This window comes from Aquimarina agarivorans (assembly GCF_000218485.1).
GTDB classification, from domain to species: domain Bacteria; phylum Bacteroidota; class Bacteroidia; order Flavobacteriales; family Flavobacteriaceae; genus Aquimarina; species Aquimarina agarivorans.
Window position 1 is genome coordinate 1 of record NZ_AFPB01000148.1, and the last position, 54377, is coordinate 54377.

General features: G+C 33.4%; 42 protein-coding genes and 4 pseudogenes. 19 read left to right on the forward strand and 27 right to left on the reverse strand.

Annotated features, from left to right (window positions below; translation table 11 throughout):
* The 16 genes and pseudogenes from GMC_RS20690 to purH form a co-directional block, all read right to left on the reverse strand.
* A pseudogene (locus GMC_RS20690) lies at positions 1-872 on the reverse strand (S41 family peptidase); the annotation flags it as partial.
* A 31-nt stretch (positions 873-903) separates the two neighbouring features.
* Positions 904-2427 (reverse strand): annotated as a pseudogene (locus GMC_RS20695) (S41 family peptidase); the annotation flags it as partial.
* A gap of 15 nt (positions 2428-2442) precedes the next feature.
* Entirely contained in the window at positions 2443-2697 is a 255-nt protein-coding gene (locus GMC_RS20700; protein ID WP_010522013.1) for a PD40 domain-containing protein, read from the reverse strand.
* 361 nt (positions 2698-3058) lie between these two features.
* Positions 3059-3844 carry a DNA-formamidopyrimidine glycosylase family protein gene (locus tag GMC_RS0110060; RefSeq protein WP_010522014.1) on the reverse strand — a complete coding sequence of 262 codons (786 nt, stop codon included), beginning with the start codon at positions 3842-3844 and terminating at the stop codon, positions 3059-3061.
* Positions 3837-4934 carry an adenylate/guanylate cyclase domain-containing protein gene (locus GMC_RS0110065; RefSeq protein WP_010522015.1) on the reverse strand — a complete coding sequence of 366 codons (1098 nt, stop codon included), beginning with the start codon at positions 4932-4934 and terminating at the stop codon, positions 3837-3839. Before GMC_RS0110065 ends, GMC_RS0110060 begins: the two co-directional genes overlap by 8 nt.
* Positions 4935-5087: 153 nt before the next feature.
* The gene (mscL, locus tag GMC_RS0110070; RefSeq protein WP_010522016.1) at positions 5088-5534 is read right to left on the reverse strand and encodes a large conductance mechanosensitive channel protein MscL; all 447 of its coding nucleotides are present in this window, start codon (positions 5532-5534) and stop codon (positions 5088-5090) included.
* 296 nt (positions 5535-5830) lie between these two features.
* A complete protein-coding gene (locus tag GMC_RS22235) occupies positions 5831-8035 on the reverse strand; it encodes a M1 family metallopeptidase (protein ID WP_238527967.1) in 2205 nt (734 codons plus the stop codon).
* Between the two features lie 108 nt (positions 8036-8143).
* On the reverse strand, positions 8144-8971 hold the full coding sequence (locus tag GMC_RS22240) for a hypothetical protein (protein ID WP_238527968.1): 828 nt from the start codon (positions 8969-8971) through the stop codon (positions 8144-8146).
* Entirely contained in the window at positions 8971-9414 is a 444-nt protein-coding gene (locus GMC_RS22245) for an ABC transporter permease (protein WP_238527969.1), read from the reverse strand. The genes GMC_RS22240 and GMC_RS22245 overlap by 1 nt, the downstream gene beginning before the upstream one ends.
* An 18-nt stretch (positions 9415-9432) precedes the next feature.
* A complete protein-coding gene (locus GMC_RS0110080; RefSeq protein ID WP_010522017.1) occupies positions 9433-10317 on the reverse strand; it encodes an ABC transporter ATP-binding protein in 885 nt (294 codons plus the stop codon).
* A 73-nt stretch (positions 10318-10390) separates the two neighbouring features.
* Entirely contained in the window at positions 10391-11647 is a 1257-nt protein-coding gene (rodA, locus tag GMC_RS0110085) for a rod shape-determining protein RodA (RefSeq protein ID WP_010522018.1), read from the reverse strand.
* A gap of 2 nt (positions 11648-11649) precedes the next feature.
* Positions 11650-13515, reverse strand: coding sequence for a penicillin-binding protein 2 (gene mrdA / locus GMC_RS0110090; RefSeq protein ID WP_010522019.1), 1866 nt, complete (start codon positions 13513-13515; stop codon positions 11650-11652).
* A 14-nt stretch (positions 13516-13529) separates the two neighbouring features.
* Positions 13530-14033 (reverse strand): rod shape-determining protein MreD, encoded by a 504-nt coding sequence (gene mreD / locus GMC_RS0110095; protein WP_010522020.1) that lies wholly within the window; start codon positions 14031-14033, stop codon positions 13530-13532.
* Complete coding sequence (gene mreC / locus GMC_RS0110100; RefSeq protein WP_010522021.1) at positions 14026-14853, reverse strand: rod shape-determining protein MreC; 828 nt, start codon at positions 14851-14853, stop codon at positions 14026-14028. The genes mreD and mreC overlap by 8 nt, the downstream gene beginning before the upstream one ends.
* An 11-nt stretch (positions 14854-14864) precedes the next feature.
* Entirely contained in the window at positions 14865-15893 is a 1029-nt protein-coding gene (locus GMC_RS0110105) for a rod shape-determining protein (protein WP_010522022.1), read from the reverse strand.
* A gap of 165 nt (positions 15894-16058) precedes the next feature.
* Positions 16059-17594 carry a bifunctional phosphoribosylaminoimidazolecarboxamide formyltransferase/IMP cyclohydrolase gene (purH, locus tag GMC_RS0110110; protein ID WP_010522023.1) on the reverse strand — a complete coding sequence of 512 codons (1536 nt, stop codon included), beginning with the start codon at positions 17592-17594 and terminating at the stop codon, positions 16059-16061.
* Between the two features lie 183 nt (positions 17595-17777).
* Between purH and GMC_RS0110115 the strand changes: the two genes are divergently transcribed.
* The 3 genes from GMC_RS0110115 (at position 17778) to GMC_RS0110125 (ending at position 22038) form a co-directional block, all read left to right on the forward strand.
* A complete protein-coding gene (locus GMC_RS0110115; RefSeq protein ID WP_010522024.1) occupies positions 17778-18317 on the forward strand; it encodes a DUF3347 domain-containing protein in 540 nt (179 codons plus the stop codon).
* A gap of 259 nt (positions 18318-18576) precedes the next feature.
* The gene (locus tag GMC_RS0110120; protein ID WP_010522025.1) at positions 18577-19470 is read left to right on the forward strand and encodes a metallophosphoesterase family protein; all 894 of its coding nucleotides are present in this window, start codon (positions 18577-18579) and stop codon (positions 19468-19470) included.
* Between the two features lie 408 nt (positions 19471-19878).
* Positions 19879-22038, forward strand: a complete 2160-nt coding sequence (locus tag GMC_RS0110125) for a T9SS type A sorting domain-containing protein (protein ID WP_010522026.1) — start codon at positions 19879-19881, stop codon at positions 22036-22038.
* Between the two features lie 137 nt (positions 22039-22175).
* Here GMC_RS0110125 and GMC_RS20705 read toward each other — a convergent pair whose 3' ends face one another.
* Positions 22176-23072 carry a hypothetical protein gene (locus GMC_RS20705; RefSeq protein WP_010522027.1) on the reverse strand — a complete coding sequence of 299 codons (897 nt, stop codon included), beginning with the start codon at positions 23070-23072 and terminating at the stop codon, positions 22176-22178.
* Positions 23073-23632: 560 nt separating this feature from the next.
* Between GMC_RS20705 and GMC_RS0110135 the strand changes: the two genes are divergently transcribed.
* Positions 23633-26074, forward strand: coding sequence for a T9SS type A sorting domain-containing protein (locus GMC_RS0110135; protein ID WP_010522028.1), 2442 nt, complete (start codon positions 23633-23635; stop codon positions 26072-26074).
* Between the two features lie 75 nt (positions 26075-26149).
* Here GMC_RS0110135 and GMC_RS20710 read toward each other — a convergent pair whose 3' ends face one another.
* From GMC_RS20710 to GMC_RS0110160, 5 genes are all read right to left on the reverse strand, one after another.
* Entirely contained in the window at positions 26150-26596 is a 447-nt protein-coding gene (locus GMC_RS20710; RefSeq protein WP_138940608.1) for a lipocalin-like domain-containing protein, read from the reverse strand.
* 215 nt (positions 26597-26811) lie between these two features.
* The gene (locus GMC_RS0110145) at positions 26812-28038 is read right to left on the reverse strand and encodes a PepSY-associated TM helix domain-containing protein (RefSeq protein ID WP_010522030.1); all 1227 of its coding nucleotides are present in this window, start codon (positions 28036-28038) and stop codon (positions 26812-26814) included.
* A gap of 58 nt (positions 28039-28096) precedes the next feature.
* Entirely contained in the window at positions 28097-30310 is a 2214-nt protein-coding gene (locus GMC_RS0110150; RefSeq protein WP_010522031.1) for a TonB-dependent receptor domain-containing protein, read from the reverse strand.
* An 82-nt stretch (positions 30311-30392) separates the two neighbouring features.
* Positions 30393-30740 carry a hypothetical protein gene (locus GMC_RS0110155; RefSeq protein ID WP_010522032.1) on the reverse strand — a complete coding sequence of 116 codons (348 nt, stop codon included), beginning with the start codon at positions 30738-30740 and terminating at the stop codon, positions 30393-30395.
* 169 nt (positions 30741-30909) lie between these two features.
* Positions 30910-31350, reverse strand: a complete 441-nt coding sequence (locus GMC_RS0110160) for a hypothetical protein (protein WP_010522033.1) — start codon at positions 31348-31350, stop codon at positions 30910-30912.
* A 230-nt stretch (positions 31351-31580) separates the two neighbouring features.
* Between GMC_RS0110160 and GMC_RS0110165 the strand changes: the two genes are divergently transcribed.
* The 4 genes from GMC_RS0110165 (at position 31581) to GMC_RS0110180 (ending at position 37918) form a co-directional block, all read left to right on the forward strand.
* Positions 31581-31850: an Asp-tRNA(Asn)/Glu-tRNA(Gln) amidotransferase subunit GatC gene (locus GMC_RS0110165; protein ID WP_010522034.1), complete on the forward strand. Its 270-nt coding sequence runs from the start codon at positions 31581-31583 to the stop codon at positions 31848-31850.
* 109 nt (positions 31851-31959) lie between these two features.
* Positions 31960-33363, forward strand: coding sequence for an amidase (locus tag GMC_RS0110170; RefSeq protein ID WP_010522035.1), 1404 nt, complete (start codon positions 31960-31962; stop codon positions 33361-33363).
* On the forward strand, positions 33363-36704 hold the full coding sequence (gene gatB/aspS / locus GMC_RS0110175) for a bifunctional amidotransferase subunit GatB/aspartate--tRNA ligase AspS (RefSeq protein WP_010522036.1): 3342 nt from the start codon (positions 33363-33365) through the stop codon (positions 36702-36704). Before GMC_RS0110170 ends, gatB/aspS begins: the two co-directional genes overlap by 1 nt.
* 137 nt (positions 36705-36841) lie before the next feature.
* On the forward strand, positions 36842-37918 hold the full coding sequence (locus GMC_RS0110180) for a DUF6563 family protein (RefSeq protein ID WP_010522037.1): 1077 nt from the start codon (positions 36842-36844) through the stop codon (positions 37916-37918).
* A gap of 220 nt (positions 37919-38138) precedes the next feature.
* Here the strand turns inward: GMC_RS0110180 and GMC_RS0110185 are convergent, their stop codons facing one another.
* Positions 38139-40868 (reverse strand): T9SS type A sorting domain-containing protein, encoded by a 2730-nt coding sequence (locus tag GMC_RS0110185; RefSeq protein WP_010522038.1) that lies wholly within the window; start codon positions 40866-40868, stop codon positions 38139-38141.
* Between the two features lie 434 nt (positions 40869-41302).
* Complete coding sequence (locus tag GMC_RS22250; protein ID WP_262482010.1) at positions 41303-41650, reverse strand: Dps family protein; 348 nt, start codon at positions 41648-41650, stop codon at positions 41303-41305.
* 407 nt (positions 41651-42057) lie between these two features.
* Here GMC_RS22250 and GMC_RS0110195 point away from each other — a divergent pair.
* Positions 42058-42270, forward strand: a pseudogene (locus GMC_RS0110195) (transposase); the annotation flags it as partial.
* A 77-nt stretch (positions 42271-42347) separates the two neighbouring features.
* Here GMC_RS0110195 and GMC_RS19690 read toward each other — a convergent pair.
* Positions 42348-42981, reverse strand: a pseudogene (locus GMC_RS19690) (7-carboxy-7-deazaguanine synthase QueE).
* 291 nt (positions 42982-43272) lie between these two features.
* Between GMC_RS19690 and GMC_RS0110205 the strand changes: the two are divergent.
* From GMC_RS0110205 to GMC_RS0110250, 10 genes are all read left to right on the forward strand, one after another.
* Positions 43273-44814, forward strand: a complete 1542-nt coding sequence (locus GMC_RS0110205; protein WP_010522042.1) for a helicase HerA-like domain-containing protein — start codon at positions 43273-43275, stop codon at positions 44812-44814.
* A 237-nt stretch (positions 44815-45051) separates the two neighbouring features.
* Entirely contained in the window at positions 45052-45609 is a 558-nt protein-coding gene (locus GMC_RS0110210) for a hypothetical protein (protein WP_010522043.1), read from the forward strand.
* 253 nt (positions 45610-45862) lie between these two features.
* The gene (locus tag GMC_RS0110215; RefSeq protein WP_010522044.1) at positions 45863-46702 is read left to right on the forward strand and encodes an alpha/beta fold hydrolase; all 840 of its coding nucleotides are present in this window, start codon (positions 45863-45865) and stop codon (positions 46700-46702) included.
* 148 nt (positions 46703-46850) lie between these two features.
* Positions 46851-47675, forward strand: coding sequence for a pseudouridine synthase (locus GMC_RS19695; RefSeq protein ID WP_010522045.1), 825 nt, complete (start codon positions 46851-46853; stop codon positions 47673-47675).
* Positions 47676-47926: 251 nt separating this feature from the next.
* On the forward strand, positions 47927-48739 hold the full coding sequence (locus tag GMC_RS0110225; RefSeq protein WP_010522046.1) for an SH3 domain-containing protein: 813 nt from the start codon (positions 47927-47929) through the stop codon (positions 48737-48739).
* A gap of 608 nt (positions 48740-49347) precedes the next feature.
* Entirely contained in the window at positions 49348-50301 is a 954-nt protein-coding gene (gene rsgA / locus GMC_RS0110230; RefSeq protein WP_010522047.1) for a ribosome small subunit-dependent GTPase A, read from the forward strand.
* Positions 50298-50750, forward strand: coding sequence for a D-aminoacyl-tRNA deacylase (dtd, locus tag GMC_RS0110235; protein WP_010522048.1), 453 nt, complete (start codon positions 50298-50300; stop codon positions 50748-50750). The genes rsgA and dtd overlap by 4 nt, the downstream gene beginning before the upstream one ends.
* A gap of 73 nt (positions 50751-50823) precedes the next feature.
* Positions 50824-51150, forward strand: coding sequence for a nucleotide pyrophosphohydrolase (locus tag GMC_RS0110240; protein ID WP_010522049.1), 327 nt, complete (start codon positions 50824-50826; stop codon positions 51148-51150).
* 18 nt (positions 51151-51168) lie between these two features.
* Positions 51169-51414, forward strand: a complete 246-nt coding sequence (locus tag GMC_RS0110245; RefSeq protein ID WP_010522050.1) for a hypothetical protein — start codon at positions 51169-51171, stop codon at positions 51412-51414.
* Complete coding sequence (locus GMC_RS0110250) at positions 51414-52649, forward strand: 3-phosphoshikimate 1-carboxyvinyltransferase (RefSeq protein ID WP_010522051.1); 1236 nt, start codon at positions 51414-51416, stop codon at positions 52647-52649. Before GMC_RS0110245 ends, GMC_RS0110250 begins: the two co-directional genes overlap by 1 nt.
* A gap of 99 nt (positions 52650-52748) precedes the next feature.
* Here GMC_RS0110250 and lptB read toward each other — a convergent pair whose 3' ends face one another.
* Complete coding sequence (gene lptB, locus GMC_RS0110255) at positions 52749-53489, reverse strand: LPS export ABC transporter ATP-binding protein (protein WP_010522052.1); 741 nt, start codon at positions 53487-53489, stop codon at positions 52749-52751.
* 25 nt (positions 53490-53514) lie between these two features.
* Entirely contained in the window at positions 53515-54330 is an 816-nt protein-coding gene (gene tatC, locus GMC_RS0110260) for a twin-arginine translocase subunit TatC (RefSeq protein ID WP_010522053.1), read from the reverse strand.
* Positions 54331-54377 lie beyond the last annotated feature (47 nt).

Below are 54377 nucleotides of genomic sequence, written 5' to 3' on the forward strand. Positions count from 1 at the left end.
CCTAACTTACCACCCGAAAGTTTTTCAACAAGTTGGTCGTTTTTTTTAATCCAACGTTCATAGGATAGTTGTCTTAATGTGCTACGGTTAATTGGTTTTACTATTTCTTCCCATTGTTTTTTTAAGTTGGGGTCATAAATAGTTATCAAAGTATTTTTACCAGCCTTTCGGTTTAGTAAGGGGTAATAATTCATGTCTTTATCAATAGTAACTCTATCAATTGCTTTGATAATATGACCTGCTTTGGATTTGCTTTTATTGTTTTTTAGTGGACTTTTATCCATGATTTCAATAATTTTTAAACCATCACCACTGTAGGATGGATCAAAAAACAACCCTAAGGAGGCAGTTTTATCAGCATTGGATGCCGAGGGACTGTATCTTGCTCCAGTATGGGAGGCGTTTAATTCGCCTAGCATTTCACTCATTAAATTAGCGAAATCAAAATTGTTATTAATGTCTTTAAGCTTAATAAAATAAGCTTTTTTATAAAATTCCCAGTCTACACCTTGCATGTCTTTACGGTAAAATTTCTTTTTTGTTTGACGCCAAATGTGTTCCGCTAAATAGGCACGTTCGGACATTTCATCAAGTAACATTTCACCATTAATTGAAATTTTTTCTGCTTTTCCCTTTTTAAGATCAACCTTGCTTAGTTTGCCATCAGATAAAACGTATAAATGGGTGCCTTTTGCTCCCATTTCAATTTGACCAGGTCTTTTAGCTTTTAATGAAGAAAGAATTTTTGTTTCTTTTGTACGCAAGTTAGTTTGCCATAGATTATAGCCTTTTTCAAATTTAGCCAAGTAATACAGCATTTTGCCATCTTTTGAAATTATTGCAGCTCCCAAATCCGAGGAATGTGTTGTCAATCGAGTAATTCTATCCTCACGTCCATTAAGTTCAAATTTGATGGGGTCGACTTCTTTTTTTAGGTTCCTTAGTTTTCTTTTTATCCTTTGGTTCGTCCTGATTTTCTTTGGTCTCAGAATCTTTTTGATCCTCCTCCATTAATTCCGCTTCAAGTTTGCTCAAATTAAAATCATCCCACGCAGCTTTCGTTAATAGCATGCCATAAACATCCAATTCAGCACCCCAACTTGCATGATTTTTCATACCGTTACGTTGCGAAAGCCATGTAATCATTTTTCCATCCATCATCCATTGTGGGGCAAAAGCTCCGTATCCTGTTGGTAGTAAATTAATAACGGGCTCTTTGCCAGAAGCATTAACAAGTCCCGCTTGATCAATCCATTGTCCATCTCGTAAATAATTGACCAAAAACCAGTTGCTGTCTGGTGACCATTCATAAAACTGATCACCGTCGGAATAGGAATAATTATTGTTCCCAGGCATGATTTCTCGCACCGCTTTACTCTTTAAATTTATTACTTTAAGATTAGTGCGTTCTTCAAGAAAAGAAATTTCTTTACCATTTGGGGAGTAACTTGGTTGAAATGTTTCGGAATCTGTTTTCAAAATAGTTTTTTCTTTTAATACGGTAGCATTAAAAAAATATTTTTCCTCTTTTCGGCTCAACGAAGTTTCATAGAGGTTCCAACTACCATTACGTTCGCCAGTGTATAAAATTGATTTTCCATCGGGACTGAAGGATACACTTCGTTCTTGTTCTGGGGTATTTGTAATTCGTTTGGTGATTCCATCTTTTACCGAGCTTACAAAAACTTCTCCACGTTTTATAAACGCAATTTCTTTTTCGTTAGGCGAAATGGCAAATTCGCTAAGTTTATTATGAACAGGAATTGTTTTTACTGGTAAATTCCGAAGATCAGATTGTATGCTAATTTTTACGAGCTGAGGTGCAGAACCTTCAGTTTGTACAAATATTTCTCCATGGTAATTGTAACATAATTTATCCTCATCAGATATACTCAAATAACGTACTGGGTGTTTAGTAAAATTTGAAATTTGTTGCGCTTTTCCGCCTGAAAGACTGGCTTTGTACACATTAAAGCTGCCTGAAGTTTCATTTAAAAAAAAATAGGATTTTTCATCTTTAGCAAAAACTGGATTTCTATCTTTTTCAGAAAAGGAACTTAATTTAGTGTACGTTTCTGAGGAAATATCATATTTCCAAATATCACGCGTTACCGATGATTTGTGGTGTTTACGTCTGGTATTTTCATACCCTTTTGAATCTTCAAAAATAAGCGTTTTGTTGTTGGAGCTTATTTTTGTATTGATAGCAGGAGTAGTCAACACTTGTTTAACTCTACCTCCATTAGTAGATACTTTGTATAACTCAGGTAATACACTTGATGGGAATTGTTGATTAGTATGCGAATCCAAACGTGCGGATGTAAATAAAACAAATTTACCATCGGCAGTAAAGTCGCTTGGGCTATCATTGGAAGAGTGAAAAGTAAGTCGGTTGGATGCGCCTCCGTGGGATGGCATTATAAAAACATCAAAATTACCGTATCAGTTTGAGGCAAAAGCAATTTGAGAACCGTCACTTGACCATACAGGAGTATGATCGTAAGCATCACTTATAGTAAGTATTGTTGCTTTTCCGCCAGCAGAAGGTACGGTGTAAATATCGCCATGGTAACTAAAAGCAATGGTTGTACCATCAGGAGATATTGCTGGCAAATGCAGCCATTGGGTATTTTCCTGAGCTATTAAAAACTGATAGAATGTGATAAAGGTAAAAAATAAATAGATGGATTTTTTCATAAAAAAGGGGGTAATTTTAAATAATCATGTTGCTAATAACTAAACCAGCATGGTACTGGTATCAATTATTGTGGGTCATAAAAATAATAATAATCAACTAAATCTACTACATTAGGCCTAATAATTACCTATTGTGTAAAGGGTGTGTTTATTAAAATTAAGTTAATTTTTTTGTAAATTTTAAAGTGAAAAAACATAGTGTCATTTTTTTTAATAAAATGGATGATTTCATATGTATTTGTGTGTATCATCGAAAAGCATTCAATTTAGAATATTAATGTTGTTAAAATACGATGTGAGGGAGTAATGGAAATAATGATGTTTTCAACTACCAGAATAATTAGCTTTACAATGAGAAATGTTATAATTTTTGCCATTTAGGAGAATAATATGTCGCCCTGCCGCCTACAATTATTTTTTTCATAGTTCCACTTGTATAAAAGCAGCTAGCGCCAATTTCTCTACGGCGTTTTACCATAAATTGTTCTGGAAAATCAGCATAATGTGCCTCTAATTCAATAGCAGTTTCAAGGACATATTGTAGCTTTAGGTAGATGTTTTTCAAATCCTCATTGCTTAATTCAGTAACTTTTTTTTCTGGATGAATTTGTGCCTGGTAAAGCACGTCGTCGGCAATCCAATTCCCAACTCCAGCGGCAACACTTTGATCCATTAATACTTTTTTTATGGCAGTTTTTCGTTTGCTTACTGCTGTAATAAATTCTTGCAAAGTAAGGTCTCTAGCGTCTTTACTTAATTTATGGTCTTTTTGATAGGATGTTATAGAATCCACCAAATCCCACCGTCCAAATTTTCTTTTATTTTCAAAAGCAAAGTGAAATCCATTTTCAAAAGTGAGTACAATGTGTCCAAATTTGGGACGAACTTCGGCTTCTTTGTAATAGTTTGGCTTACCAGTCATTCCAAAATGCATGAGTAAGGTTTTGAAACCAGATGTTTTTATAAATAAATACTTTCCAATACGTTGTGTGCCAATAAATGTTTCTCCTAGCAAATTTGATTCAAAAGCAACTAAAGGTTGTTTTAATAGTCGGGTATCCCTACAGTCAAATCCAATAATTTTTTGGTGCAAACATGTATTTTCAATGTATTGTTGGTATCCGTGTACTTCAGGCAATTCAGGCATAGTAGTTATTTTGATTTTTGTTGATTATTTTTTTTACTGCAAAAATGGAAACATCTGCTTCTTTTCCTTTTAGAGAAATACTGCCTATAGAGGTAGTTGTAAAGTTCTTATTTAGTCGTAAATGCCGTAGTAAAAGTTCAGATACTAATAATGATTCCTGAAAAATATTACATTGATCTTGAATTCTGGCAGTGGTATTAATAACATCACCATGATAAGCAATTTCTTTTTTAACCGTACCAACTTCCGTAGCAATCAGTTTGCCTCCGTGTAGTCCTGCTTTAAATTTTGGAAGTAAACCATATGTTGCTATGTAGTGTTTTTTTCGTTTTTGTAAGCGTTTTTCAAAAGCAAAAAATATATTGACGCAATTTTTATTTTTAATCCCATTTTTAAATGGCCATTGAAGCACAGCTTCGTCTCCAACGTACTGATAAACATTAGCATTGTAGCGGATAAGCAACCGATTGAGATCATAAAAACAATCTTGAATTAGTTTACTGTAAGTAAAGTGGCCCAATTGTTCGGCAATACTAGTGGAGGATTCTAAATCAAGAAACATAAATATCTGTTGTTCTTCGCGCGGTTTTCTGTACGTGCCTAACAACAATTTGATAAATGTACCGTTACCAAAATTTTCATTAGCAATTTTAATGAAGGAAAAAATTAAGGAAGCCAGTACAAAATAAGCTACAATAACCCAGAAAATTCGACTAGTCAGCCACCAATTTCCTTCATGAATATAATTAAGGTCCAATTGCGTTTTCATTAAACTAAAAACATAGCCTGTTGACCAGATAAGTACGATTAAGTAAATTGTAGATTTTTGCAAAATAACTAGCCATAAGGCCAGCTGTTTGGATAAAAAGCGGTCGAAAATAAATTCGACTATGGTGTAAAAAAAACCAATAATACTACCAAATACGATTCCAATTTTTAACCACTCTTGAATAGCAATAGCTCCATTGTCAATACCCTCTTCATCACCCAAAGCATAGTAACGAATTACAATAAACAGGCATAGCGCCAAAGACCAAAACAAAACGGCATTGAGTAAAAGTTTTAAAAATTGTTTTAATGATCGATTCAATTTGTAATTTGTTTCGTTAAGTAACTAAAAGGTACGATTACTTTATGTAATTATGATTATACGGCCTTATTACAGCTAATTAAAATGAGCGTTAAGCTCAAATTAATAATTATTGTTTGTAAAATTGTGTATCTCAATTATTACAAAGTTTTTTTATACTTTGTTTTTTAATAATTGATTTTGAACCTCTAAAAGGTCAGCTACCCGATCCAATAATTCAATATTTTTTGGTGTTTTAACGCTCACATCCTTTGGATTTTCGGCCTTGTTTTTTAGGGAGTTCATAAATTTGATTACCAGAAAAACAGTAAAACCGATGATGAAAAAATCAATACTTACTTCAATTAATTTTCCATAACCTATGGCTACTTCACTAATTTTTGGATTTACTTCCGTGGAGGATGCAGCTCTAATAACCCATTTTTGCTTGGCAAAATCTAAACCATCGGTAAGTAGTGATAGAGGCGGTAAAAAAACTTCTTTAACTAAAACATCAACTACTTTGTTGAACGCAGCTCCAATGATTACCCCTATGGCAATTTCAATCATATTCCCTTTAATGGCAAAATCTTTAAATTCTTCAAATAGCTTAAATATCATTTTTTTGTTTTTATATTGTCTTTAAAAAGAAAAAACTAATGTAGGGTTATAAAATGAAAAAGTAGTGTTCAAAAAACACCTAGGTTTGTCCGGATCAGATTAAAAGAAGCATCTTGTAATTATAAATTTATAGGCAAAAAGGTATTTGTAAAATCTAATTAAAAATAGGAGTAGACTACACTAAAAAAAATCGACCGCTTAATACAGTGGTCGATTTTTGGCATTTCAAACTAGTACTGTTTTTGGTATTAAATTCCCTATTTGAAATGGTTCTTAAAATGAGGAATGGTATAACCTTAAAGTATTTCCTCAGCGGTTTTACTATTATCTTTGTACACACGATCTATAAGCAATCGCCTTGGATCAATGGCTAATTTTGCTGGAATGGTATCAATTTCAAATGAAAAGTCCATTTTTGGCTGATTGATTTTTACGCGCTTTTCAAAAATAAGATTTTTTTCATCCATATCACTAAATGCGCCCAAGTCAACCCAATCATTAATTTTTACTTCTTTTTCAATACCAATAGTATCCGCAATAAGTTTTTTGGATTCAACGGTCATGACTATTTTGTATTTGCCATTCGGTTGTTTTTTATAAGAAGCTTTTTTAATCCGATTGTCATAAAGTGTGATTTTTTTAATCCAGTCCGTCACTAAATAGTTTAAAGAATCGGGCACTTGAGGATTAAGATGCCTAAGAAAATCTAATGATGTAGGATAAGGGGGCTTTTTGTATCGATATTCTTCTAAAAAATTACGCATAGCAGTATTCACTTTATCTTCGCCAATATAATCTTGAAGCGCATATAAAAGCACACTTCCTTTTCCATAATGGATGTATTGTTGGTTTTCAACTTTGTAAAGCGGTTGTTCCTTGTTTAATTCTTGTCCACGTCCAATTAAATAGCGATCGTGATTGTATTTTACAAATTCTCGCATTTTTACAGCAGTTTTGGAAATGCTTTTCATGGTCATTAACGAGGCATATTCTGAAAAAGCTTCGCTAAGCATAGTGCCCCCTTGCATGTTGGCACCAACAACCTGGTGTGCCCACCATTGATGTGCCATTTCATGAGCAACAACAGCATCCACAACATTATTGTCATTTTCATCTTCTAAATTAATTATAAAACCTATAGATTCAGAATAAGGCATGGTACCAGGGAAGGCTTGAGCAAAACTACGGTATCGAGGAAACTCAATAATACGACATTGTTTATGCATATAGGGGCCAAAATTTTCGGTGTAATAATTTAATGAACGTGCTACGGCATCAAGCATCATATCAGTATTTATTTCGTGCTTTTCATCGTAATATACTTCAAGGTCAACACCTTTCCATTTCCTGGTTTTGATCTTGTATTTTGCAGAAACAAAATTTACAAAATTTAAGGATGGTTGCTCTAAGTTATAATGAAAATATGTTCGGTCATTTTCATTCCATTTTTTTGTAAGTGATCCAGGAGCAATTGCAATTTGATCGCTGGCAGTAGAAATTGTGGTTTCTATTTTTATAAAATCAGATCTGCCGTTGGAAATATAATTACTCATACATTTATCAGTACAATTTGAAGTCAATGCAGGCATACGATCTTTTGGGGGTAAATCGTATTTTTTTCGTAGATTTTTGTCACTCAATTCTGCTGATGCTGCATAGCCAAGACCAGGAAATATACTTCCGTTATTTAAAAAAGTTCCGTTGTTGATCACACCACTATTGTCAACATTATTTTTGAAACCTTTGGCAGTATAATTAGTATTCACTTCTATTTCAATTTCTTCATCAGGAAGCAACGCCTTATTTAGCTTGTAAATTCGATATCCCATAATACTATCATTTAGTTCAAGCACTGCATTTGGGATATTAATTACTGTTTTAAAATTAGAATTTGTGTTAAAGTGAATGGCATCAATAGCGGTGTTTGTCTCGTTAGCTAAAGTAGCTATTGCCTTCGCATCAAAACTTCTCCGATAAGGAAACAAATCAACAAAATAGTGTATTTTTTGTATTTTAGGAAGGTTGATATGCTCGTATTTCTTATACTTTTTTTCATATTCAACAGTCAGTTTTTCTTGCTGATCAGCGGTTAAATATTTATTTACAATTTGTGTGTTGTAATAGATGTATCCCAATACAACTATCCAAGTAGCGAATATTCCGAGTAAAATGTAGGTAAAGCTAGGAGTTAGTTGTTTTTTTGCATTTTTAATTCTGTTTTTAAAGGATTCGGCTTTATCACGATTCCAAAATAAACCAGCAATTAACACACAAATGATACTGAATAAAAGCCAATACCCCTTAAACCATAGTAATGATTTAAGAGCAGGTCCAAATGCATTCATATCAGATATTACTATAGTTGGGGCACCATCAATACGTAGCATATTAGATTCAATGTCCATGATAAACATGGCAATATCCCAAACAAATAAAAGAAGTATGGATACAAAATAACCAATATATTTATTTTTAAGTAGTACTTGAATTAAGACAAGCACACCGCTCCAAATAAAATAAGTAGCAAAATCAGTATATAAAAATTCAAGTAAGTATAGGTCTAATTCAACACGATCAAAACCTTTAAAAAGCTGATACAGTACACCACATTAAATATAAAATAAGCGTAAGGCCGTTGCTACAGCTACTAGCGATAATGTTTTGGCTATTAGTGAAATTACGGAAAGGTGCGGCGAAGCATCAATGACCTCATTGATTTTGAAATCCCTGTCACGCCAAATTAATTCGCCCGAAAAAAATACAAGAATTATTAAAATAAAAAAGGCAGGATCCTGATTAATGGTGTCGATTATTTTATAAGTCAAGGGGTAGGTTTGTAGTCCATAATATTCATAGCCAGTCAAAAGACTAGTAATTAATATTATGGCTCCAAATAGAAATAGAATTTTAAACGTAATGTTTTTTGTAATGCTCAAAAAATTAATAAAAAAGAAACTTTTAAAATGTTTCCATTGAGTGGGTGTTCCATATTGTAAATGCAATTTTGGAAGCAAAAAATGAGGAGTAGTTACGGGTGCCTTGGTTTTTTTCTCTTTAATTTTTTTATCCTTTTTAATAAAAGAAAAACTAAAATAAGATAGTAATAAAATGAGCATCCCGAAAGCTATCCAAATAGCTCTATTAAATAGTAACAAACCAATAAAAGAGGGATTGACGATGTTTTTTTCGATAACAGTATAATATTTTGTTTGAATATTATAGGTGCGCAGACCAAAGGTGTCGATTAAAGCACTTACCGTTTCATTTTCAATATCCGAAGCCAAACTAATTGAAACAATGTAGCCTAAAAGAATAATCAAAGAGCCTACAAATGAAATTATTGTGTTTTGCCATTTGCTTGCTAATCCAAAAATTATGGTACCAGCAATAAACATATTGGGTAAAATGAATGTAAAGTAATTACTAACAAAGGACATTAGTTGAAAAGAACCAAACCTATATCAGCAGACACCCAATCAAAAATAGGAGCTAATTTGGCTCCTATAAATATACCAATAAATACACCCAAAAGTGGAATGGTACTTAGTAGCAGTGCTCCAGTAAAGCGACAAAAAAAATACCCAAATTTACTTAAAGGGGTACTAAATAAAATTTGGTCAAAATTGTTTGAGTAATCCCGCAAGGCGGCATTATTAAAAAAAGCAGTGGCTATAAATAGACCAAAAATGCTTAAAATTATAGTAAACGTAGTTATTATATAAGGTGCATTTTTTAACACATTACCTGCCGAACCTCCGATAGTTACGTTTTCACTTACTGTTGCAGCAAAAGTTAACAATGTAACAATTAGTAAAAAAATGTATATCATAGGCTGTTTTAAAGCCGCTTTTAATTCTTTAAAAAAGAAAATTGAAAACATAAAATTGAAGCTTAAAAGTTAGACTAAAACATTTTTGATATTTATTTTAGAAAAGAATACATCTTCCAAATTAGGTGCAATGGGTTCAAAACCTTCATTTGGGTGTACATCACTATAAATATGAATTAAAGGTTGTCCGCCTACCATTTTATTGGATATTACCGCATAATTGTCGGCATAGTTTTGCAAAGCCTCCCGAGGTACCATTTTTTGATAAATTTTACCATTTAAATCATCAATAGCATTTTGAGGTGTTCCCTGATAAACAATATTTCCCAAATTCATAATTGCCATTTTAGTACATAACTCTCTCACATCATCAACAATATGTGTTGACAGAATTACAATGACTTCTTGTCCAACTTCAGCAAGTAAATTGTAAAAACGATTTCTTTCACCAGGATCCAATCCTGCAGTGGGTTCATCAACAATAATTAGCTTAGGATTTCCAATTAATGCTTGTGCAATGCCAACGCGTTGTTTCATCCCTCCAGAAAATCCTTTAACACTTTTATTTCGCTTTTCGTACAAGTTTACTTTGTCTAATAAGTAATTAACTAATTCTTTACGTTCTTTGGTGTTGGTAACGCCTTTTAAAATTGCTAAATGGTCTAGTAACTGTTCCGCGGTAATTCTGGGATACACCCCAAATTCCTGAGGCAAGTATCCCAAAACTTTTCGTAATTCATTGGGTTGCTTAAAAATATCAATATCATTCAAAGTTGCGGTTCCACTGTCAGCTTCTTGCAATGTAGCTAACGTTCGCATCAATGATGATTTTCCTGCACCGTTAGGTCCTAATAGGCCAAACATTCCATTGGTAATTTCTATAGAGATGTTGTCTAGCGCTTTAACTCCATTTGGATAAGTTTTGGTAAGATTGTTAATGGTAAGTTTATGCATGTGTGTAATACTTAAGTTATGTCCTGTCTAATATAAACAAATACTTAAGTATTTTAACTTAAATTGTTGACAATCAAAAAGATTTTTTCATACGATCAGCGTCCAGTTTGATCATGATAAAAACAAGCATTGTAAATCCCCATAAACCCGAGCCACCATAACTAAAAAAGGGCAGCGGAATCCCTACTGTGGGAACCACACCAATGACCATTCCTACATTCACAAAAAAGTGAATAAATAAAATACTAGCTACTGAATAGCAGTATACTCGGCTAAATTGGCTTCTTTGCCTTTCAGCAATATATAACGCTCTTATGATCAAAATACTAAATAATAGAATTACCAAAACACTACCTACAAATCCCCATTCTTCTCCCACGGTACTAAAAATGTAATCGGTATGTTGTTCAGGTACAAATCCGCCCTTGGTTTGCGTACCTTGGGTCCAGCCTGTTCCGAACCAACCGCCACTTCCAATGGCAATTTCACTTTGATTAGTATTGTATCCGATACCTTTGGCATCAACTTTTTTTCCTAGAACAATATTAAAGCGATCCCGATGGTGTTGTTTGAAAACATTATTAAAAACATAGTTCACTGAAAAGCTAAATAAAGCGATGCCTGCTAAGTAAATTAATAATTTTGAGACTAGGTTTTTTTTGTTCTTGGTAAAAAAATATACAAGAATACCTACAAATAATGAAGTTAATACCAACGCAGTAGCACCAAATAACAAGGTAAGTACAAAAACGGTAACCGCTAAAAACCCTAAAAAAAGATAAATACCCGTAATGCCTTCACGGTACATGGTGAATACAAAAGCGGCATAAACCAGTGCACTCCCAGCATCAGGTTGGCCAATGATCAACAAAGCAGGGAGTATCAGTATTAAAAATGCCTTAATTTGGTGGTTAAAGCGTTTAATGTTGGTTTGTAAATCACTAATATATTTGGCTAAGGCCAAGGCTGTAGCAGTTTTTGCAAATTCCGAAGGTTGAATGCTGATACCTCCAAAGACGTACCATGAGGTGGCTCCTGAAATTGTTTTTCCAAATACAAATAACCCTAACAAACTGATTAATGAAACGATGTAAATAATGCTTGAAAACCGTTCAAAAAATTTACTTTCGGTAGCTAGGATGATTATAATAAAAAAAATACTTAGGCCAATCCAAAGTGCTTGTTTTCCGTAAGGTTGATTCAGATCGAAATAAGACGTGGCATCCTCACTTAATGATGCCGAATAAATATTTACCCAGCCAAAAATAACCAACAAAAAATAAACCAGTATAGATACCCAGTCGATGTTTCCTAAATTTGAATTGGACATTTTTATTGATTTATTTTAAAAGGTTCGCCACTTAAAGGTTTGGCATATTCTTCTTCTAAGCTATGACTTAAAACCCAATCTTCCATACGTTTTAAGGTGATTTCTTTTTTGATGTATTTTTCAATCATTAAGCTGGATATTCGTCCGGCATATCGGGCACCCCAGTAGCCATTTTCTACAAAAACTGCTAAGGCAATTTTAGGATTATCCTTAGGTGCAAATGCAATAAAAATGGAATGGTCGGTAAGCTGTGTACGTACCCCGTCAATTTTGGTAAAATTTTCAGCAGTACCTGTTTTTCCACAAATTGAAATTCCTGGGACTTGTAAAAAGCTTGCTGTACCTTTTGTAAATACTTCAGCCATACCTTCAATAACCTTTTCAAAATGTATAGGACTAATGGTGGTTTTATTTTTGGTAGTAAATTTAGGTTCAGGATTAGGTTTGTAATCAATTTTTTTGAGCATATGGGGGGTGTAATAAAAGCCTCGGTTGGCAATTGCTGCCGTCATGTTTGCTAGTTGAATGGGGGTTGTAACCACTTCGCCTTGCCCAATAGCATTTGAAAGGGTAGTAGTTGCACGCCAGTTTCTTGCAGGGTATATTTTGTCATAATACGCGGCACTCGGAATGCGACCAGGCCTACCTGGAGGCAAGTCGTATCCTAAAAAATTACCAAAACCAAAGCTTTGTAAGTGTTTACGCCAATTGTCCAGTCCAACTTGCGGAGGTTTATATTTTTCAATTATTTTGCGGTATACTTGTGCAAAATAGGAATTACAAGATACAGCAATACCTTTTACTAAATTAACAGGACTGGGATGGGAGTGGCACCCCATTTTTCGGCCTCGGCTTCCGTAAACATACCCGTGGTAACAGGACAGGCGATCTTCAGGATTTATTACACCTTCTTCAAGCGCAATTAGTGCATTTATGGTTTTAAATGGAGATCCAGGGGGGTATTCAGCCAATAAACCTCGGTCGTAAAGAGGTTTTCGAATCGTGTCGTAATACATTTTGGTGTAATTGGCAGATCGTTTTCGGCCCACTAGTAAATCAGGATCATAACTAGGCGCGGTTACTAAAGCTAAAATTTCTCCGCTGGACGGTTCCAATGCCACTATACCCCCGCGTTTGTTTTGCATCAATTTTTTACCGTATTCTTGCAAGTCGATGTCAATAGTCAAATGTAAATCTTTTCCGCGCACGGGTAAGGTATCTAGTTTGCCTTGCTTGTAAGGGCCAATTTCTCGATTTAAACGGTCTTTTTGGATGTATTTAACCCCTTTTACACCTCGCAGCTCATTTTCATAAGCACTTTCAATTCCTTGTTTCCCAATTAAATCCCCAGATCGGTAATAGGGGCGTTTTTTTATGATTCGGTTATTTACTTCGCCTATAAAACCAAGCACATTGGCAGCAGTTGTTGTTTTATAATCTCGTAAGGATCGTTTCTGAATATAAAACCCTTCATATTTCCACATTTTTTCCTGTAAATAAGCGTACTCACTTTTGGTAAGTTGCGGGACTATTACTGAGGGTAATTGCCTGGAGTATACGCGTGCTTTTTTAAGCTGTTTTTGTAAGTGCTCTTTGGTGATATTTAATATTTTACAAAATTCAAGTGTATCAAACGCTTTAATTTCTCGGGGAATACCCATAACATCGTAGGAGGGTTGGTTGGCAACAAGTAATTTGCCATTTCTGTCAAAAATGTACCCGCGTTGTGGGTAATCATATAAAATTTTGACTGCATTACTACGTGATAAATTTTCGTACGAAGTATCAAATATTTGCAAATAAAACAGCCGCGCACTAAATCCAATAGCAGTAAATACAACAATAATTAATAAAAGGAGTTTTCTCATGCTAAATTGTTGGGTTAGTTCCCTTTTTTAAATAACGATAAGCTGAGTAAAATAGTTGCGATTGAAAATATTCCTGAAAATAGCGTTTGTGATACTATAAATTTAATATAATTAATTTCAAAAACTTCTAAACTAAATAAAGTTATGTGGTGAATAAAACACATTAAAACTACATAAATTGTGAGTTGTTTAAATGGTGCGTTGTTTAATTTTAAGTTTTGATGTATATAATTGAGCCCAAAGCAACTCTCTAAAATAAAAGGCCTTAAATAACCAATAAGTAGGCATGCTGCTGCGTGTGAACCTCCAGAGTTTCCAAACATATCCAACGTAAGACCAATTAAAAAACACAAAAGCATAAAAATCCAACGTTCATTTTTAATGGGAAAAAGTAAAATAAAAATGACATAGGGGTACGGATTAACAAACCCCAATAATAGTATTTTATTAAAAATAACTACCTGCATTAACAAAAGCGCTATAAAACGAACCGTATTTAATGTGATGGAGTTAGTCATTTTGTTGATCTTCTAAAGCCTTTATTTCTTCGGCATTTTTATTTTTTATAATATTGACAAAACCAATATTAGTCATATCATTAAATAACTTCACATTTACGGTATAGTAGCTTTCGTTGCTATCCAATTGAAAATTATCAATAGCACCAATTAATATTCCTTTTGGGAAAATTGTTGAGCGTCCGCCTGTAACAATGGTGTCACCTATTGTTAAGGGGGCTAACCTTGGTATGTCAATTAACTGCACCATATTAGGCGACTTGGTATTCCAAATTAAAGAACCAAAATGTTCTGTTTTTTTTAGCTTTGCATTAATACGTGAGTTTTTATTGAGGATGGAAAGTACCCTAGAGTAATTAGCGCTGGATTTTTGAATTATTCCAACAATACCCAAATCAGTAATTACTCCCATATCGGTAGCTATACTATCGTTTTTTCCTTTGTTTAAGGTAATAAAGTTATTTGTTTTGTGGTAATTATTGTTGATTACAAGTGCGGGTTGGTAACTGTATTGAACATTAGAAAGACTATCAATTTTTTTTTGAATAATTGCGGTTGTATCAATTCCTTTTAGCTGTAAGGCATTTTTAAGTTTTGTATTTTCAATAAGTAATCTGTTGTTATAAGCTTTTAGGTTAAAATAATTATCCACATTACTAGTAATTGAATATAGCCCGCCAGTAATTATTCCTGTGGAGCTTACAAATTTACTTTTGTGATAACTATGCGATTGAATGGTAAGTCCAATAGCAATGGAAAACAATAAAATAAATAGCAGCGTGTTCCGGTACCGGATAAGAAAATTAAATATTTGCTGCATGTGTTAAAATGCTATTTGTTAATCACACTTTTGTAGCGCTCCAGATTTTTTAATGTAATTCCGGTTCCACGTACAACGGCACGCAAAGGATCTTCAGCTATATACACTGGTAAATCTGTTTTTTGCGAAAGGCGTTTGTCAAGTCCGCGTAGCATTGATCCACCACCAGCTAAATAAATACCTGTATTATAAATGTCGGCAGCTAATTCAGGAGGTGTTTGTGATAAGGTTTCCATAACTGCATCTTCAATTCGCAATATCGATTTATCTAATGCTTTGGCAATTTCCCTGAACGAAATTTGCACCTGTTTAGGTTTTCCAGTAAGTAAATCACGCCCCTGCACACTCATTTCATCAGGTGGAACTTCAAGGTCTTCAGTGGCAGCACCAATTTGTATTTTTATTTTTTCTGCCGTACGCTCACCAACATATAAATTGTGTTGTGTACGCATGTAGTAAATAATGTCATTTGTAAAAACATCACCCGCAATTTTAATCGATTTATCACACACAATACCTCCAAGTGCAATAACTGCAATTTCGGTAGTACCACCACCTATATCAACAATCATGTTTCCTTTTGGTTGCATAATGTCAACTCCAATACCAATAGCAGCAGCCATAGGCTCATGGATTAAAAATACTTCTTTGCCATTTACACGTTCCGCACTTTCTTTTACAGCACGCATTTCAACTTCAGTGATTCCACTTGGGATACAGATTACCATACGTAAGGAAGGAGTGAAAAGCTTCTTTTTTAAAGCAGGAATTTCCTTAATGAACATACTGATCATTTTTTCACTGGCATCAAAATCAGCAATAACACCATCTTTTAATGGTCGGATAGTTTTAATGTTTTCATGAGTTTTACCTTGCATCATGGCGGCTTCTTTTCCTACAGCAATAATTTTACCACTATTTCGGTCACGTGCAACAATGGACGGACTATCGACAACCACTTTGTCGTTGTGAATTATTAATGTATTTGCAGTGCCTAAATCAATAGCAATTTCTTCGGTAAGGAAGTCAAAAAAACCCATGCGTTTTTATGGAAAAAAAGGGTGAAACTAAATAAGTTTTAAAGGTAATAAAATTAACACAAATTTAAAGCCTATTTTTTATATAGTTTGAATAGTTAAAAAAAGCCCAAAACAGTTATATTTCGAGCTTTTTTGAAGTTTGTTTTTAGTTTATCTATCTGTAAATTAGTGTTTAAAGTGCCTGGTTCCTGTCATTACCATAGCCACTCCATTTGCATCACAATAATCAATACTTAATTGATCTTTTATGGATCCACCAGGTTGAATAACAGCCGTTATACCGGCTTTATCCGCCAATTCAACACAGTCAGGAAACGGGAAAAAAGCATCACTTGCCATTACAGCGCCATGCATATCAAAATTAAATGAATTGGCTTTTTCTACAGCGTGGGTTAGTGCGTCTACGCGCGAAGTTTGACCACATCCACTAGCCAACAGCTGGTTGTTTTTTGCGAATACTATAGTGTTAGATTTAGTGTGCTTACAAATTTTTGAAGCAAACAATAAATCCTTATTCTCTTGAGTAGTTGGTCCTTTTTTAGTAACCACTTTCAAATCTTTTTCAGCATCGGTAATACTATCCTTATCTTGAACCAGTAATCCATTTAAGCAAGTACGCACTTGGTCTGTTGGTAGTTCAACTTCATTTTGAATTAAGATAATTCGGTTTTTCTTTCCTTTAAGAACTTTCAGTGCATCAGCATCATAAGCAGGAGCAATAACTACTTCACAAAATAATTTATGAATTTCTTCGGCAGTAGCCACATCAATAGTGCTATTACTAATTAAAACACCTCCAAATGCAGAAACTGGATCGCCAGCAAGCGCATCAATGTAGGCTTGTTTTATACTATCTCGCTGTGCTAAACCACAAGCATTATTATGTTTTAGAATAGCAAAAGTTGGTGCCTCTCCTTTAAATTCGTTCATTAAATTAACAGCGCCATCAACATCTAAAAGGTTGTTATACGAAAGTTCTTTACCGTGTAACTTTTGAAACATAGCCTCAAAATCACCAAAAAATGTTCCTTTTTGATGTGGATTTTCCCCGTATCGTAATGTTTTGCCTTCGGTAATACTTACCTTAAAAACTACTTCCTCTTTAGCTTCTGCGTTGAAATAGTTGAAAATAGCGGTATCATAATGCGAAGAAACATTAAATGCTTTTGCGGCAAAGCGCTTACGATCTTTTAAAGAGATACTTCCATTGTTAGCAGAAATTACTTCCAAAAAATCCGCATAATCATTAACCGAAGCTACACAAGTAACATCGGCAAAGTTTTTTGCAGCGGCTCTAATTAAAGAAATACCACCGATATCAATTTTTTCAATAATATCTTGTTCAGCGGCACCAGAGGCTACCGTTTTTTCAAAGGGATATAAATCAACAATTACCACGTCAATTTGAGGAATATCGTATTCAGCAATTTGAGCGACATCACTTTCAACGTTTTGACGATTCAAGATACCTCCAAATACTTTAGGGTGAAGTGTTTTTACACGACCACCTAAAATTGAAGGGTAACTGGTTACGTCTTCCACAGGAACTACTTTAATACCAAGATCAGTAATAAATTTTTCGGTACCACCAGTAGAATAAATGGTAACACCTTGTTCGTCAAGTTTTTTTACAATTGGGGCTAATCCCTCTTTACTAAATACAGAGATAAGTGCGGACTTTACAGTCTTTGAATCGCTCATGGTGAATAGGATAAAATTAAGATTGCAAAATTACGTATTTGTCGTTTAATTATGCTATTTATCATTTGAATTTTGCTTGAAGAAAACTGTATATTTGGATTAGAAAGAGATTTAGCGTAGCTGAAACTGTATTTTTTTCAGCGAGCTGTATTACAAATTATAATTATTTTAAATTAATTAAAGATGAAAATTTATTTGACTGCTTTTGTAGTGTGTTGCTTGGTGCTATTTTCTTGTAAAAAGAAGGAAGACCAAAGGGGGATACCACCGAATGAAGTTACTAAAAATGAAGATTTGAATAAGACCAAATCTCACGCTGAGGTGACCTTCAGTACTTTAGAAAATGCAGCTTTGTATCAGCAGTATTTAGCTTTAAAATCAGCATTAGTAAATACGGATTTAAAAGCGAGTAAAAAAGCAGCTGATGGTTTTAGTAAAGCGTTTGCAAATAAACCCGCGTATTCGAGAGTACGACAAGTTGCTATTTTAATTGCCGCAGAAAATGACATAAAAAAGCAGCGTGAATTTTTTGTTGGATTAACGGAAGAGGTAACTTCTATTTTAAAGAAAGACGTGAAAAGTGGTAAGTTATTTCAACAATTTTGTCCTATGGCTTTTGATGGTAAAGGAGGCTATTGGTTATCGGATAGTGACGAGGTAAGGAATCCATATTTTGGTGATCAAATGCTGAAATGTGGTGAGGTAGTTGAGGTGATTCAGTAATTTTAGTTGACAGTTGTGAGTTGTCGGTTGTCAGTTTTTGTGTTGTTAAAAAATGTAAATTATCAAACAATAAAAAGATCAAGGATTTGTTGCCACTAACCACTAACCACTAACCACTAACCACTAACCACTAACCACTAACCACTAACCACTAACCACTAACCACTAACCACTAACCACTAACCACTAACCACTAACCACTAACCACTAACCACTAACCACTAACCACTAACCACTAACCACTAACCACTAACCTTAAATGTCTTCTCAATCCAGACTTTCCCGCGCTTATCGGCAAGCTAAAAAGGTGTCGTTTTCTGATGATTCTAAGATAATTTTGTTTAGTGATTGTCACCGTGGGGATAATAGTTTTGCTGATGATTTTGCGCGTAACAAAAATGTCTATTTGCATGCGTTAAATTACTATTATAATGAGGGTTTTACGTATTGTGAATTAGGAGACGGGGATGAACTATGGGAAAATAGGTCATTTAAAGAAATTTTTCATGCGCATCAGCACGTATACAGGTTATTTCAAAACTTTTACACCAAAAATAGATTGCATCTCATTTGGGGAAACCATGATATGGTGTATAGAAATCCAAATTATGTAAAAAAGAACCTACATTCGTATTTTGATCGTAAAACAAACACACAAAAACCTTTATTGCTTGATATTGAATTGAGTGAGGCCATTGTGTTGACCCATATAACTACAGGACAGCGTATTTTTTTAGCTCATGGTCATCAGGCAGATTTTATGAATTATGTGGCGTGGCGCTTTAATAGTTTTATGGTGCGCGTGCTTTGGAGGCCGCTTCAAGTCATTGGTATTTATGATCCGACAAGTCCCGCAAAAAACTATAGCGAAACTATAAAGTTGGAACGCCGAACTAAAAAATGGATCGGTCAAATAGCTAAGGTGGTTACCATCATAGGACATACACATCGACCTCGATTTCCTGAAAAAAATCAAATTCCTTTGTTTAATACTGGTAGTTGCGTACATCCAAGGGCTATTACTGGTTTAGAAATCGAAAATGGTGAAATTTCATTGATAAAATGGCAAATTTCAACAACTAAAGATGGTGTGCTTAAAATTATTAGAGTCTTGTTAGAAGGACCTCAAAAACTAACTGACTTTGAATTTTAAAACATAAATCTACTTTTTCTTGGCTTACGCAGTTTTTTATCTGTTACTCCATTTTCATTTAATTCTTACAATAATTTCTTTCCTTTAAAGTACCCAATTCAACAAATTTAGATCGTAATAGCTTGTTTTTGGCTTTGTTTTAAAGCCAAATATTTTAGCAACTATTTGAGGTTTTTTTGATACAAATTTGAATTTAATAATTTGATTTTCATAAAACTAAAAGTCAATAATAGCTATAAAAAGCAATATAGGTCTGTATGGTCTTTTTTTAGTGAGATTGTTCTTACTATAACGTTTAAGGTTGTGTTTGTTAGCTCTAATATTAAAATCTTCCTATTAAATTCAGGTATATTTTTGATAATCAACAACTTGTATGTAATTAAATTGTTAACAGTAAATAATAAATTTATGAATCTAAAAAAAATTACCCTACTATTCATTTTACTAATTACAGGAATTAGTATAAATGCCACTAACTATTACATTGATAGTATTAATGGGAATGATGGAAATAGCGGCCTCTCGGCTACTAATGCATTTAAATCGCTTTTTAAAATTGACAGATTAAATTTGGAGCCTGGGGATACAGTATATTTTTTAGAAGGAACGTATACTCGATCTAATTCCACGCTACTTACTATTTCCCAATCAGGACAGGAGGGGAAATATATCACATTTCAGAATTACAATAAAGCCAATGTGATATTGGAATTTGATAGCTGGACTGGAATTGATATTATAAACGGAGCTTCATACATAAAAATAAAGGGAGTAAAAATAAAAGGAGCACGAAGCAGGATTAACTTGGAAGATGCTTTAAGCCAACCTGGAAGCTGCGACAATGACTTGGAAGGGAGTGCTAATGGGTTTTATAATGGAACAGGAATTTTGGCAGTAGGTCCTAACTTGCTATGGAGTAATCCTGCGACAAGAGGGGATGAAATTCCGCATCATATCATTGTTGAAGATTGTGAAATATTTGATTGTACCAGTTCCGGAATGGCATTTCAACAGGCAGATTATGTAACTATCATCAACAATAAGATATATAATAACTGTTGGTATTCTCTATTTGGAACTAGTGGGATTAATTTATATCAGTTTATTAATACGGATGGAACGTTAGGTTTTCATAACACTATTAGTAATAATTTGATGTATGGTAATGAAATGAGAGTACCTCAAGTACCATTTTGCGCTTTTTTTGATGGGAATGCCTTTATAATTGACGATTTTAAACATACTCAGACAAAAAATTACCTGGATAAATCCATAACTTTTGATGCATATACTGCTAAAACGTTAATCAGCAATAATGTTTCTGTTGAAAATGGAGGGAGCGGGCTACATTTTTTTTTAAGCAGCAATTGTTATATTTATAATAATACTATTGTAAACAATGCTAGTCAAAACGAAGGTGCCAATGGAAATGGAGATTTGCGTATTGGTGTCTGCGATGATTTTGAAGTAAAAAACAATATTATAATTGGTAAAGATCGACTGCATAATATTGGTGGTAATACCAATATTAACTATTCCCATAATTTACAAAATGGACCTGGAATTTTAACTAGCTTTAAAGGGTGCGAAGGGTGTATTGATAATAGTATTCCCCAGTTTATTACCACTGATGTTAACAGTACTATGCCATTTGTTACCGAATTTGAAAGTGTGGTAAAAGATTCAGGGGTTGCATTGCCCGAAGTAGTATTTGATTTTTTAGGAACTGATCGTTTTCAGGATGAAGCTTACGATATAGGAGCTTACGAATTGTTGGCATGTTATCCAACTGTTTGGTTTGAAGATATTGATAATGATGGCTTAGGAGATGCTAATAATACAGTACTTGCATGCGATCAACCATTAGGTTACGTGAATAGTGCAGGCGATGAGTGTCCTGATGATTTTAACAAAATTGCACCAGGTATTTGTGGCTGCGGAAATGAGGAGGATTCATGTGATACTATTTGTAATTCGCCGGAATTTAGTATTAATATCACCTATTCAAGTCCAGGAATTATTGTTAGTTATCAAGGGAAAGCTTATGAAAATAAGTGGTATACTAAAGGGGACTTACCTACAAATGGAGGCCCATGGAAATTGATTCGGATTTGTAAAGGTGAAACGGTAGACTGCGTCACTATTTCTGATTGGTCTGCAGGTGCAATTTATTCCATACCAGGTACACAAGTTAAGTTTGAAAATGCTGTTTATGAGAATAAATGGTATGTCACTGGTGAAGCTCCTGGTACTGGAAATGCATGGGAATTGATGGGAGTATGTGCTGTCTCTTCATCTTCTTTTTTAGCAATAAATGCTATCGCTAAAGCAGAAGGGAGTGACGTATCAATAAACCAAACTTTAGTGAATCGTTCTTTTAAGGTTGAAGTAGGTGATACCTATAAGTTACAAGTATTTAATTTGTCAGGAACACTTATAGAAACTCGGATGATTACAAGTAAAAACAAGGTAATTAATACGGAACAATTAAAGCAAGGTGTTCATGTTTTGATTTTTACTAATACTACAAATCAACAAAAAGAAACTAAGCGTATTGTAAAACTTTAAGGTAGTTTTTTACTAAAAATTTTAGCGCAGCTTCATGCTGCGCTAAAATTTATAATCAATTTGAGCCTGACTTTAATTGGAAAATTTAATATTGCAAATAGTATTATTGAGCAAACCTGTTGAGTCGTTTCATAAAATTATTCATCCAAGGGCGAAAATGGTACCTTGTATGACACTTCCATTTTACGAATTTTAGCAAATGGTTCATTAATATCATCTTCAACAGTCCATTTGTGGTGTGTAACGGCTTTCAATTTAGTATTGTCAGGTGATTTTCCTCGCCATACAAAATCAACATTCAGTTCATAAAGATTATCTTCGAGCTTGGTCACTTCAAAATTTTCTGGAAAATGGTTGGTATCGGAAACTGCTTTGGCAGCGTACTTAACCCATTTTTCAAACTGTTCAAGGTTTGTAACAATAGTTTCTTTTGAAAAATGTAACTCAAATTGGTCGGCTAATAGTTGTTTAAACGGAGTCGCATTTCCATCCATTTGTTCAATGTTAAATAACCAAAAATGCATTAATGCTGATAATCTGTTTACAGCATATGTATCCGAAAATGAATTAAAACTTAATTGTTCTAAAGGGTTAATTTCAATTTTTTGAAGTAAAGGTAATGTGTTGCCGTTATATTGACTTGTTTCAAAGCTGTAACCAATCCTCATTTGAGCGTTACTGCCGTCCGGTCTAATAGTTTGAAAAACAATTTGTGAATTTGCATTTATGGCAGGCTTAGTTTGATTAATTTTAGTAGAAATCAATTTGTGCGAATTTTTAGTGCCTTTGTATTTCGCAGCAATGCTTTTGTATTCAGCCTTACTAGTAGCCGTATTACCCATGGAGTTTATTACAACACTATCACTTAAAATTTTAAGTTGATTGGCAATACGCTTATCGTTAATATCCCTTTCGTAAAAAGAATACCAGCGGTACAACTGGGTTTTAAAAGCATGGATTGGTTTCGTTGCTATAGTATAATCAACAGCCGTAGTTTTTACAGTTTCTTTTGGATTAATTTTTTGAGTACTCATTTCTTTTTTTTGTTTCTGATTACAACTTATTACTGAAAATAATAGGATTGTGTAAATAAATTTTTTCATAATAAATGCGTTAAAATATCTTATAATTACTCTCTTCTGTAATTGATTTATAGTAATTGTACTCTTGCTGCCACTAAGTTGAGGAAACAAAAATAAAAGCCCTTGTGTTTGAATGCATCAAAAAACAAAAGTGTAGTCTCATGCGCTACCGATATTTTTTATGTGAATTGGTAGCAAAAGATTTTAATGAATTATTTTACTAAGGACATGATACTTTTTATAAAGCTATAAGATTTTAAGAAGGCGGCAAACTTATTGGTTAATTTTTAGAATATATTAAAAGTTTTACATAAATGATTATCAATCTAAATTTACTGCTTTTCATTAATTATAGTTGTATTTTAATTTTTCGTAATTAATGTGCTGATTGTGATTTTAATATAAATAATAGTGATGTGAAAGCTAATATGTAATACCTGAAAATGAGGTGTCATTTTGTACTAAAGGGTAGGGTTTTTCTAGGTATAAGCGTTTTTATTAAAAATATTACTATGTACACATTTGATTTTATTAAAAGAAAATCGATTCTTTTAACTGTTACTCTTGTAACAGCTTTTACTACTTTAAATGCTCAAAATACTAATAATCAGTCTAATGATAAAAAAGGAGGAGTAACATTTTGTAGCCTTGCACAAAAAAGTTCTAATTTAACTAGGCAATTAAGTACTATCGGAAATTCAAATATTTTAAATTATAACGAAACTGAAAAAAAGAATACGATAACAAATGATGAAATAGCGAATGCAGAAAAATTACCTTCAAAAATAGGCAGCGGTACAGGAAAAATTAACCGTTTCAAAATCACAGGGAATAATAACAATACTTTAGCACCTGCTACCAGTACCACTTTTTTGACTTCCTTAGAAACAGCAGAAACTGCAAATGATAATATTATAAGTGCAGTAGCTTTAGAAAGGAGTACAAATAAAACAGCCCGAATAGTGGTTAATGGCGTAATAGGTGATGGTTTAAATTCCTCACAGGGAACAGGCCGAGGTGATCTTGATGTGTACAGTATAAATTTGATACCAGGGGACTTACTTACTGTAAATGTAACTACAACTGATACACTAAACCCATTGTTTCCAGATGTTTCTATTAGAAATTTATTTGGAAATTTGGGAACCGAAAGCGGTGCATTTTCTGAAATTAGTGATAGTGATGGCAATACAACTTTTCAATTTTCAATGAAAGAAACAGTAACTTCCACTTACTTGGCTGAAGCAGAAGCTAATGTTTTTTTTATTATTAACGACGCATCTTCTTTTGCAACTACTGAAATTGATGCGAACGGGAATAATTTTGTAATTAAATCAGCAGCCAATCCGCTATTTGGAGGTCCAAGTAACACTACAATTGAGCGAGAAGGAAGGTATGAAATGGAAGTAGTAATTCAAAATAATAAAGATACCGATACCTACAGTTTGGATTTAGAAAAAGGGGATTTGTTATCAGTTTCAGCTGAAGGAGCGTTCAATCAATTTTCAGTATATGATGCTAATAATACGCTTGTAGGACTTGGGCATGATGATCTGCCGTTCCAAGAATTATTTAAACCAAGCGCTGCCAACTTGCCCAATAGCGGAACACTATCACAATACGTTACTATTGCTCAAAAAGGCACATATTTTGTGCAATTTGAGGGTGTGGAAGATGAATATTCAGCAGAGGTTTTGGTAAGTAGATTTGGAAATGAATCCTTTAACAAAGGTAAAAAACAGATCATTTATCTTGATTTTACTGGAGATACGGCTAAGGTTGGCGATTTTTTAGATGAAGGTGCATTTGGTTTAAACGGAAGAGATTTAGATGATGATTTAAATTTTGATGCTTTTGAAAATTACCTTGAAGCTTGGGGTATTGAAAACACTACAAGAAATAGAACCTTACTTAGTCATAAAATTACTAATATAGTTAAGCAGAACCTGATTAATAAAGAACTACGAAATCAAAATAGTAACGCAAATGTTTTAATTTTAAGTGATTATGGGAGCCCTTTTTTAGGAAGAAGAATACCACAATTATTACATTTTTTAGGTTTAGAATTTACACCTATAGTTATTGGAGGGTCTTCAGCAGAAGTGGGAATAAACACAATTGGGAGAGCGCAACAAATAGATTTTGGGAATTACCAGATAAATGATAAAGGTTTTGTATTACTGGATTTGTTGAGTGCTCCAGCTAGGATAGAAGATACCGATGATTCTTTTAGATTGGAAGAGCCAATTATAAGTATTAATGATTTGCCTCTGTCATCATCAACTGATATCAGTGATGCTATAGCTGTAGTTATAGGAAACATTATTTCGCATGAGGCTGGTCACCTTTTTGGCTGCTTGCACACTAGTGCAACTTCTCCTAATTTTTCAATTATGGATAACCCGATAAATTTGCTTACTATTGCTGGAATAAATTCAGAAGAAGAGTTCAGTAAAAATACTACTCCAGTGAAGTTTACAGCAGACTTTTTACAAGGATCTACAACTCGCGGAATTGATGTAACTAGTCCTACGAATACAACTGTAGCTTTTGCAATGTCAAATTTACCTAATTACTATTTTGGTGGAAAATCTTTGGAAAGAGAACAAAAATTAGATGCTTCAGAAATTGAATTACAAAGTTTAGAAGATGAAATTTTAAACGAAATTCAAACTGTATTAACAGAAAATACATTACGTTTTTTTCCTACCAAGCTGAAAAAAAATGAAACCGCTGAATTAAGCTTTACATCACCAAAAAACGGTACAGTAGCCATAACAATTTTTAGTAGTACTGGTCAAAAAATTACGGAATTGGTTAATAGAGAAGTTATAAGAAATCAAACTATCGATTTGGATTTTTCAAGCGCAGATTATAATTTATCGTCTGGAATATATTTTTGTTCATTTTCAATTAACGGAAGTAAAGAAAGTATCAAATTCGGAATTGAATAATTGCTTACCCATTTTGAAAAATAACAAGCCAGAAAGTTGATTGTAACTATCTGGCTTGTTTATTATTTTGTGAGATTATTGTTTTTCAAAAGTAACGGTAACTTCCCTAGTAAAGGTAGTAATATATACTAGTTCCAGTTGATCACCTACAAATTTATAGGTTCCGGCTACATCGCTATCTCCTTCTTCTTGAAAAAATAGGACTTCATTGCCACGGTTATTTTCTATAAAAAATTTATAATTTGTTGTTTTCCAAAAAACGCAGTCTCCATCTTCATCAAAACGATGAGCTGTATCAACAAAAGTTAAATCTTCATTTACTACAATATTGTCCATACGTTTGCAACTTGTAGTAACATCATCACCTCCATCACTAATAATTTTTACAAGCTGCCATACACCTTGGAGTTTTACAGCCGTTGTACGTGTATCAGCCATAGTTTCTTCATTATTCTCTGATGATTCACAAGAGCAAAGCAAGAAAAGCGCCAAAAAACTGTAATAAAACACTATTTTTTTCATTGGTTTATTTTTAGGTTCACTCAAAAATAGTGTTTTTTATCTATAAAATATGCTTTTTGACGATCTCAGTATTATATATAGGTAAATTCCTACAAGTGTAATATTCTGTTTTAAACAATTCAATATGAGTAAATTGAATAACTCAAAGTTTTTTAAATACAATAAGTAATAAAGTAACTACCTAAATATAAATAGGAATAAACATGCAGCGAGCATCAGGTCGATTGAAATACTTTGTTTTTTAGCACAAAATAAATGCTTAGTAGCAATAAGCTAAATCCAAACATGGGTAATACCAAACCTAATACTATTAAGCCAATGATCATGCCATATGATATTTTAAAATTTTCAGGAACGGTCGGGATGCCCCAATTTCTCATTTTAAATGAGAGTAAACCAGCAATACTTATGATTGCTAAACCAATTGCTACCAATAACATTAAAATAAAGTTCCAATTCCCTAATTGTCCTTGATGAAATGCCATAACCCACATACGCCCTCTCATTAAAATACCAACATCCTCCCAATGTAAAGTCATTAACTGATCACCTGTATATTGATCAAAATGAATCTTTTTTTGATTTTTTAAAGGGAATGTGGCATTGGAAACACTAAACACTCCAGCCTTATGTTTTGGTAAATCTAGAGTAAGTATGCCAGGTAAATGTTGCTGTTTGGCAATATGGATCATTTCTGCTAAAGGAATACTGTTTTTAGTAACTTTTGATTTTACACCTACTCCAAACCACTCCTTCGGAAATCCCGTATGAGTTATTTTTTGTAATTTTTTAAAATTACCTCCAAAAATATCCGTCCAAGGCAATCCGCCTGCTAGCGTAAGAACTAATAGCGCAGAAAGCCAAAAACCACCTAAAGCGTGAATATCTCTGTACAAAATTCGCTTACCTAAATTTGTTCTAATGGTAAAGAATCCTTTCCAACCTAAGTCTCTTGCTGGCCAAAAAATATAAACACCAGTCAAAATCAGTACGATCATCCAACTGGCAATAAGTTCAATTATTTTGGTGCCAAAACTTCCTCCAAGTAATTCTCCATGTAATTTTCTCACGGTATACATCCAGGTGTTTTTTGGAGAAAACTTCCCTGTTACCTTACCTGTAAAGGGATCAACAAATACACTTTTTTTATGACTGAATTTGCCTGAAACAAATTCAGTTGCTTCATTTGTAGAGGATGTAACCACAATTGCATTAGGTTTTTTACCTAAAGTTTTTGTGGCTATTTGTAACTGCTCTTCATAAGATACTTTTTGTTTTGTAGCAACTACAGTTTTATAATTATTTATTAAAGGCGATTCCACCTTATCTTTAAATAAATAAATGCCTCCTGTAACTGCTAACATGAATACAAATGGCAACGAAATTAATCCGCCTATTACATGCCATTTCCATAACCACTGATTTAAATCTGTATATTTCATGACTTTTAAAAAAAAACAAAGAGCTTAACAATTTATACTAAGCTCTTTTAATTTATAGTTAAAAATTATATTTAACACCCACATGAAAAGCTCTTGGGTTTCCTAACGAAAAAGTATTTTCCCCTCTAAAAGTATTAAAAGAAGCTCTTACGGCATATAAGTCATCAAAAATATTCAATGCCTGACCCCAAATTTCAACATTTTTAAATTTATAAGAAATCAAGCCATTAATGATATTATGTCCGCTATATGTTTCTGTACTTCTAACAATACTACCTTCACTATTAAAGTTCACCACTTGTCCTTCTAAACTGGTATTATAATCCCCTACCAATTCATGAATTATACTTAATGACAATCCTTTTATTTGATGTGGTGTGTATATTATTTTAGAGTTTCCTAACCAGTTAGGCGCTACTTCTCTAATACTATTTGAAACATCTCTGTTTGATCTCGTTCTACTTTGATCTGGGTTAGTAATGGTTTCTTCTAAAATAAAGTTTTTGTATTTATGTTCGGCATAACTCCCATTATGACTCAATGTAAAATCATGTATTTTAAACGAAACTCCATATTCAATTCCTCTAGAAATAGTCCCCCCTGCATTTGTATTTACAATTACTCCGGTAACTTCATCTCTAAATGAAACATCAGTGTCTATACCTTCCAAACTATAAGCTGCCAAATCTAACCTTAAACCACTTACAGGAGAGCTATATACCCCTATTTCGAAATTATCAAAAGTAGTCGGTTTTAAATTTCTATTTTCATCTCCAAGACTTCTGTATAGAGTTGATGTTTGAGGTGGTGTAAATCCGTTAGAATAACTTCCATAAATCCCTAAATTCTTTAAAGGATTGTAATTTATTCCAAATTTAGGCGAAAAGTTTCTAAATTGATCTTGTCTATCATTTATTCTATTTGCTGAATTTTCTGTAATTCTATTATTAAAATCATATTTAAACCTATCATAACGGATAGCACTTGTTATTTTTAAAGATTTGATAGGGTTTATTTCAAATTGCACATATCCAGCATAATTCAAAATATCTGCTTGATAATCCAACACAAAATCACTTTCATTAATAGTAAAACTTCTATTAATTCCTGTTTCGGGATCCACAATAATACTTGTGTTTTCTTCTACGTAAGTTTGAGGTGAAAAATCTACAGCACTACCAATTATTAAACTAGATTTTAATTGATCAAACTTTATTTTATGCTGCACTAAGCCTACATAACTATTAAATCTATTATCATTAATTCTTCCCGAACCTGTACCTGTTAATTGTCCTCTATCTCTATTTTGTCGAACTCTAAACGAAGGTATTTGAGCTAATCGATTATCTCGGTACACAAAACTAGCTGTTGTTTTGTTTTTGGAATTCCAATCTGTCTCAAAAGTTGAACGAAAACGAATAGCAAATGCATCTCTTTCTGTAAAGGTTTGATCACTTTCAAAATTTTCATTATCATAATCTTCCTGACTTAATGAACCTGAAGTATCCGTTCTGTAATCGATAAGATCGTAGACATTTGTCCATTTTATTTTTTCAGAAAAATCGTAAACAAATTTAAATGTTGATGCAAATTTTTCATAATCACTATTCCCTAATGGTCCATTGTTGCGTTCGGTGTATTGAGTTCCCGCATAAAACCCTAATTTTTCAGAAAGGTATTTGGAAACCTCGAAACCTCCATTAGCCAAACCTAAATCATTCAATTGAAATTGAACACTTCCTGTTAACTCTTTAGAAGGATCTTTCGTTAGAAAATTAAAACTTCCTCCTACTGCTTCACTTCCATAAATACTGGATGCTGGTCCTTTTAATACTTCTACCCTTTTATAAGAAATAGAGTTGAGTTCCAACAAAGCATTATGGTTAAAAACTGCTGTTGGACGTAAAGGCAAACCATCTTCCAAATATAAAAATAATGCCCTTGTCGAAATAGGTGAACGCGTAGCCGTAAAGTGTTGCTCATTTCCTGATGCTTTAGAGGACGAAACAAATACACCCGGAACATCATTTACTATTTGGTCTACACCAAAGGCTTTTACTTCGTTTAATTCTTTTTGAGAAATTACAGAGATTGCTGCGGGGACTTCCGACCGTTTTTGTTTTTCTCTACTTGCTGAGATAACTACTTCATGTAAAATAGTCCCGTTTAAAGAATCTTTTTTTGTGTTTGTAATTTCTTTTTGATTTGTTGTTTGTGCATAAGCACTTATGCTTCCAACCAAAGTTGCAAGACTTAAAAAGATATATTTCATCTTTATTTTTTAATATATAATACAAAGCGATGTGGCCTATTTTCTTTGATAAAAAAGGCCTTATAAAATTTGATAAAATATATTAAACTTGTGGTGGTGGTGAGGTGATAGAAAGTGATACCAAATAGTCTGAAGCAGTATGGAACCAAACTTTTTTAGTGTCTGAAAAATAAAATTTATTAGATTTTAAATCTTGCGTTTTAGTAAAATATACAGGAATAAAAGCTTCAATCAAACTAGTCGCTATTTGTCTTTCGCTAGTTAGTGAATCATCAATTTGAGTAAGGGATAATTTTTTTGATAAATGACATTTACCATTACATTTCATTATCGGCTTATCCTTGTTTACACAATACTTTTCAATAATAGTATCAATATTCATTTCAAAATAGGCTACGTAACCTAGCTTATATGCTGGTTTAATAGACAAACAAATGAATAACAATATTGTATGATAAATTTTCAAAAAACAACTTTTCTAAAACAATGTGCAAAATTAGTAATACTAACGCTAATAAAATAACTATTAGTATGTGATTTATGATAACAAAAAAAAGGTTACTCAAAAAAGTAACCTTTATCACATGATGTTAATTGAATTAGTATATTCGCAAATAAGTCACTGTAGCTTCAAACGGAATTGTAAAATTTAAGAGTAACTCATTTTTATTTACAACCTGGTATTTAGCTATTACCAATTTTTTTTCCGCAGTTTCAAAAATATTTCCTTCGTTATCAAAACCACGTATGAACTCACCAACCATTTCGCATTCACCAGTGGATTCATTTATTTGATTCCTGCGGTCAATATAAGTTCCATTAATATTAAAATCAATTACCTCCTCCATAAAACATGAATTGGATACATCAGTTCCGTTGGGTAAAACAGCACTTTCCAATTGCCATGAACCTAATAGTTTTGCAGTTTTAGGTGTTAATGTTTCGTTGTTGATAGCATCTTTAATATCTTCAAAACTTTCTCCGCATGAAGTGAAGTTTAATAAAGATAATAGACTTAAAGTAAATAAAATTTTTCTCATTTTGATAAGTTTTGTTAGTTATAAATCAAATATATATAGTTTATTTTGAATTAATTACAAGCTTAAATTTAAATCTGGAATTGCTTTTAGGGCTACTAAATCTTTAAAACAATTTCATACCACAGTAAAAGTCTTTATATTCGCAGATTGCTAGTTTTTGCTAACAAAATCATAATTTTTCAACGATTTTTTAGTTCTAAATCTGGTTTAATTACCAATAAATAATAGGTATGGGAAAAGAAATGACATTGGATGTGTTGTCAAGTATCAAAGGAGCTAAAGCTTCACAAGTAGTTGATGATCTTTTTGAAGTAATTAAAAAAGGACATATTATTGATAATTCACCAAGTAATTACTCAAATTTAAACGCAGTAAGTATTGATAATCTACGTCCGGATGAGGTGATTAAAAGCACAGAGCTTGAACGTAATTTGATTATTGAAAATTTCCCGAATGAAAAAAATGGTTTTTTAGTAGTTCCTAAAGTGATCGAAGAGTAAATGTAGCATTGTTGTATTTTATTCTTTACAAATACTACAATAGATTAAAGAGAATAATATAAACAAAATTATGCTCTTTAATGACTAATAATAAAGCATCAAAATAAAGATGAATTCATCAATTAAAGCTTTGCATCAAAGGCTTCAACAAAAAGAAATATCGTGTGTAGCATTAGTTCAGGAAAAATTGGACTTGCTTAATTCTAGTACATACAACTCATCAAATTATATATTAGAAGAATATGCATTAAAGCTTGCTAAAAAAGTAGATCAAAAGCTGGCAGATAATGAAACCATTGGATTGCTTGAGGGTATCCCATTTGGTGTCAAAGATGTATATTTATTACAGGGTACGTACAGTTCCGCGAGTTCCGATTTTTTACGAAACTATAAATCACCGTATACTGCAACAGCTATTCAAAAATTATTAGATGCTGGAGCTATACCAATCGTTAAAGAAAATTGTGATAGTTTTGGACACGGGAGTAGTTCTGAAAACACAGTTTTTGGTGCAGTAAAAAATGCAATTGACCAAAACAAAGTTGCTGGAGGTTCTAGTGGAGGTAGTGCTGTAAATGTAGCCAAAAACTTTACCACTTTTTCTATTGGTGGAGACACTGGAGGGTCTATACGTCAGCCTGCTGGATACAATAATGTGTATGGGTTAAAGCCCACCTATGGCAAAATTTCGCGCTACGGATTAATGGCTTATGCATCTTCAACCGATTGTGTTGGACCTATTGCGCAAAATTTAGAAGATATTCAAATTGTACTAAACACAATGAGTGGATTGGATTATCGCGATCAAACTACCTTGGTCTCGGAACCCGTTTCTGACGAAAGTCTTAGCCGGCCTTTAGCTCAAGGAACTAAAATTGGATACTATAAAAACTTTATTGAAAGTGATGCTCTAAGCCCAACTATAAAGGCAGATTTTAAGGCAATGATTGCCAAATTAGAGGCTGAAGGAATGGAAATAGTTCCTTTGGACTTTTTTGATGCCAGTATTTTGGTATCTACTTACTACGCACTGGCAATGGCTGAAACCGCAAGTAATTTAGCACGTTTGGATGGTACCAATTACGGAGTTAGAGAGACTGGGAAGGATTTAAAAGAGGGTTATTCTATTACACGTTCCGAAAACTTTACTGCCGAAACTAAACGTAGAATTGTAGGTGGAAATCAGGTACTATCACAAGGTCATTCCGAAGAAATTTACAATAAAGCACAACAATTGCGTCAGCAAATTAGCCATCATTTTGATGAAGACTTTAAAAAAGTGGATGTGGTATTATCACCCGTAACCCCTAATCCAGTGCCTGAAATAGGAAATAACTTAAAGAATCCTATGACTATGTATCTTTCAGATGCGTATACGGTTGGATTTAGTTTAGGTGGTTTACCAACATTAACAGCTCCACTAGCTATGGAGACAGGAGTACAAATTACTGCTGCAAAAAAACAAGAAGCTATATTATTTACATGTGCTAATTTCCTAAAACAAGTAGTGTAATGGAACAACTAACAGCAGCTTTAGAGAAAAATGGATTGGAGTTAGTTATAGGTATCGAAACTCATATCCGATTAAATACAAAAACAAAGTTATTCTGTGCTTGTGCAAATCAAGAAACAGAACATCCCAACACCAATATATGTTCCGTTTGTACGGGACAAATGGGCGTATTACCTGCAATTAACGCAGAGGCTATCCGCAAGGCTATCCTATTTGGTAAGGCCGTTGATTCTTCAATGAAAAACGAAGTATTATCATGGGATCGTAAGCATTATGAATATCCTGATCAGCCAAAAAACTTTCAGTTAACACAATTTCATAATCCGATTATCCCTGATGGAGAAGTAAATTGTTATCGCGATGATGGGACTACGTTTTCAGTTCAAATTGAGCAAACTCATTTGGAAGAAGATGCAGCAAAACTAATGCACGAAGCTAAAAGTAGTTTGGTAGATTTTAATAAATCTGGGGTACCTTTAATTGAAGTAGTTACCACGCCTTGCATCCGTAATATTAAAGATGCGGCAACCTATGCACAGTACTTACAACGTATTGTGCAAAACCTAAAAATATCGGAAGCCAACCTTGAAAAAGGAGAGTTTAAATCTGATGTTTCGGTATCATTACGTAAAAAAGGAACTTCGGACTTAAATCCACGTACCGAAATCAAAAACTTAAACTCATTTAAGTTTATGGTAGATGCCACCGTGGAAGAAGTAACCAAGCAATTAGCCTATTTTGAGGAACATGGCGATTTTAGACCAGATCAAACTACCGTACTTTGGGACGAAGCCTTAAAGCAAACCAAAGTAATGCGTAAAAAGGAATTTGCCGCAGATTACCGATTTGCACACGAGCCTGATATTCCTTTTGTAAATATAAAAAGTGCGCTTGAAAAGCTACAGGTAGATACGAATCTATTGCCTTTTGCTATTGAAACTGCACAAATTAAAGGTGGTGTTCGCCCGCAGGATGCTAAGTTTTTTACTTCGAACTCCTTGCGCTCCAATGTATATACTGCCATAAACAATACGATTCAGGATCCTTTATTTGTAGCTAAAACTTTATTGAATAACTTAAAGCCTGAAGCTTATATAAAAGCAACAAACACGGTAGCCCTTACCGATATGTTTGCTTCGTTCAAAGCGGGTTCGATTACTAATGTACTGCTATCAAATGCCATTACTAAGTTATTGGACAACCCCGAGTTTGATTACAAAAAATACTTTGCCGACAATTCCATTTCTGACGAAAGTCTATTGGAAGCCATCGATAAAGTAATTACTGAAAATGAAGCCATTGCCAATGATATTAAAGGCGGAAACCAAGGTAAAGCTGGTATCCTTGTCGGAAAAGTAATTGGCATTGTTGGCAAAGGTGTTTCGGGTAAAGTAGCTCGCGAAAAGATATTAGAACGTCTAGCAGGAGGCAATACTGCCGATAACGAAAAATCTACTAATAATGCTTCCGCAGAAGGTAGCCAAGCTTCCGCAGAAGGAAAGCAAGAAGCTGAAGAAGAATTACGTCAGATACCCATTGTGGTAAAAGACGATTACCGCACACATTTAATCTCAGAACTAACAGAAGAAAATATACAAAACACGGTTACCGTGTCTGGATGGGTAAATAGTGTACGTGATCACGGAGATTTGGTATTTATTGATTTACGTGATTCTAGTTTCGAAGTATTACAAGTACGTTTGAATGGTGCTGATTTTGAAAACCTAGATGAAATTTCAAAATTAAAACCAGAATCTGTTATTATGGTTACTGGTAACATAGTAAAACGTAATGAAGATGACTTTAACCCTGGAATTCGCTCAGGGAAATTAGAATTAGACACAAAAAGCATTGAACTACTCAACTTATCTAAAACGCTTCCTTTTGAATTAAAAAGAGCTAGCAGAACAAGTGAGACTGTTCGTTTTAAATATAAATTTTTAGATCACCGTAGTGCCGAAGCTCGTAAAGCGATTGTAAATCGCCACAGAGTATTAAAGTTATTACGTGATATATTAGACAAGGATAATTTCTTAGAAATTGAAACGCCAATTTTAACTGCCGGAACCGACGAGGGGGCACGTGAATTTATTGTACCTAGTCGTAAGTATGCCGGTTCATTTTACACCCTGCCACAAGCACCTCAGCAATTTAAACAAATGTTGATGGTTGGTGGGTTTGAAAAGTATTTCCAGGTAGCGCGTTGTTTCCGTGACGAAGATTCTCGTGGAGACCGTCAGCCCGAGTTTACACAACTCGATTTGGAAATGGCTTTTGTAAGCATGCAAGATATTATTGAGTTGAACACCAAAATGTTCAACGAAATTGTAAAACGTGTATATGGCAAAAAATGGAAATTATTACCTTTCCAAAGCATTACCTACAAAGAGGCTATGGACAAATACGGTTGTGATCGTCCCGACTTACGTTTTGGATTAGAAATGCAAGACATTACCGAGATTGTAAAAGCAACCACTTTCCAGGTCTTTAAAAAACCTATTGACGATGGTGGTATTGTAAAATGTATTAAAGTTGCTGCCGAATTACAAGGCGGCAAACGTATGTCTAAAGGTCAGATTGAAAAACTGACCTCAATCGCGCAAGAAAATGGATTAGGAGGATTGGCCTATATTATTGTAAATGAAAATGATTTACAATCGCCAATTATTAAATATTTAGGTGAGGATATTGCTGCTCAAATTATCGCAGCCTCCGAAGCTAAAATAGGTGATATTGTATTCTTTTCCGCAGCTGATTATAAAACAGCTAATAAAGCCTTAGATGCGGTACGACAGGAATTGGGAGCTATGCTTAAGCTAATTGATCCAAAAGTACTATGTCCTGCTTGGGTAGTTGATTTCCCTATGTTTGAAAAAACAGATGATGGTCATTGGACGTTTACCCACAATCCATTCTCCATGCCAGCTATGTACGACTTAGACAAGCACATGAAAAATGATGGCGGAGATGAAGTTGGTGAAATTATTGCACAACAATATGATTTAATACTTAATGGATACGAAATCGGAGGAGGTTCCATACGTGCTCACAAACCTGAAATCCTTGAGGCTACTTATAAAAATATGGGCTACAACAAAGAGGAAATGATGAAAAGTGTAGGTACCATGTATAAAGCCTTCCATTACGGAGCACCACCACACGGAGGTATTGCTTGGGGAGTTGATCGATTGCTAATGATTTTAGAGAAAAAAGCCTCTATACGTGAAGTAATGGCATTTCCTAAAACAGGTTCTAGTGAAGATTTACTTTTTGAAAGTCCTTCGCCACTTTCCGAAGGTAAAATTGCTGCAGCTAACGTTAAAGTGGTTAATAAAATTTAAAGTCATTAACCTATATATTATTTAAAAAATCCACTTTTGTAAGTAAGAGTGGATTTTTTGATTCGAACTAGTAAAATCTCGCTAACAAATAATATGTTATTTAACAAAACAAAGACCTAATTAAAATCAAGGATATTATGATTAAAAATTTCACATTACACTTATTCCTATTTTTATCGCTAATCTCTTTTTCGCAAAAAAAATCACACACCGTAGAAATCAAAATTAAAGAACCAATAGTTGATTTTGGATATAATGTTGTTAAAGTTATAGACAATAGGTTAGTAAAAACAAATATTGGTTTTGCTCAAAAAGGAATGTTTAACAAGCGTTTTCCAGCTATTTTACCTGAGTCTTTTGAGCCATATATGCTAAAAATTTTACAAACTTTGATTCCGAATAAAGAAACATCAAAAGATTTAATTTTAGTTTTCAATGAATTGAATGTTTCAGAGCATACTAAAGCTACAGCTGAAATTGGAAGAGCTAGAATACAAATTGAATTTTTAAAATCCAAGGAAGACCAGCTTATTTTAATTGGCGAAGCAGAAGCACAAATAGAAAGTAAAGGTCTTGATGTAACTAAAAAACACGGTATTCGCATTTTAAAAGGTATTGTGGCATGTATTGAACAATCTAAAAAAGAGATGGATTACGATTCAGAAGGTATCGTTTATAATTTTGACCAAAAAACAGATTTTGACTTCACAAAAATACCACAGAAAGGGCTTTATGCAAGTTTTAATAAGCTTGCTTTAGGGGATACTATTGATTTAGGGAAAAAATATCAACTTCAGAAAAAGGGCACAAAAACCTATCCAAAATATTTTCTTAAAGATGAAAATAATAAAAGAATAAAAAAAAGAATGATGGCTATTTCTGACGGAGAGTCCATTTACATTCATGCATCGAGGTATAGTTATGATTTTCATTACACAAAATCTAAAGAGATCGGGAGGTATATTTATTTTGAAGATAAATTTACTGATCCTGTTGCTGCCGCAGTTTTTGGGCTTATGGGTGCTGCTATGAGTAATGTGGGAAGAGCTATTGTTCTTGATACAAAAACTGGTTTAGTCAAAATATTAAATGAAAAGACGATTAATGAAATAGTACAAGATTTCTCAGAAATAAAAAAGGATTACAACAATTCAAACAGAAATATCAAAAACAAAAGAGAGTTAATTGTAAGACTTAACGAAAAATTTAAATAATAAATTTAAAAGAGCGTCGCAATAAAACTTGCTGTAAAATTTGGAGATTTGCATTAATTTTAAAAAAGAGCTTTGATTTACTATTTAAAGTATCATAAAAGTTTTATTTGATGAAGATTTATGATTCTCATTTAACTATTTGTTAGTAACTTTTTAATGGTAAGAACTACAAAGACCACATTTATGTGGTCTTTGTGGTTTTAATGATTTGATTTTTTATTTATTTAACAATGATCCTTTTTGGAGTTTCGCCGTTAATTTGAATGAAATAAATTCCTGTAGCAAATCCATCAGTTGCTATTGATGACATTCCGTTTTCAGCCTTAATGCTGTTGACTAAATTACCTGAAACATCAAAAACATTAATAGTAGCGTTTTTGGTAGTGTTGGCAATAAAAACCTTATGCCCAGCACTTACTGGATTAGGGTAAATCAATATTTCAGCATCATGCTTAACATCCGTTGAAGCTAAAGTTCTGCTACTAGTACTACTTGTAGTAATTTTCCAATTAAAAGTTTCCCAGCTACGGTCAGCATTTCCTTTAGGAAAAACAGCAGTATTACTTTGATTGTGTGGTGCTTGTAGCCATTTACCAGAATGCAAACTTTTTAATGCTACTTTTCCGGCTCCCTTTGAAACCCACTCAAAACGTTCCCATCCTTTGGTGTCAATTCCTCTGGCTCCAACAATAACGTTTTGATTAAATCCACTTACTTGTAAATAGCGCTGTGAGTTCAAATTAAATAAAGCTACACCGCCTAGTGGATGACTAACAATTCTAAATTTTTGACGGTTACCAAAGGCTTGACTTTGATTTGCATAAATATCGTTATTTAATTCCAGAACTGCGGATAAGTATTTGAAATCGCCACCTGATTTTTGTAATGTAATTACCTGTCCAACAGGAATTCCAGAAACAGCAGGAGTACTCGGTGCTGAAGGTGAAGCGCCAACATTTCCACGAATGTTAGCTGTCATTCTAAATACCTGCATTGCCATAGAGGTGATAAATCCACCAGCATCAGGAAAACGTACCGAAACATTATTAGCATTCGCTTTTAATAAACTTAAGGGCACATCTACTTCAACTATGGAATGGAATCGCTCTCTAAAATTTTGTCCTGCGCCAGATCCTCTCCATTGTTTTGCACTATTTATTTCAGTTCCATTTACAAACACTCGAGGTAATTTTTGCAAATTATGTGCACGTCCAACACCGATACGTAAAGTAGCTTCACCAAACCTAGGTTTGTTACCTATATTGATGTTAAAGTTTTGATTTTGATTTGCTTCAATATATTCAAGGTATGATGCAGCATTACGATTTGCATAATGTTTGGTTTCGTTTGAAGTTTGGTTTACGTTGATATTATTTTTAAAATGATACCTTAAAATCATGGTAGCTTCAGCTCCAATAGTCATGGTACTTGCTTTATTTGTGCCTACAAAACGAGGGCTATAAAAAGGATTCCCATTAGCATCAGCAAATAAATGTTTTTCCTGTACATATTCAACAGGATTAGTGCCAGTACCTCTAATATTCAAGTTAAAGCTTTTTGATGTACGGTATAAGTTATTTACAATTACATATAAATCTTTACCTTGTACGTAGGAGTCTACTTGTAAATTAACGTCTGCTTGCTTAGAATCTACTCGTGTTCCTCTTACGTCGGACCAAAGTTGGTAAAAGCGTATTAATTCAGTATAACTGTAATTTTGGTTTGGCACATTACGGTTAGAACCAAATGGATTATTTCGGTTTACCCAATAGGTACCATAAGGTTCGTTATTGTTTTTCATTAACCTCCATGAGTATGGGAAGCCAACGCCAGGTGAAATTGGAGAATTTTCAGCCAAGCCATAAGCCCACTCTGCTTTAATAGGAACAAAAGGTATTGCTTTAACAATTTGATCCGGGCGCTCCATGAACTGCATCATCATAGAACTCATTGAGCGTAATGAGTACCAATCCCTACGAGGGGTATACCTTTCTCTATAGTTGTTATTTAATTGTGAACCGTATTCAGATATTAAAAATGGCTTTTTCTTTCCAGTAATAAAACCATAATTTTCTAATTGATCCAAAGTAGCTTCAATATTTCCTCCTTTACGAAATGCCCAGTCACGATTACCTGAGCCGAAAACTGGTTGATCGTAAATATGTAATGAATAAAAGTCCATAGCACCACCGGCAATGTCAATAAAGCGCTTCCATCGGTCATTCCACTGACCAAAATTTCGTTTGTCTAGTAATGGAAAGGCTGTAGTCCAACCACCAACTTTAGGTCTTCCGTTTGCAGGAACATTGTTTTTATAAGTAATCGCGGCATCTTTGTGAAATGCAAAAATACGATCCAATGGTTCAGGACTTTTTCCTTCAGGAATAAAATCAACCAAAGGGAATACGGGTTCATTCAGGATTTCGATATATGATGGTCTTGGTCTTCCAGTGGTGCCACCATTACCATGTTTTTTTACCCAAGCAGCAGCCCGGCGTCCCCAGGCGAATCCATCAGCATTAAATTGTACATAGGCTTTTTCCTGAGCAGCAACTACTAAATCCTGATCACGTTCGTAATCAAAACGGTCGCTTAATGCAGGATAGCTGAAACCTTCGGACACACCTAAGCTTTGACTGTTAATTTGAGCAGCACTAAAACCTGTTATGGCACGCGTAAATGCTCCAGTTTCTCGGGATAACCAGGCATCTAGCGTACGGGTAAGTTCAAATAATCGACCAGGGGCACCACCTTCTCCATTTTGGCCATTCCAGTCGGCTTCAAAATTTGCCGAATGCACGGTGATGTACTTCTTTCTGTCAAAATTAGATTTTCCTCCCACTTGATGTTTAGTGTGTGCATTTACTTCAACATTAATTTGGGCTTGACTAGTCAAGCCTAATAATAGTGCTAGTGATCCCAGCGCAATTTTAAAAAATTGTTTTTTCATTTTGGTAGGTTTGTTTTGTGTGCTGTTAAGTACGTATATCGGTGTAGGATATACTTTACGTTATGTTTATGTTAGTGTTAATTTTTTAAATTTTATTAAGGCGTCACTTAAATTTTTACAGGGATTTTAGTGTGCTGTAAATGTATCGTTTAGATTGTTTTTGGAAGTATAATTGTTACGTGAAAATTTGGAATAATAATGCGATTTTGATCTTTTTTAAACAGTAAATAGTAGGTTTAAAATGTAATTAATCGATTTTATTAGTCATTTTATCTAAAAACATTTTCGTAAACAAAATTTAAAAAAGTCAATTTGAACTAAAGGAAGTATATAAAGTGTTTAACTTTACAGGTCTTTTTGAAATTTAAATATGAGAATGGGCATAAAAAAAACTGCTCGCAAAGCAGTTTTTTTGAATTAAAGGTAGTTCAGCTTTATGAAATATGGGCTTTCAAAAACCAAGTCATCTTTTCATGTATCTGAATCAAACTAGTAATGTAGTCGCTCGTACCAGCATCATCAAAGTCTTCGGCAAAACTATTAATCAAGGGTCTTATATATTGTATTACGCTTTCATGATCTGCCACTAAGGCTTCAATAAATGATTTACTATTTCTTTCTTGACCAGAAAGTTCATTCAATGTAGTTAATTTTGAAAATTCAGTCAAACTAGCAGGAGCTTCAAAACCTAACATTCGGATGCGTTCGGCAATTTCATCAATGATTTCAGTCAATTGGTTATACTGCGTTTCAAAAAGTACATGTTTGTCAACAAAGTCAATTCAAATAACGTTCCAATGAGCGTTTCTTGTTTTTAAATTAAGGACAAATTCATTAGCAAGTAGGGTTTTGAGGTGTTCAACAACTGCTTTCCTATTTTTTTCTTCTATACCTATATTTGATTTCATATGGAGTTTTTTTGTAACCTAAAGATAGTAGCTATCCTTTTTTAAACTTAATTTATGACGACTTTTTTTAGATATTAGGTGGGTTTTGAAGCAAAAATGTTGAGCTAAAATGCAAATTCATCTAACCTGAAGAAAGATTGTGAATGACAGCTAGAAAAAAATGGCGTTAAAATTTCAAATTGATTTAATAGATGCCAAATAAAGATCCGCGTCCCTAAAAGTAATACTATATTACCGCTATGTTAATAGTAAAGAAATGGATTGAAGAAAAACTGGAACATATTGAGTTATTCTTCTTGCCTTCTTATTCTCCAGAGAAAAACCCTGATGAGTATCTAAACTGTGATTTAAAATATGCTTTATCTGAAAAACCTGCTCCTAAAAACGAAAAACAGCTTGAAGAAAATGTCAAGAATCATATGAAAATGCTAACTGAAAATAGCCAAAGAGTAGCTAAATATTTTAACCATAAAGATATGAAATACGCAGCATAAAATCTCTATTTATTGCCGTCGGGTTAATAACTTAAAAAAGTTATTTTCAAGTTGAAAACCATTCCCGAAATAAAATTTTAAGGAATGTTCAGGTACTTGTGCGTTTGTAAAGAAATTTTCCATTTGGGGTGTTTCATTACATAGTCTACAATAAGCGGAATCACTTTGTCGCGTTTGCTCCATTCTGGCTGTAAATACAAAATGCAATTTTCTGAAACTTTTGCGGCTTGCTCTTCGGCGAAAGTAAAATCAGACGTGTTGTAAATGATCACTTTAAGTTCATTTGCTTTTTTATACACGCTTTGTGTGGGTAATTTCATTTTTTTTAGGAGATAAACAAATCCAATCCCATTCGCCAGAAAGCTCGTATGCGCCAGAAGTTTCAATGTGTATTTGTGCATTTTTTTCATGTAGCCCTTTAGTTAAATGACTCATGTCCCAGGTTAATGGTTCTCCTCCTGTAACAACAATTACATTGCTGTATTTAACAGCATTTTCAATAATGGTTTTGGTACTTGTGGGCGGATGTAGTTCCGCATTCCAGCTTTCTTTAACATCGCACCAATGGCAACCCACATCACAACCACCGATCCTTATAAAATAAGCAGCTGTGCCTTTATGATATCCTTCGCCTTGAATGGTATAAAACTCCTCCATTAAAGGAAGCATTTTTCCCATTGCTACCAAGTTGTTAATTTCCGTTTTTGTCATACAGTTGCAAAGATACTGGTTTATGTTTTAGTTCGTAGGAAATAAATAGTCTTAAGGTTTTTTTTGTCTACTGATTTTGCTACATAATATTGTAATTCAAAAAATAAAGTGCTGTGAATCTAATAATAAGTCTAATTTTAATTTTAATTAAAATGTGAGTTTAATTCAATAAATCTAAGCATAGATTATTTGTTTTTTTATTTGGAAATCTATAAAAAGGAACAGCATAATTTAATTGAGTTTATTTTTGTTGGTAAGAAATCTTTATTTTTAGGCATTAAAAAACACAGAATGAGCAAAACGGAAGCATTTATTGAAGAAATTCAAAAAGGATATACATTTAAAGGGGATTATATTGCTTTAGGCGGAGCAATGCACAATGAACAAACATTTGCCGATGCACAAATAAAAATTCCGTTAAAGACTCTTAATAGACATGGTTTAATTGCTGGAGCTACAGGTACTGGAAAAACAAAAACGCTACAAGTATTGGCTGAAAATTTGAGTAATAAAGGGATTCCAGTATTACTTATGGATTTAAAAGGCGATTTGAGTGGTATTGCGCAACCAAGTCCTGGCCATTCTAAAATTGATGAACGTCATAAAAAAATAGGGATTCCATTTCATGCCAGCGGTTTTCCTGTTGAGGTGTTAACACTTTCTGAACAAAAGGGGACTCGTTTAAGGGCAACAGTAAGTGAATTCGGTCCAGTGCTGCTTTCACGTATATTAAATGTAACTGAAACCCAAGCAGGAATATTAGCTATTATATTTAAATATTGTGATGACAATAAATTACCTCTTTTAGATTTAAATGACTTAAAAAAAGCATTACAATACGCTACAGGAGAAGGAAAGGAAGAGATTCAAAAAGAATACGGAAGTATTTCTAAAACATCTACGGGCTCAATTATCAGGAAAATAATTGAAATTGAACAACAAGGAGGAGATTTGTTTTTTGGTGAACGTTCGTTTGAAATTGATGACTTATTGAGACAAGATGATGAAGGCAGGGGATATGTTAATATCATCCGTTTAACGGATATACAGGATAAACCTAAGTTATTTTCAACTTTTATGTTAAGCCTTCTGGCAGAAATTTATAGTACAATGCCAGAACAAGGAGATAGCGATAGACCAGAATTGGTGTTGTTTTTGGATGAAGCGCATTTGATTTTTAATCAGGCATCATCAGCATTGTTGGATCAAATTGAAAATATTGTTAAGCTGATTCGTTCAAAAGGAGTAGGCTTATATTTTGTTACGCAAAACCCTACCGATGTGCCCGATGGTGTTTTAGGACAATTAGGGTTAAAAATACAACATGCCTTACGAGCTTTTACTGCAAAGGATAGAAAGGCGATTAAATTAACTGCGGAAAATTACCCAATTTCGAAATTTTATGATACTGCCGAGGTACTGACATCACTAGGAATTGGTGAAGCTTTAGTTTCGGCGCTAGACGAAAAAGGAAGACCTACGCCACTTGCACAAACTATGTTAAGAGCCCCCATGAGTAGGATGGATATATTGAGTGAAAATGAATTAAAGGAGTTGGTTGAAACTTCTGCATTAGCAAAAAAATACAATGAAACTATTGATAAGGAAAGTGCTTATGAAATGTTGAATGAAAAAATTGCAAAAGCAGAAGCAGCAACAGCAAAAGAAGTTGCAAAAGCAGAAAGAGAAAAACTAAATAAGAAAAATACAAGTAAAAGATCCACTTCTAAAAGAAGTAGCTCTAACGGAACGCAAAAAGCTATTATAAAGGTGTTAACAAGTGCAACTTTTATAAGGGGAGCTCTTGGGATACTAAACAAAATGATGCGTTAAGTGATACAATAAATTAATGGATAGGTATTAGGGATTATAAACTTTAGTCTATTAAAATTTTTAGTATTGTTGTTAACAAGTAGCTTGCTCTGCTACTTATAAATAGTAAGCTATGATTTCATTTTAATGAACTCACTTAATGTGCCTGTAAGGAATAGTCAAAACAAAATGATAAGAGGTGTTGTTTTTTTTCAAAAAGAAGTTATGTTTGTGTTTTAAATTGAAATTATAAGTATCATGAAAACTAAGTATATTTCATTAATTGCTATAGCAACATTTACTATTTTTAGTTGCCAAAAGAAAACAAACCCTTTCGAAATAGGGATGGATCACATTGGTGAACTGACCAAAACAAGCACGGTTAAAGATTTAGATAAAATTTATGAAAATGATTCCGTGGTAAAGCATATTGCAGGTGATGAATTTGTAGGGAATGCGAATGAAATTGAAATATACGATAAGCAAGGAAAGCAATTGTTAATTTTGGAAGCTAGTCAAGAGTTTGATTCTACAGCAACCATCAAATCCATAAGGGTAATTGATCCACGTTTTAAAACTGCTAAGGGTTTTGGAAGTGTAAGTACTTTTAAAGACTTGAAGGACAATTATACTATATCGAAAATTACAAACACATTGAGTACAGTGCTGGTGGATATTAATGAAATTAATGCATATGTGGCTATAGATAAAAAAGAGTTGCCAAATCAAATACAGTTTGATACAAAAACGAAAATTGAAGCGGTTAATATTCCCGATGATGCCAAAATAAAGTATTTTTGGTTAAACTGGGAGTAATATAAAAAAGGCTGTTTTTTTACAGTCTTTTTTTATGACTTTTTTTTTAAAGAGGGGCAACGGTTTAATTTCAAATACAAGCATATGCTAATTTTAATTACAAGTAGAAGCAAAAATTTTGTTTGTGTAAAAAATTGTAGAAAGTGCAATTCTAGTAGTGTTGCTTAGTTATTTAAAGAGGTATAATTAAATCCACACAAGGAGTTATTTATAATAAAAAAAACAGTAATACTACTACCATAAGCGAAATTATATGGCAAATCAATTAAAGAATATTGTTCCAATAGTAATTGGTAAGCAGTTGGAACTTAGGTCGCTTTGGGCAACTGAAAAAGCTGTAGATCAAGCCTTTCATTTATTTTGTTCGCCTCAAAAAGGACGTGTTAGACCCGATGAGGAGAATTTTTTACAAGATGCAAAATTAGAAAAAGTGCTTACAAATGGTCATAAAATTCAAACTTACCAATGGAAAGGATCAGGAGTTACAATACTATTGTTGCATGGTTGGGAAAGTAATACGTATCGCTGGAAGACTTTAATTACTGAGCTGCAAACAAAGAACTTTAATATTATTGCAGTTGATGCGCCCGCACAGGGGTATTCCAGTGGACGCTACTTGAGTGTGCCGCTGTATGTAAATTGTATTCAAGATATTTTGAAAAAACACCAGCCAGAAATTTTAATAGGACATTCATTAGGGGGGATGACGGCAATCTACAATCAGTACTTAAATCCTGCTACTAGTGTATCAAAAATAATTTCGCTAGGTCCGCCTTCAGAGTTGTCTCTTTTTATGAAAGGATTTCAAAATACGTTGAGACTTTCAGATAGTTTTATGGAAAAGCTAGACCACTATTTGTATAAAAAATTTGGTTTTTATGCAGGAGGGTTTTCTATTGCTGAATTTGCAAAAAATATCGAAATATCAGGGTTATTGATTTTAGAGAAAAAAGATAAATTGGCTCCTTATAAATATTCCAAAAAAATTGCTGATAATTGGAAAAATTGTGAGTTGTACACTGTTGAAAATGTAGGGCATTCGCTTCAATCCAGTGAAATTAATACTAAAATTTTAGATTTTTTAACGCTATAAGCTTTCTACTTTATTCATTTTTAAATAGTTGAAAGGTAATACATCATCGTTTAATGAAATTGCAAGTCAGCTTAATTATTAAAATAGCGTCAACTACTTTGTGCAAGGGTAGAGGATAAATATATTATTTTTGTAAAAAAAATATATATTGGAAACTTCAGAAACAAGGCTAAATAAGTATTTGAGCGAAATTGGATATTGTTCCAGAAGGGCTGCAGATAAGCTCATTGAAGAACAACGGATACTGGTAAATAATGAATTGCCACAAATGGGGCAAAAAATAACACCTGAAGATGAAATACGTGTTGACGGTAAAAAAATTCAAGATGCCAAACGTGCGCATGTGTATTTGGCTTTTAATAAACCCGTAGGCGTTGTTTGTACGACTGATGCGCGAGAAGAAAATAATATCATTGACTTTATTGATTACCCGCAGCGCATTTTCCCGATAGGGAGGTTGGACAAACCCAGTGAGGGACTTATTTTATTAACCAGTGATGGTGATATTGTAAATAAAATTTTGCGCTCACGTTACAATCATGAAAAAGAATATATAGTTACGGTAGATAAATTAATTACTCCTGATTTTATCAAACGAATGAGTAACGGAATTCCTATTTTAGATACGGTGACTAAACAGTGCGTTGTTGAAGAAATTAGCAAATTTAGCTTCAGAATAATTTTAACCCAAGGTTTGAATAGACAAATAAGAAGAATGTGTGAGTATTTAGGCTATGAAGTAGTAAAGCTAAAAAGGGTTCGAATTATGGATATAAAATTGCAATCAAATGTAGGAGAATACGTACTAATATCTCAAAAAGAGATGATTGCAAACTTAAAATCTGACGATAAAGAAGAATTAATTGCAGAAAAAAAGATGCAAAAAAGATTAAAAAACCGTATTTTAAGTTCAGATTCTAAAAAAATAATTAAAAAAAGTAGACCTGTACGAAGAACCAGAAAAGACAGGTAACATCGGGAAAAACACCAATCGTAAGTTGTTTATTTATAAAGTTTTATGAAATTTCAAAGAAAAAGACTACATGTTTTTTTGATGTAAAAAAACAGTTTATTGTTGAAAAAACAAACTTTAAAACAATAAAAACATACGTTTTGTCGATTTTCTTACTAAAATCTATTATATTTGATTTGTATTGGAAGCTCGCCTTTTTTTGGCATGTTTATTGAAAGCTAGCTAATACGAACATAAATTACTTAGAAAATATGAAAAAATTTTTAGCCTCAATTTTTATTTTTCTTAGCATCACTTTAGTTAATGCACAAGAAGAATTGTACTTCGTTTCAGTCGAGTCATCGTCATTACGAAGTGGACCCGGAACAAACTACAATGTTGTAGCTGAATTAGGAAAAGGAATGCAAGTGTTGCTTATCAGTGAAGATTTTGGAGATTGGTGGACTGTACAATATAAAACAATGAATGGTTTTATAAGAAGATCTGATATCTTAGCAGTACCAGCAGGAATTGTAATTCAACCCAATGAAGAAGATGAAAATGATGGAGATTATTATGAAGAAGAAGATAAATCTTCAAATAAATATGACGACTGGGAATCTACTGAATATGAAACGGGTGAAACACCAGAATGTTTAAATATTGTACCTGAATTTGATTATAGTTTAGATAATTATTTAAAAATCAATAATGTTGGCTCAAATACTGAAGCTGTAGTAAAGTTGATTAAGATTGACAACACTAATGGTGAAGAGTTGACATATCGAATTGCTTACATCCAAGATGGTGATGTACACCAAATGAAAAATATTCCGGCAGGTAAATATTATTTAAAGATTGCTTACGGAAAGGATTGGAGAGAGTTTACCGAAAACGGAAATTGTTTTGGTCGATTTGTTGAAAACCCTCAATATGAAAAAGGAGATGATATCGTTGATTTTACTCCAGTCAAAACTAGTAAGGGAACAGATGTGCCATCGTACGAGTTATCATTAGATGTTAGTAATTCAAGTTCGAATAGTTTAGAGACAGAAGATATTTCAGAAAAAGATTTTAATAATTAAATCTTACATAGGCTAATAAATAAAACCCGAAGCAAAGCTTCGGGTTTTTTGTTGCTATAAAATGATCCTTATTGCATTATGCTCACATATTGAAATATCTTATCAGTTTTAAATTTTCCAAACAGAAAATATGAATTTTTGTTCGGATGCAAAAAAAGCATAAACGCAACTATAGCGGTGGCGTTGTTTTGTTAAAGATTCAAATAATAAAAGAATGGTTTTAAAGGGGTGGTCCAATGTTTAAAAAAGTATGGTCGCAATCCAATCCCAGATCATCATCAGTAATTTTTTTCTTAACTTAAACTTAAACACAAGAATAGTGGTGGCTACAAATTGGATCTATAATAAAACATTTTAACAGTCAATTCAATGGATTAATTTTTTCAATAAAAAACGGTTAGGTGACAAGAAGCCAATAGTATAATTTTTAAACATTTAGTCGATAGAAGTTTTAGTTTTTTCTTTTCTATTCTATAAAGTTACGGTCAAAAAAAAAGAATAGTATTTCAACTTTAATGTGCATAATTTTTTGGTAAGTCGCATAAAATCTTCAGTAATAGTCAAACCAAAAACACTATTTTTGTTGTTTAATATTACAATAGCAATTAATGACAGGAACCGTTTATAAATCTACAGGAAGCTGGTATACAGTTAAAGGAGAAGACGGAGTGTTTTATAATTGCCGCATTAAAGGAAAATTTAGGATCAAGGGGATAAAAAGTACCAATCCTGTTTCAGTGGGGGATCACGTTGTTTTTAATTTAGAAATACAAGACGAACAGACAACAGGTGTTATTAATGAGATTAAAGAACGTACAAATTACATTGTTCGTAAATCAGTAAATTTATCGAAGCAAACGCATATAATAGCATCTAATATTGATGTTGTTTTTTTAGTAATCACATTAAATAATCCTCCAACATTTACGTCGTTTATTGATCGGTTTTTAGTTACTGCCATGGCATATGGGATTGAAGCTGTGTTATTATTTAATAAAATAGATACTTACAATAATGATGAGTTAGATGAAATACGCTATCTAGCTCATTTGTATAGGAATATTGGATATGAGTGCGAGGGAATTTCAGCCAAAACAGGTAAAAATATGGATAAGGTAAAATCCATGATGGAAGGTAAGGTCAGCATGTTTTCAGGACATAGTGGAGTTGGGAAATCTACATTAGTAAATGCCATTCAACCCAGCCTGCATTTAAAAACTACTGAAATTAGTGATCAGCATAAACAAGGGCAGCATACTACTACATTTGCTGAAATGTATGATCTTGAAAAAGGAATTAAAATTATTGATACCCCAGGAATAAAAGGTTTTGGCGTTGTGGATATGAAACCCGCAGAAATTAGTGGTTATTTTTCTGAGTTTTTTGAGCGTCAATCGGAATGCAAGTTTAATAATTGTTTACACAAGGATGAGCCAAAGTGTGCGATAAAAGAGGCGTTAGAAAATGGCGAGATAGCTTGGTCGCGTTATAAAAGTTACCTGCAAATATTGGAAGGTGATGATACGCATTATCGTAAAAATGAATATGCAAAAGATGTATGAGGGTAGTTGTTCAAAGGGTGTCCGAAGCTTCGGTAGCGGTAAATAAAGAAACGGTTGGTGAAATAGGTGCCGGATTGTTAGTGCTGCTGGGAATTGAAAATACTGATGGTGAAGAAGATATAGATTGGCTAGTTAAAAAATTGACGCAACTTCGCATTTTTCCTGGTCAAGCAGGAACTATTGACAAAAGTGTTCAAGATATTGATGGAGACATTCTTCTAATTAGCCAATTTACATTGCATGCCAGTACAAAAAAAGGAAACAGACCTAGTTTTTTAAACTCAGCTAAGCCAGCAATTGCGCAACCCCTTTACGAGCAATTTGTAAATAAGTTAACAATTAAACTAGGCAAGCCTATAGCTACGGGTATATTTGGAGCTGATATGAAAGTAGCATTAGTTAATGATGGTCCTGTTACTATATGTATAGATACAAAAAATAAAGAATAATCCAAGTTGCAAGTGTTACTCAAATTATTAAAATCCATCAACTGAAAGCTTGCAAATAAAAATTAAAAAAACAATGGATATTAAAAATGCACAACTTGCGGTTGACGATTGGATAAAAAATCATGGTGTAAGGTATTTTAATGAGCTTACCAATATGGCTCAATTGACCGAAGAGGTAGGTGAAGTAGCCCGAATTATAGCAAGGCGCTATGGGGAACAAAGTGAAAAAGAGAGCGACAAAAATAAAGACTTAGGAGAGGAGTTGGCTGATGTGGTTTTTGTAGTTTTGTGCCTGGCTAACCAAACAGGTGTCAATTTAGAAGAAGCATTTAGCAAAAAGCTAGATTTAAAAGCGGAACGTGATCATGACAGGCATCATAATAACGCAAAATTAAAGTAGCGTATGTTTAAACAAATAATGAGTTCTGAGGCTTACTGGCGTTCAGTAATAAGGTTAGGTTTTCTATTTGCTGTTGTATTTAGTATTGTTGAGCATGTTGGACAGTATAAAGGAATTAATTTTGACGGTTTTAAGGCTGATGTAATAGATAAAGGATTAATATTTAGGTATGTCAGAGCAAAAGTAGTTGGAGGGTTAATTTATGGATTAATAGTGTCGTTTGTTTTTCAACGTCGTAAAATTATTGAGAGTAAAAGGAAATAATGAAATTAGATTTAACACAAATAGCAGATATTTCGAATGAAAAACTGCAAATAACAGGTTCAAAAAGTGAGGCAAACAGGTTATTAATTTTACAAGCTTTATATCCTAAAATTGCTATTGAAAATTTGTCAAATAGTGACGACTCGCAGGTGATGCAGGAAGCTATAGCTAGCACTGATGAATTGGTAGATATTCATCACGCAGGTACTGCTATGCGTTTTTTGACATCCTATTTTGCCACACGAGCAAATCGAAAAACAGTGCTCACTGGTAGCGCGCGTATGCAACAACGACCGATCAAAATTTTAGTGGATGCTTTAAAAGATTTAGGGGCGGATATAGCTTATCAAAAAGAAGAGGGGTATCCACCAATAGTACTTAAAGGCAAAAAACTTTCAAAAAGCAAAGTGAGTCTTAAGGCAAATGTGAGTAGTCAATACATTTCATCGTTAATGTTAGTGGCACCTTCATTGGAAAATGGGTTGGAAATTACTTTAGAAGGGAAAGTGACCTCTGTACCTTACATAAAAATGACACTATCGCTATTAAAAGAAATAGGGGTTACTGGTAGTTTTGAAAACAATGTTATAAAAATAGCTCCAAAAGTAACTTCAAACGCTAGTACCATTGTAGTGGAGTCTGATTGGAGTTCAGCTTCTTATTTTTATAGTTTAGTAGCGCTCTCAAAAAATGCAAAAATTGAGTTAGGGAGTTATAAAAAATCAAGTTATCAAGGAGATGCCGCTTTAGCAGAAGTTTATAAAAACTTAGGCGTAAAAACTTCATATGAAAATAATAAAATTACGCTGGAAAAAATTACCGAAGTATCTCCCAATAAAGATGCTTTTGATGGTGTATTAGATTTAGCAAATTCACCAGATATTGCACAAACAATTGCGGTTACTTGTTTTGGTTTGTGTGTATCTTGTCATTTAACAGGCTTACATACACTTAAGATAAAGGAGACCGATCGTTTGGAGGCCTTAAAGGCAGAAATTGAAAAACTAGGAGGGAGCGTATCAATTACGGAAAATGCATTAAAACTAGAAGTGGCATCAAAAATAAAGTCAGGTGTAGCTATTGATACTTATCAGGATCATAGAATGGCTATGGCATTTGCACCTTTAGCTTTAAGAACATCATTGGTCATTAATGAGGCAGAAGTAGTAAGCAAATCATATCCAGATTTTTGGTCAGATATGAAAAAATTAGGTTTCAAAATTGCCGAATTGTAATATTGAATCAGCACTGCATTTGCAGTATTTGTTTTAAGGGAAAGGAAAAGTCATGACTGTATCATGGCTTTTTTTAATCAGTTTTCAGTTGTTTCTGACTTAAAATTCTAGTTTCTTTTTTCGTAGTTCAAAATTCTGACCTAAATACACCCTGCGTACAGTTTCATCTTCAGCTAACTCTTCGGGAACACCAGATTTAAGAATGCTTCCTTCAAACATAAGATAAGTTTTATCAGTAATAGCTAGGGTTTCTTGCACATTGTGATCGGTAATTAGGATTCCAATATTTTTATCTTTAAGTCGCGCCACTATACGTTGAATATCTTCTACAGCTACGGGATCTACCCCCGCAAAGGGTTCGTCAAGCAAAATAAAATTAGGACTTGTGGCAAGTGCACGTGCAATTTCTGTTCTTCGGCGTTCGCCACCACTAAGGAGGTCGCCACGATTTTTGCGTATATGTCCCAGGCTAAATTCATCAATTAATGATTCCATTTTTAAGTGCTGCTCCTTTTTGGAAAGTTTGGTTAGTTGTAATACACTTAAAATATTTTCTTCAATACTAAGTTTTCTAAAAACAGAAGCTTCCTGAGCTAGGTACCCAATACCATTTTGGGCACGTTTGTACATAGCATAATTGGTAATGTTGGTGTTGTCTAAATAAATATTTCCTCCATTAGGTTTAACAAATCCAACAATCATATAAAAAGAGGTGGTTTTACCAGCACCATTAGGTCCAAGTAGTCCAACAATTTGACCTTGATTTACTTCTAATGAAATTCCTTTCACTACTTTTCGTCCCTTGTAGGATTTCATCAAATTTTCAGCACGTAGTTTCATAATGTATACTTAAGGTAAAATTACTTTAATTTTTCTGTTTTTTTAAAACTGATTTAGAAATAAAAATGCTTATTTCGTACAGTATCAAAATAGGAATTGTAACAATTACTTGACTAGCTACATCGGGCGGAGTAATCACTGCAGCCAAAATTAATACAATTACCAAAGCGAACTTTCGATATTTTTTCAAAAGATCAGGTGTTACAATACCAACCCTTGATAAAAAATAAATTATAATAGGTAGTTCAAAAACTAATCCGCAAGCCAAAACAGATGCCCGAATGAGTGCAATATAACTCGAAAGATCAAATTCGTTCAAAACTTCGTTACTTACATTATAGCTTCCTAAGAAATTTATGGATAAAGGCGTGATAATATAATACCCAAAAAGGACGCCTAAAAAAAATAAAAGTGACGAAACAAATATAAAACCTTTAGCTGTTTTTTGTTCATGACTGTGCATGGCAGGCTTAATGAATTTCCAAAATTCAAAAACTACGTAAGGAAAAGAAATTATAAAACCAGCTGTAATTGCAGTCCAAATATGGGCTGAAAATTGTCCAGCCATGGTCCTACTTTGGATAATAAAAGGCAATTTTTCCAAACAAAAACTTTCGTCGAAGCCCAAAGATTTTGATAAATTACAGAATACACGATAGGTAAAGAAATCAACTTTTTTTGGGCCAAAAAGTATGGTGTCAAAAATAAAACCTTTAGCTAAAAAAGCAAATATAGCAGCAATTAATACGCCTAGTGTAGCTCTAATCAAATGCCACCTCAATTCTTCCAAGTGATCTAAAAAGGACATTTGTTGCGGATTTTTTGATTCTATTTGCTTCATAAATTGATATTGACTGCTAAAAAAGATGTAAAGATAACTTTTTATGT

What these genes read in the sequence shown, in the direction of transcription:
- GMC_RS20700 (WP_010522013.1), bottom strand. Translation starts at nt 2,697, where the DNA reads ATGAAAAAATCCATCTATTTATTTTTTACCTTTATCACATTCTATCAG.
- GMC_RS0110060 (WP_010522014.1), bottom strand. Translation starts at nt 3,844, where the DNA reads ATGCCTGAATTGCCTGAAGTACACGGATACCAACAATACATTGAAAAT.
- mscL (WP_010522016.1), bottom strand. Translation starts at nt 5,534, where the DNA reads ATGATATTTAAGCTATTTGAAGAATTTAAAGATTTTGCCATTAAAGGG.
- GMC_RS22240 (WP_238527968.1), bottom strand. Translation starts at nt 8,971, where the DNA reads ATGTCCTTTGTTAGTAATTACTTTACATTCATTTTACCCAATATGTTT.
- GMC_RS22245 (WP_238527969.1), bottom strand. Translation starts at nt 9,414, where the DNA reads ATGTTTTCAATTTTCTTTTTTAAAGAATTAAAAGCGGCTTTAAAACAG.
- GMC_RS0110080 (WP_010522017.1), bottom strand. Translation starts at nt 10,317, where the DNA reads ATGCATAAACTTACCATTAACAATCTTACCAAAACTTATCCAAATGGA.
- rodA (WP_010522018.1), bottom strand. Translation starts at nt 11,647, where the DNA reads ATGTCCAATTCAAATTTAGGAAACATCGACTGGGTATCTATACTGGTT.
- mrdA (WP_010522019.1), bottom strand. Translation starts at nt 13,515, where the DNA reads ATGAGAAAACTCCTTTTATTAATTATTGTTGTATTTACTGCTATTGGA.
- mreD (WP_010522020.1), bottom strand. Translation starts at nt 14,033, where the DNA reads ATGACTAACTCCATCACATTAAATACGGTTCGTTTTATAGCGCTTTTG.
- mreC (WP_010522021.1), bottom strand. Translation starts at nt 14,853, where the DNA reads ATGCAGCAAATATTTAATTTTCTTATCCGGTACCGGAACACGCTGCTA.
- GMC_RS0110105 (WP_010522022.1), bottom strand. Translation starts at nt 15,893, where the DNA reads ATGGGTTTTTTTGACTTCCTTACCGAAGAAATTGCTATTGATTTAGGC.
- purH (WP_010522023.1), bottom strand. Translation starts at nt 17,594, where the DNA reads ATGAGCGATTCAAAGACTGTAAAGTCCGCACTTATCTCTGTATTTAGT.
- GMC_RS0110115 (WP_010522024.1), top strand. Translation starts at nt 17,778, where the DNA reads ATGAAAATTTATTTGACTGCTTTTGTAGTGTGTTGCTTGGTGCTATTT.
- GMC_RS0110120 (WP_010522025.1), top strand. Translation starts at nt 18,577, where the DNA reads ATGTCTTCTCAATCCAGACTTTCCCGCGCTTATCGGCAAGCTAAAAAG.
- GMC_RS0110125 (WP_010522026.1), top strand. Translation starts at nt 19,879, where the DNA reads ATGAATCTAAAAAAAATTACCCTACTATTCATTTTACTAATTACAGGA.
- GMC_RS20705 (WP_010522027.1), bottom strand. Translation starts at nt 23,072, where the DNA reads ATGAGTACTCAAAAAATTAATCCAAAAGAAACTGTAAAAACTACGGCT.
- GMC_RS0110135 (WP_010522028.1), top strand. Translation starts at nt 23,633, where the DNA reads ATGTACACATTTGATTTTATTAAAAGAAAATCGATTCTTTTAACTGTT.
- GMC_RS20710 (WP_138940608.1), bottom strand. Translation starts at nt 26,596, where the DNA reads ATGAAAAAAATAGTGTTTTATTACAGTTTTTTGGCGCTTTTCTTGCTT.
- GMC_RS0110145 (WP_010522030.1), bottom strand. Translation starts at nt 28,038, where the DNA reads ATGAAATATACAGATTTAAATCAGTGGTTATGGAAATGGCATGTAATA.
- GMC_RS0110150 (WP_010522031.1), bottom strand. Translation starts at nt 30,310, where the DNA reads ATGAAATATATCTTTTTAAGTCTTGCAACTTTGGTTGGAAGCATAAGT.
- GMC_RS0110160 (WP_010522033.1), bottom strand. Translation starts at nt 31,350, where the DNA reads ATGAGAAAAATTTTATTTACTTTAAGTCTATTATCTTTATTAAACTTC.
- GMC_RS0110165 (WP_010522034.1), top strand. Translation starts at nt 31,581, where the DNA reads ATGGGAAAAGAAATGACATTGGATGTGTTGTCAAGTATCAAAGGAGCT.
- GMC_RS0110170 (WP_010522035.1), top strand. Translation starts at nt 31,960, where the DNA reads ATGAATTCATCAATTAAAGCTTTGCATCAAAGGCTTCAACAAAAAGAA.
- gatB/aspS (WP_010522036.1), top strand. Translation starts at nt 33,363, where the DNA reads ATGGAACAACTAACAGCAGCTTTAGAGAAAAATGGATTGGAGTTAGTT.
- GMC_RS0110180 (WP_010522037.1), top strand. Translation starts at nt 36,842, where the DNA reads ATGATTAAAAATTTCACATTACACTTATTCCTATTTTTATCGCTAATC.
- GMC_RS0110185 (WP_010522038.1), bottom strand. Translation starts at nt 40,868, where the DNA reads ATGAAAAAACAATTTTTTAAAATTGCGCTGGGATCACTAGCACTATTA.
- GMC_RS0110205 (WP_010522042.1), top strand. Translation starts at nt 43,273, where the DNA reads ATGAGCAAAACGGAAGCATTTATTGAAGAAATTCAAAAAGGATATACA.
- GMC_RS0110210 (WP_010522043.1), top strand. Translation starts at nt 45,052, where the DNA reads ATGAAAACTAAGTATATTTCATTAATTGCTATAGCAACATTTACTATT.
- GMC_RS0110215 (WP_010522044.1), top strand. Translation starts at nt 45,863, where the DNA reads ATGGCAAATCAATTAAAGAATATTGTTCCAATAGTAATTGGTAAGCAG.
- GMC_RS0110225 (WP_010522046.1), top strand. Translation starts at nt 47,927, where the DNA reads ATGAAAAAATTTTTAGCCTCAATTTTTATTTTTCTTAGCATCACTTTA.
- rsgA (WP_010522047.1), top strand. Translation starts at nt 49,348, where the DNA reads ATGACAGGAACCGTTTATAAATCTACAGGAAGCTGGTATACAGTTAAA.
- dtd (WP_010522048.1), top strand. Translation starts at nt 50,298, where the DNA reads ATGAGGGTAGTTGTTCAAAGGGTGTCCGAAGCTTCGGTAGCGGTAAAT.
- GMC_RS0110240 (WP_010522049.1), top strand. Translation starts at nt 50,824, where the DNA reads ATGGATATTAAAAATGCACAACTTGCGGTTGACGATTGGATAAAAAAT.
- GMC_RS0110245 (WP_010522050.1), top strand. Translation starts at nt 51,169, where the DNA reads ATGAGTTCTGAGGCTTACTGGCGTTCAGTAATAAGGTTAGGTTTTCTA.
- GMC_RS0110250 (WP_010522051.1), top strand. Translation starts at nt 51,414, where the DNA reads ATGAAATTAGATTTAACACAAATAGCAGATATTTCGAATGAAAAACTG.
- lptB (WP_010522052.1), bottom strand. Translation starts at nt 53,489, where the DNA reads ATGAAACTACGTGCTGAAAATTTGATGAAATCCTACAAGGGACGAAAA.
- tatC (WP_010522053.1), bottom strand. Translation starts at nt 54,330, where the DNA reads ATGAAGCAAATAGAATCAAAAAATCCGCAACAAATGTCCTTTTTAGAT.